The organism is Hominisplanchenecus murintestinalis, from assembly GCF_943193015.1.
Taxonomy (GTDB): domain Bacteria; phylum Bacillota; class Clostridia; order Lachnospirales; family Lachnospiraceae; genus Hominisplanchenecus_A; species Hominisplanchenecus_A murintestinalis.
Genome location: NZ_CALPCM010000015.1, coordinates 1 through 57,671, shown reverse-complemented (window position 1 = coordinate 57,671; position 57,671 = coordinate 1). Strand labels below are relative to the sequence as shown.

Annotated in this window: 50 protein-coding genes, 1 other RNA gene and 3 pseudogenes (1 of these 54 running past the window's edge); 46 read left to right on the top strand and 8 right to left on the bottom strand. The window is 46.4% G+C overall.

Features of this window, described 5'->3' with window-relative positions; genetic code table 11:
• From NFR99_RS07550 to ilvC, 7 genes and pseudogenes are all read left to right on the top strand, one after another.
• Positions 1-1,003: the 3' portion of a DUF1015 domain-containing protein gene (locus NFR99_RS07550; RefSeq protein WP_120483920.1), read on the top strand. It extends 230 nt beyond the left edge of the window; 1,003 of the gene's 1,233 nt are visible here — the last part of the coding sequence; its start codon lies beyond the left edge, outside the window; the stop codon is at positions 1,001-1,003.
• Positions 1,004-1,341: 338 nt separating this feature from the next.
• Positions 1,342-3,621 (top strand): annotated as a pseudogene (gene glgB / locus NFR99_RS07545) (1,4-alpha-glucan branching protein GlgB); the annotation flags it as partial.
• Positions 3,622-3,669: 48 nt separating this feature from the next.
• Positions 3,670-4,560: a mechanosensitive ion channel family protein gene (locus tag NFR99_RS07540; RefSeq protein ID WP_120483922.1), complete on the top strand. Its 891-nt coding sequence runs from the start codon at positions 3,670-3,672 to the stop codon at positions 4,558-4,560.
• An 8-nt stretch (positions 4,561-4,568) separates the two neighbouring features.
• Positions 4,569-4,937, top strand: a complete 369-nt coding sequence (locus NFR99_RS07535; RefSeq protein WP_135974540.1) for a metal-sensing transcriptional repressor — start codon at positions 4,569-4,571, stop codon at positions 4,935-4,937.
• 14 nt (positions 4,938-4,951) lie between these two features.
• The gene (locus NFR99_RS07530) at positions 4,952-6,115 is read left to right on the top strand and encodes an LCP family protein (protein ID WP_120483924.1); all 1,164 of its coding nucleotides are present in this window, start codon (positions 4,952-4,954) and stop codon (positions 6,113-6,115) included.
• A gap of 151 nt (positions 6,116-6,266) precedes the next feature.
• Positions 6,267-6,764: an acetolactate synthase small subunit gene (gene ilvN / locus NFR99_RS07525; RefSeq protein ID WP_120483981.1), complete on the top strand. Its 498-nt coding sequence runs from the start codon at positions 6,267-6,269 to the stop codon at positions 6,762-6,764.
• A 93-nt stretch (positions 6,765-6,857) separates the two neighbouring features.
• Positions 6,858-7,877: a ketol-acid reductoisomerase gene (gene ilvC, locus NFR99_RS07520; protein ID WP_120483925.1), complete on the top strand. Its 1,020-nt coding sequence runs from the start codon at positions 6,858-6,860 to the stop codon at positions 7,875-7,877.
• Positions 7,878-8,076: 199 nt separating this feature from the next.
• Here the strand turns inward: ilvC and NFR99_RS07515 are convergent, their stop codons facing one another.
• On the bottom strand, positions 8,077-8,958 hold the full coding sequence (locus NFR99_RS07515) for a LysR family transcriptional regulator (protein WP_120483926.1): 882 nt from the start codon (positions 8,956-8,958) through the stop codon (positions 8,077-8,079).
• Between the two features lie 157 nt (positions 8,959-9,115).
• On the opposite strand from NFR99_RS07515, the gene leuC reads away from it, so the two are divergent.
• From leuC to NFR99_RS07475, 8 genes are all read left to right on the top strand, one after another.
• Positions 9,116-10,387 carry a 3-isopropylmalate dehydratase large subunit gene (gene leuC / locus NFR99_RS07510; RefSeq protein WP_120483927.1) on the top strand — a complete coding sequence of 424 codons (1,272 nt, stop codon included), beginning with the start codon at positions 9,116-9,118 and terminating at the stop codon, positions 10,385-10,387.
• 13 nt (positions 10,388-10,400) lie between these two features.
• Positions 10,401-10,886 carry a 3-isopropylmalate dehydratase small subunit gene (leuD, locus tag NFR99_RS07505; protein ID WP_120483928.1) on the top strand — a complete coding sequence of 162 codons (486 nt, stop codon included), beginning with the start codon at positions 10,401-10,403 and terminating at the stop codon, positions 10,884-10,886.
• 26 nt (positions 10,887-10,912) lie between these two features.
• Positions 10,913-11,239: a hypothetical protein gene (locus NFR99_RS07500; protein WP_135974536.1), complete on the top strand. Its 327-nt coding sequence runs from the start codon at positions 10,913-10,915 to the stop codon at positions 11,237-11,239.
• 21 nt (positions 11,240-11,260) lie between these two features.
• A complete protein-coding gene (locus NFR99_RS07495) occupies positions 11,261-11,983 on the top strand; it encodes an alpha/beta fold hydrolase (protein ID WP_120483930.1) in 723 nt (240 codons plus the stop codon).
• 204 nt (positions 11,984-12,187) lie between these two features.
• Positions 12,188-13,258 carry a carbamoyl phosphate synthase small subunit gene (locus NFR99_RS07490; protein ID WP_251353329.1) on the top strand — a complete coding sequence of 357 codons (1,071 nt, stop codon included), beginning with the start codon at positions 12,188-12,190 and terminating at the stop codon, positions 13,256-13,258.
• A gap of 2 nt (positions 13,259-13,260) precedes the next feature.
• On the top strand, positions 13,261-16,461 hold the full coding sequence (gene carB, locus NFR99_RS07485) for a carbamoyl-phosphate synthase large subunit (protein WP_251353328.1): 3,201 nt from the start codon (positions 13,261-13,263) through the stop codon (positions 16,459-16,461).
• 84 nt (positions 16,462-16,545) lie between these two features.
• On the top strand, positions 16,546-17,280 hold the full coding sequence (locus NFR99_RS07480) for a PepSY domain-containing protein (RefSeq protein ID WP_120483933.1): 735 nt from the start codon (positions 16,546-16,548) through the stop codon (positions 17,278-17,280).
• A gap of 57 nt (positions 17,281-17,337) precedes the next feature.
• Positions 17,338-18,015 carry a TIGR00266 family protein gene (locus NFR99_RS07475; RefSeq protein ID WP_135974530.1) on the top strand — a complete coding sequence of 226 codons (678 nt, stop codon included), beginning with the start codon at positions 17,338-17,340 and terminating at the stop codon, positions 18,013-18,015.
• A 66-nt stretch (positions 18,016-18,081) separates the two neighbouring features.
• Here NFR99_RS07475 and NFR99_RS07470 read toward each other — a convergent pair whose 3' ends face one another.
• Positions 18,082-19,317, bottom strand: a complete 1,236-nt coding sequence (locus NFR99_RS07470) for a sensor histidine kinase (RefSeq protein WP_251353327.1) — start codon at positions 19,315-19,317, stop codon at positions 18,082-18,084.
• Between the two features lie 16 nt (positions 19,318-19,333).
• Positions 19,334-20,005: a response regulator transcription factor gene (locus NFR99_RS07465; protein WP_251353326.1), complete on the bottom strand. Its 672-nt coding sequence runs from the start codon at positions 20,003-20,005 to the stop codon at positions 19,334-19,336.
• A 129-nt stretch (positions 20,006-20,134) separates the two neighbouring features.
• Here NFR99_RS07465 and NFR99_RS07460 point away from each other — a divergent pair, with 129 nt between their 5' ends.
• From NFR99_RS07460 to NFR99_RS07420, 9 genes and pseudogenes are all read left to right on the top strand, one after another.
• Positions 20,135-21,364: a BaiN/RdsA family NAD(P)/FAD-dependent oxidoreductase gene (locus tag NFR99_RS07460; protein ID WP_251353325.1), complete on the top strand. Its 1,230-nt coding sequence runs from the start codon at positions 20,135-20,137 to the stop codon at positions 21,362-21,364.
• A gap of 21 nt (positions 21,365-21,385) precedes the next feature.
• Positions 21,386-22,051 (top strand): (d)CMP kinase, encoded by a 666-nt coding sequence (cmk, locus tag NFR99_RS07455; RefSeq protein ID WP_251353324.1) that lies wholly within the window; start codon positions 21,386-21,388, stop codon positions 22,049-22,051.
• A gap of 1 nt (position 22,052) precedes the next feature.
• Entirely contained in the window at positions 22,053-22,898 is an 846-nt protein-coding gene (gene ispH / locus NFR99_RS07450) for a 4-hydroxy-3-methylbut-2-enyl diphosphate reductase (RefSeq protein ID WP_135974524.1), read from the top strand.
• Positions 22,886-23,968 (top strand): 30S ribosomal protein S1, encoded by a 1,083-nt coding sequence (gene rpsA / locus NFR99_RS07445; protein ID WP_135974522.1) that lies wholly within the window; start codon positions 22,886-22,888, stop codon positions 23,966-23,968. The genes ispH and rpsA overlap by 13 nt, the downstream gene beginning before the upstream one ends.
• A gap of 238 nt (positions 23,969-24,206) precedes the next feature.
• Positions 24,207-25,172: a C39 family peptidase gene (locus NFR99_RS07440; RefSeq protein WP_243126636.1), complete on the top strand. Its 966-nt coding sequence runs from the start codon at positions 24,207-24,209 to the stop codon at positions 25,170-25,172.
• Between the two features lie 269 nt (positions 25,173-25,441).
• Positions 25,442-25,720: a helix-hairpin-helix domain-containing protein gene (locus NFR99_RS07435; protein ID WP_277613456.1), complete on the top strand. Its 279-nt coding sequence runs from the start codon at positions 25,442-25,444 to the stop codon at positions 25,718-25,720.
• 92 nt (positions 25,721-25,812) lie between these two features.
• Entirely contained in the window at positions 25,813-26,175 is a 363-nt protein-coding gene (locus NFR99_RS07430) for a VOC family protein (protein WP_120483941.1), read from the top strand.
• Positions 26,176-26,203: 28 nt separating this feature from the next.
• Positions 26,204-26,750: pseudogene (locus tag NFR99_RS07425) on the top strand (GNAT family N-acetyltransferase).
• Positions 26,751-26,817: 67 nt separating this feature from the next.
• The gene (locus NFR99_RS07420) at positions 26,818-30,126 is read left to right on the top strand and encodes a CotH kinase family protein (protein ID WP_251353322.1); all 3,309 of its coding nucleotides are present in this window, start codon (positions 26,818-26,820) and stop codon (positions 30,124-30,126) included.
• A gap of 33 nt (positions 30,127-30,159) precedes the next feature.
• Here NFR99_RS07420 and NFR99_RS07415 read toward each other — a convergent pair whose 3' ends face one another.
• Positions 30,160-30,978, bottom strand: coding sequence for a MerR family transcriptional regulator (locus tag NFR99_RS07415; protein WP_135974516.1), 819 nt, complete (start codon positions 30,976-30,978; stop codon positions 30,160-30,162).
• Positions 30,979-31,085: 107 nt separating this feature from the next.
• Between NFR99_RS07415 and NFR99_RS07410 the strand changes: the two genes are divergently transcribed.
• From NFR99_RS07410 to rnpB, 7 genes are all read left to right on the top strand, one after another.
• Entirely contained in the window at positions 31,086-32,432 is a 1,347-nt protein-coding gene (locus NFR99_RS07410; RefSeq protein ID WP_251353321.1) for an MATE family efflux transporter, read from the top strand.
• A 64-nt stretch (positions 32,433-32,496) separates the two neighbouring features.
• Complete coding sequence (locus NFR99_RS07405; RefSeq protein ID WP_120483945.1) at positions 32,497-33,123, top strand: methylated-DNA--[protein]-cysteine S-methyltransferase; 627 nt, start codon at positions 32,497-32,499, stop codon at positions 33,121-33,123.
• A 28-nt stretch (positions 33,124-33,151) separates the two neighbouring features.
• A complete protein-coding gene (locus NFR99_RS07400) occupies positions 33,152-33,448 on the top strand; it encodes a DUF1905 domain-containing protein (RefSeq protein ID WP_135974512.1) in 297 nt (98 codons plus the stop codon).
• Positions 33,449-33,476: 28 nt separating this feature from the next.
• Entirely contained in the window at positions 33,477-34,550 is a 1,074-nt protein-coding gene (locus NFR99_RS07395; protein WP_251353320.1) for a pyridoxal phosphate-dependent aminotransferase, read from the top strand.
• 62 nt (positions 34,551-34,612) lie between these two features.
• A complete protein-coding gene (gene bsh, locus NFR99_RS07390; RefSeq protein WP_251353319.1) occupies positions 34,613-35,587 on the top strand; it encodes a choloylglycine hydrolase in 975 nt (324 codons plus the stop codon).
• A gap of 196 nt (positions 35,588-35,783) precedes the next feature.
• Positions 35,784-37,850, top strand: a complete 2,067-nt coding sequence (locus NFR99_RS07385) for an Ig-like domain-containing protein (protein WP_251353318.1) — start codon at positions 35,784-35,786, stop codon at positions 37,848-37,850.
• Positions 37,851-37,939: 89 nt separating this feature from the next.
• Positions 37,940-38,285, top strand: an RNA gene (gene rnpB, locus NFR99_RS07380) — RNase P RNA component class A.
• Between the two features lie 34 nt (positions 38,286-38,319).
• Here rnpB and NFR99_RS07375 read toward each other — a convergent pair.
• The 3 genes from NFR99_RS07375 to NFR99_RS07365 form a co-directional block, all read right to left on the bottom strand.
• Complete coding sequence (locus NFR99_RS07375) at positions 38,320-38,760, bottom strand: aspartate carbamoyltransferase regulatory subunit (protein ID WP_120483949.1); 441 nt, start codon at positions 38,758-38,760, stop codon at positions 38,320-38,322.
• Between the two features lie 39 nt (positions 38,761-38,799).
• Positions 38,800-39,717 carry an aspartate carbamoyltransferase gene (gene pyrB / locus NFR99_RS07370; protein WP_120483950.1) on the bottom strand — a complete coding sequence of 306 codons (918 nt, stop codon included), beginning with the start codon at positions 39,715-39,717 and terminating at the stop codon, positions 38,800-38,802.
• A gap of 102 nt (positions 39,718-39,819) precedes the next feature.
• The gene (locus NFR99_RS07365) at positions 39,820-40,185 is read right to left on the bottom strand and encodes a putative ABC transporter permease (RefSeq protein WP_243126641.1); all 366 of its coding nucleotides are present in this window, start codon (positions 40,183-40,185) and stop codon (positions 39,820-39,822) included.
• 178 nt (positions 40,186-40,363) lie between these two features.
• Here NFR99_RS07365 and nrdD point away from each other — a divergent pair, with 178 nt between their 5' ends.
• From nrdD to NFR99_RS07290, 15 genes are all read left to right on the top strand, one after another.
• Complete coding sequence (gene nrdD, locus NFR99_RS07360) at positions 40,364-42,496, top strand: anaerobic ribonucleoside-triphosphate reductase (protein WP_120483952.1); 2,133 nt, start codon at positions 40,364-40,366, stop codon at positions 42,494-42,496.
• 190 nt (positions 42,497-42,686) lie between these two features.
• Positions 42,687-43,394, top strand: a complete 708-nt coding sequence (locus tag NFR99_RS07355) for a tRNA threonylcarbamoyladenosine dehydratase (protein WP_135974501.1) — start codon at positions 42,687-42,689, stop codon at positions 43,392-43,394.
• Between the two features lie 15 nt (positions 43,395-43,409).
• Positions 43,410-44,774, top strand: a complete 1,365-nt coding sequence (gene trkA, locus NFR99_RS07350) for a Trk system potassium transporter TrkA (protein ID WP_251353317.1) — start codon at positions 43,410-43,412, stop codon at positions 44,772-44,774.
• 13 nt (positions 44,775-44,787) lie between these two features.
• Positions 44,788-46,227: a TrkH family potassium uptake protein gene (locus NFR99_RS07345; protein ID WP_251353316.1), complete on the top strand. Its 1,440-nt coding sequence runs from the start codon at positions 44,788-44,790 to the stop codon at positions 46,225-46,227.
• A 35-nt stretch (positions 46,228-46,262) separates the two neighbouring features.
• On the top strand, positions 46,263-47,147 hold the full coding sequence (locus NFR99_RS07340; RefSeq protein ID WP_251353315.1) for an amidohydrolase family protein: 885 nt from the start codon (positions 46,263-46,265) through the stop codon (positions 47,145-47,147).
• A 5-nt stretch (positions 47,148-47,152) separates the two neighbouring features.
• Positions 47,153-48,058 (top strand): DMT family transporter, encoded by a 906-nt coding sequence (locus NFR99_RS07335; RefSeq protein WP_334301693.1) that lies wholly within the window; start codon positions 47,153-47,155, stop codon positions 48,056-48,058.
• Between the two features lie 148 nt (positions 48,059-48,206).
• Complete coding sequence (locus NFR99_RS07330; protein ID WP_251353313.1) at positions 48,207-48,959, top strand: segregation and condensation protein A; 753 nt, start codon at positions 48,207-48,209, stop codon at positions 48,957-48,959.
• A gap of 2 nt (positions 48,960-48,961) precedes the next feature.
• A complete protein-coding gene (gene scpB, locus NFR99_RS07325; protein WP_120483958.1) occupies positions 48,962-49,531 on the top strand; it encodes an SMC-Scp complex subunit ScpB in 570 nt (189 codons plus the stop codon).
• A gap of 29 nt (positions 49,532-49,560) precedes the next feature.
• A complete protein-coding gene (locus NFR99_RS07320; protein ID WP_120483959.1) occupies positions 49,561-50,349 on the top strand; it encodes a zinc dependent phospholipase C family protein in 789 nt (262 codons plus the stop codon).
• Between the two features lie 61 nt (positions 50,350-50,410).
• On the top strand, positions 50,411-51,601 hold the full coding sequence (locus tag NFR99_RS07315; protein ID WP_416388330.1) for a D-alanyl-D-alanine carboxypeptidase family protein: 1,191 nt from the start codon (positions 50,411-50,413) through the stop codon (positions 51,599-51,601).
• A 253-nt stretch (positions 51,602-51,854) separates the two neighbouring features.
• Complete coding sequence (locus NFR99_RS07310) at positions 51,855-53,291, top strand: acyl-CoA carboxylase subunit beta (RefSeq protein WP_251353312.1); 1,437 nt, start codon at positions 51,855-51,857, stop codon at positions 53,289-53,291.
• 12 nt (positions 53,292-53,303) lie between these two features.
• Positions 53,304-54,071, top strand: coding sequence for an OadG family transporter subunit (locus NFR99_RS07305; protein WP_251353311.1), 768 nt, complete (start codon positions 53,304-53,306; stop codon positions 54,069-54,071).
• Positions 54,072-54,089: 18 nt separating this feature from the next.
• On the top strand, positions 54,090-54,461 hold the full coding sequence (locus NFR99_RS07300) for a biotin/lipoyl-binding carrier protein (protein WP_120483963.1): 372 nt from the start codon (positions 54,090-54,092) through the stop codon (positions 54,459-54,461).
• A gap of 16 nt (positions 54,462-54,477) precedes the next feature.
• Entirely contained in the window at positions 54,478-55,626 is a 1,149-nt protein-coding gene (locus NFR99_RS07295) for a sodium ion-translocating decarboxylase subunit beta (RefSeq protein ID WP_120483964.1), read from the top strand.
• A gap of 16 nt (positions 55,627-55,642) precedes the next feature.
• Positions 55,643-57,055 (top strand): oxaloacetate decarboxylase subunit alpha, encoded by a 1,413-nt coding sequence (locus tag NFR99_RS07290; protein WP_120483965.1) that lies wholly within the window; start codon positions 55,643-55,645, stop codon positions 57,053-57,055.
• 184 nt (positions 57,056-57,239) lie between these two features.
• Here the strand turns inward: NFR99_RS07290 and NFR99_RS07285 are convergent.
• Positions 57,240-57,671: pseudogene (locus NFR99_RS07285) on the bottom strand (hypothetical protein); the annotation flags it as partial.

Here is a 57,671-nt window from a genome sequence, read left to right as displayed (position 1 = left end):
AGAGAAGGGTGAATTTGTGCGGGAGGAAAAGCCCTGCCTGTACCTGTATGAACAGAGGATGGCGGGACGCTGCCAGACCGGCCTGGTGGCATGCGCTTCGGTGGATGATTATTTAAATCAGGTGATTAAAAAGCATGAGAATACCAGGGCGGATAAAGAGGCGGACCGCATTCGCCATGTGGATGTATGCAACGCCCAGACAGGGCCGATTTTCCTGGCATACAGGAGACAGGAAGCACTCCAGGAAATTTTTGCCGGGGTAAAGACGGGAGAGCCGCTGTTTGCATTTTCATCGGAAGATGGCGTGGAGCATCGGGGCTGGATGATTGCGGAGGATGAAACGGTAAAGAGGATTATAGAGATTTTTGGAGGCATGGACAGCATTTATATTGCAGACGGACATCACCGTGCTGCCTCAGCAGTGGCAGTAGGCAGGAAGCGCAGAGCTGAAAAACCGGGATATACAGGAGAGGAAGAATTTAACTATTTCCTTTCGGTGCTGTTTCCGGGTGAAGAACTCTTTATTATGGATTATAACCGGGTCGTGCATGATTTGAACGGGCTGACGGAAGAAGAATTCTTAGAGGCTGTGGAAGAAAAATTTCTGGTAGAAAAATGTGGGGAAGCATATTCGCCGGAAAAAAAGGGAAAGATGGGAATGTACCTGGGGAATCAGTGGTATGCCCTTACAGTCAGAAAAGAGTATGAAAGCGACGACCCTATTGAGGGATTGGACGTGTCCATCCTGCAGAGGGAGGTGCTGGCGCCTGTTCTGGGAATCACAGATCCAAAAACAGACAGCCGGATTGGGTTTATCGGAGGAATCCGCGGGCTTTCAGAGCTGGAGCGGCGGGTACATACAGACTGTAAGGCGGCTTTCGCCATGTACCCTACGTCTATTGAAGAACTGTACAGGGTAGCGGACCAGGGTCTGCTTATGCCGCCAAAGTCTACCTGGTTTGAGCCGAAACTGCGGAGCGGGCTGTTTATTCATGAACTTTAAACAAAGGATGCCTGGCAGTGGAGCGCGGCAGTTCCGGCAATCGGACTGTTGGCTGAAAGAGGGAGACGCGGTGAGAGGGCGGTGTCTCTTTCTTTTTAGTTTTGTGCAGAAGTAACAGTTTAGCCCAGGACTTTGCGCTTGCTGCAAAGTCCGTGAAATAGCGTTTCGGTTGAGGGGCGTCAAGCCACCACGAAGTGGTTTTGCATGGCTTGATGCCAGTAACAGGAAACCGAAGGCTGAACTGTTACGTGCAGAATGTTAAGAAATGCCATCTTTTATTGCGGATTCAGGTATATTTGTGATAGAATGGAAGAAAACGGAATAGCAGGAGGTATGCTATGGAGGAAAAACTATATAATCTGATGGATTGGGCGGCGATTGAAGCGCTTGTGTATTCAGAGGAGGATAACCCACACAGTATTTTAGGACCGCATATCACGGAGGATGGAGTCCTGATACAGACATTTCTTCCCACGGCTGTGAAAGCATCCGTGAAGGTATCCGGCGGGAAGAAAGAGTATCCGATGATTATGGAGGATGAAGAAGGATTTTTTGCAGTACTGATTCCGAGAAAGACCATTCCGGAATATACGATTTGTGCAGAATTTGACAATGGGGCCGTGGAAGAGTTTGCGGATCCTTATGCATTTGCTCCTCAGATTACGGAAAAGGATACGAAGAAATTTAATGCGGGTATCTGTTATGATATTTATGAGAAATTGGGCGCTCATCCAATGGTTATCGATGGCGTGGCGGGCGTGCTTTTCGCAGTGTGGGCGCCGAATGCCGTGCGGGTGAGCGTGGTGTGTGATTCAGTGCTCTGGGACGGGAGGCGTCTTCCAATGAGGCGGCTGTGGGATTCCGGTATCTTCGAATTATTCGTACCCGGGATGAAAGCGGGAACGGTTTATAAATATGAAATAAAGGCAAAAGGCGGTTTGACATTCCTGAAATCAGACCCTTATGGCAATGCGGCGGAAGTCCGCCCGGATAATGCGTCTATCGTAGCAGATTTGACGAAGTTCACCTGGACGGATGACGCTTATCGCAAAGAGCGTAAAGCGATGCAGAATAAAAAGGCGCCAATCTCTATTTATGAGATGCACATTGGCTCTTGGAAAAAACCAGAAGATGGGGAGCGCGAATTTTACAATTACAGGGAAATTGCGCCGATGCTGGCAGAATATATTAAGGAGCTGGGCTATACCCATGTGGAACTGATGCCGGTTATGGAGCATCCTTTTGACGCGTCCTGGGGCTATCAGGTTACCGGATATTATGCGCCTACCAGCCGCTGCGGTTCGCCGGAAGATTTTATGTATTTTATGAATTATATGCATGAGCAGGGAATCGGCGTGATCCTGGACTGGGTTCCAGCGCATTTTCCGCGGGATACGTTCGGCATGTGCGCATTTGACGGGACATGCCTTTATGAGCATCTTGACCCGCGGCAGGGCTGGCATCCGGACTGGGGGACTCTGATTTACAATTACGGCCGTCCGGAAGTAAAAAATTTCCTGATTGCGAACGCTCTGTTCTGGGCAGAAAAATACCATGCAGACGGTATCCGCATGGACGCGGTGGCATCTATGCTCTATCTGGATTACGGAAAGAAAGACGGTGAGTGGGTTGCGAATATGTACGGCGGCCACGAGAATCTGGAAGCAATAGAATTTCTGAAGCATCTGAATTCTGTTTTTAAGAAAAAGTATCCGGATGTGCTGCTGATTGCAGAGGAGTCCACGGCATGGCCGAAGATTACCGGAGATGTGGAGGATGACGGGCTGGGCTTTGACTACAAGTGGAACATGGGCTGGATGAATGATTTTATTGACTATATGTCAAAAGACCCGCTGTTCCGGGGCGGCGCCCACGGGGAGCTGACATTCAGCATGGTGTATGCTTACAGCGAGGATTTCATACTGACGCTATCTCATGATGAGGTTGTGCATGGAAAGGCATCCATGATAGGGAAAATGCCTGGGGAACGGGCGCAGCAGTTCGCGAACCTGAGGGCGGCATATGGCTACATGATGTGCCATCCCGGAAAAAAGCTGCTCTTTATGGGACAGGATTTTGCCCAGTACAGCGAGTGGTCGGAGGCGAAATCCCTGGAATGGAATCTTTTGCAGTATGACGAGCACAGACAGATGAAAGAGTATATGACGGCGCTGAATAAGTTCTACCGGGAGCATCCGGCGATGTATCAGCTTGACCATAACCCGGACGGATTTACCTGGATCAATGCGATTTCAGGAAATGAAAATATGCTGGTGTTCACAAGGAATACAAAGAAACGGGAAGAAACCCTGCTGGTTGTGTGCAATTTCTCGCCGCTGGTATATGAAAACCGTAAGATTGGCGTGCCATATGCGGGCAAATACAAAGAAATCTTCAACAGTGACAGGGGAGAGTTCGGAGGAAGCGGCGCGGTGAATCCACGCCTTAAGCAGTCAAAGAAAGAAGAATGCGACGACAGGCCGAATTCCATTACAATTAAGGTGCCGCCTATGGGAATTTCTATTTTCTCGTATACAAAGTCTGCGCCGAAAGCAAAAGATAACAAGGCGGCAAAGAGTGAAACAGGAAAGGCTCCGGCAAAGAAGAAAAATCTGAAAGCAGATTTAGAAGGGAAATACGTGAAGGCGCGGAGTGCGAGGTAAAACATGCAGGAAACAGAACTGGGGGAACAGGTAGCGAAGGTAGTGCAGGAGAAAGCAGAAGAGGCAAACAGGATGCTTTCTTACATTAATGGCAAAATTCCGGCTCTGCTGGATTTCGGATTGAAGCTTTTGATAGCCGGGATTATCTTTTTTATCGGTTCCAGGGTGATAGCGCTCCTTTTAAAAATCCTGAAGCGTTCTTTCGTGCGGGCGCAGATGGAAGAAGGTTCCCTGCACTTTATGAATTCTCTGATTAAAGCACTGCTGTATATCATCCTTGTGGCGGGGCTGGCAGGTTATCTTGGGGTAAAGGAAGCTTCGATAGCGGCGCTTTTAGGATCTATGGGGGTCGGAATCGTGCTTGCTTTAAAAGAGTCCTTGTCAAATCTCGCCGGAGGATTTATACTCTTAATCATGAAGCCTTTTAAGGTCGGTGATTATATTAAAGAGGATGCCCGTGGAAACGAGGGAACCGTGGAGAAAATCGACCTTTTTTATACGTATCTGCTGACACCGGATAACCGGACAGTGAGCGTGCCCAACGGAACGTTATCGAATACCAGCCTTACGAATATCTCGCTGCAGGAAAAGCGGCAGATCCGGGAAATCGTGGGGATTTCCTACCAGGCAGATATCCAGACGGCGAAGAAGGCGATTGAGAAGATTCTGAGGGAAGAAGAAAGCGTTTTAGCGGCAGATCCGGTTGAAGTCTTTGTAGATTCCCTGAATGAAAGTTCGGTGGATTTGGGCTGGAGAGCCTGGGTACGCCCGGAGGATTACTTTGCGGCTAAATGGAGGCTTACGGAGGCGATAAAATATGGGCTTGATGAAGTGGGAATTGAAATACCCTATCGGCAGCTTGAAGTGGCTGTGCGGCAGGCAGAGAAGGAGTAGAGAAGCAAATGGAGCCACATAAGCATGTGAGACAAGATGGCAGTGTGTATGAGCATACACATATCCATGCTCATGACAATGAACATGTCCCCCATTGCCATGGAGGGCACACGCATACCCATGAGAATACCAAAGCGGTGCTCAACCGCCTGGCAAGGGCAATCGGGCATCTGGAATCCATTAAGAAAATGGTTGAGAGCGGGAGGGACTGCAGCGAAGTGCTGATTCAGCTCTCGGCAGTAAAGGCGGCTATTAATAATACAGGAAAGGTCATCCTGCATGACCATATCCAGCATTGTCTGGTGGAAGCGGTAGAGACAGGGGATACAGAGGCGATTGAAGAATTGAACAGGGCCATTGACAGATTTATTAAATAAGAGGATATGTGAAAATGGGAAAAAGACAAGTGGATAAGAAAAGTGCGGCTTATAAGAAATACAGGAGGAGGAAGATACTTTTTGTTGTAGAAGTTATCCTGCTTCTTCTGGTATGCGGAGTTGCCTATGTCTACATACAGGTTGACTCAAAACTGAACCTGATGGAAACAGAGAAGCTGGACGAGAAAAAAGTTGTCGTGAATAAGACGGCGGAGACAAACCCTACGCTGAAAGGATATATGAATATCGCACTTTTCGGCGTGGACGAAAAAAAGGAAAATACAGATACGATTATTATTGCCAGTATCAACAATGATACCAAGGTGGTGAACCTGGTGTCCATTTATAGGGATACGCTGCTGAATATCGGGGAGGACAGATACGGAAAAGCAAATTCTTCTTATCCGAACGGCGGTATGGAGTGGGCTCTGAGTATGCTGAATACGAACTTGGATATGGATATTTCGAAGTATGTAATGGTGGATTTCAGCGCGCTTACGGATATCATTGACGAGCTGGGCGGGATTGAACTTACTGTTACGGATGAAGAGGCAGAGCATTTGAGCAATTACTGTGTCAGCGTGTCCAAGGTAGCGGAGAAAGACTATGAGAGACTGCCAAGCGGCGGGACATATCTCATGGACGGCGTTCAGGCGACCGCGTACTGCAGAATCCGTTATGGAGGCGGAAATGACTATAAGCGTACCCTGCGTCAACGCGAGGTTATTGCGAAAATCGTGGATAAGGCGAAAAGCGCGGACATCGGAACGCTGAATAAGATGATGGATGAAGTATTCCCAAAGATTAGCACAAATATTTCTAAGAGCGAGATTCTTTCTATGGGGATGAGTATGCTGTCTTATAAGATAGGCGAGACGACAGGCTTCCCATTCTGGCACAGGACTTCGGAGGACGGAAAGTACAATGAGGTGCCTGTGACTTTGGAAAAGAATGTAGACCAGCTCCATATTTTCCTGTTTGGCGACGAAGATTATGAGCCGTCGGATGATGTAGTTGAGCGGAGCAATTATATTATTAACCAGACAGGCTTTTCAGAGGATACGACAGTCAGTGATGAGAATTACCAGAGCAGCGGGGACGAGTTGTCTGAAAAAGGGCAGGAGAGCGAGTCTGCTTCCGATACAGAGGAGAGTGAAAGCTCATCCGGCGAGCAGTAATCTGTTTACGATTGATTTAACGGTTTAATCTGTTAAAGCAGTTTTTTGTTGACAAAGAATTTAATAGTTGGTACAATGACATAACGAAAGCAGGGTGGACGGAAATATTTCAGGCATCCTGCGCAATAAGCCAGAGAAAGCAGGTTTTTCTATGAAAAGACGAGTATTATCTATGTTAGTTGACAATACATCAGGTGTTCTGAGCCGTGTATCAGGACTTTTCAGCCGCCGGGGCTATAACATCGACAGTCTGACTGTCGGGGAGACAGCCGATCCAAGATATTCCAGGATGACGGTAGTTGTCAGGGGCGACGAGCTGATTCTCGACCAGATTACCAAGCAGCTTGCGAAGCTGATTGACGTGGTAGATATCAAGACCCTGCAGGATGGGGAGAGCGTTACCCGTGAGTTAATTTTGGTAAAAGTCCGGGCGGATGCGGAGCACCGTCAGGACATTGTATCTACAGCAGGGATATTCCGTGCGAATATCGTGGATGTGGGCGTTGATTCCCTGACGATAGAGATGACGGGAAACCAGTCTAAGATTGAAGCATTTATCGGGCTTCTGATGGGATATGAAATTTTGGAACTGGCACGCACTGGAATTACAGGTTTGTCCAGAGGTGCAGACGATGTGAGATACCTGTAGGAAATACGACCGTAACTGTCCGGGATTCCGACATGCCTGTGCCGCTGTCCTGGAAAGATACAAATATATATCAAAGATTTGGAGGAGATACAAATGGCAGCACGAATTTTTTACCAGGAAGATTGTAACCTTTCTTTATTAGAGGGGAAGACGATTGCGATTATTGGATACGGAAGCCAGGGACATGCCCATGCGCTGAATCTGAAAGAGTCCGGATGCAATGTCATCATTGGTCTTTACGAGGGCAGTAAGTCCTGGAAGAGAGCAGAAGAGCAGGGATTCAAAGTTTATACAGCAGCAGAGGCAGCAAAGCAGGCAGATATCATCATGATTTTGATTAACGATGAGAAACAGGCTGCTATGTATAAGAAAGATATTGAGCCGAACCTTGAGGCAGGAAATATGCTGATGTTTGCCCACGGTTTTGCTATCCACTTCGGACAGATCGTACCGCCGAAGGATGTAGATGTGACAATGATTGCGCCGAAGGGACCGGGTCATACCGTGAGAAGCGAGTATCAGGCAGGCAAGGGTGTTCCATGTCTCGTAGCAGTACAGCAGGATGCTACCGGAAAAGCGCTGGACAAAGCGCTGGCTTATGCTCTGGGAATTGGCGGTGCAAGAGCCGGCGTGCTGGAGACAACGTTCCGCACAGAGACAGAGACAGACCTTTTCGGTGAGCAGGCAGTGCTCTGCGGCGGTGTATGCGCGCTGATGCAGGCAGGTTTCGAAACTCTGGTAGAGGCCGGATATGATGCGAGGAATGCATATTTTGAGTGTATCCATGAGATGAAACTGATTGTAGATTTGATTTACCAGTCAGGTTTTGCAGGCATGAGATACTCTATTTCAAATACCGCCGAGTACGGGGATTACATCACAGGGCCCAAGATCATCACAGAAGATACCAAGAAAGCTATGAAGAAAATCCTTTCCGATATCCAGGACGGTACATTTGCAAAAGACTTCCTTTTAGATATGTCGCCGGCTGGCGGACAGGCTCACTTCAAAGCAATGAGGAAACTCGCTGCCGAGCATCCGGCAGAGGTTGTGGGTGAGGAAGTGCGCAAGCTGTATAGCTGGAGCGATGAGGATAAGCTGATTAATAACTAAAGATTTATGGATGGCCGCCACTGGAAAGTGGCGGCTGCTTTATTTAGCTTTCTGTATGTTACAGGTTATGGAGCGTAAATTCTTACATATGAGTTCTTTTTTAAAAGCAGTTTTTGTAACGAGTGCAAGATAAATTGGAAAGGCAGCATGAGGTTAAAATCATGTAACGTGCTTCACATTATAGGAATAAATAAGATATCTAGCGGAAAAAGTCTGTAAAGGTTTTCAAAGCCTGGCTCTGACTGGAAGAAGAAGGGAAAGCCAGGCCAATTTCCCGTGCATGGATGGGAAATCCTAAAGGAATTTCATGGAGAATGCCGCGATCCAGTTCTTCCTGGACAAACTGCCGGATGACACACGCAATGCCAAGGCCGATTTTTGCAAATTCAATAAGCAGATCCATAGTGGAGATTTCTAATAGATTCCCGGGATCTATATGGTGTTCTTTCAGATAATCATCGATATACCGGCGTGTGATATTTTCTTTATCGAGCAGCATCAGCGTAGCCGCATGGAAAATGTCGGCGGTAGAACTGGAAAGAGAGAGATTGTCCATATAACTTTTGGAAGCCACAAAAATATCTTCGATTTCCCCCAGGGAATGGAAGGTGATATTCCCCATGGAAGAGGGTCTTCCAATGAAACCAATATCAATCCGGCGCTCCTGTAAAAGCTGGAGCGTGTGGCTGGTAGACTGACATTCAATAGAAATACGGATATGGGGATAAAGCTCAATAAATTTTTTGAGATAGGGCAGAAGTACATATTTGCAGAGCGTAGTGCTCACGCCAATCCGAAGATGCCCGATGCCAAGCTCCGTCATTTGACGGAGCTGTTCTTCTCCCGCCTTTAAGGAGTCAAACGCAATTTTCACATGCTGGAACAAAAGAGCGCCTTCTTCCGTGAGCCGGACGCCCCGGGAACTGCGGGAAAACAGGGGCGTGCCCAGGGATTCCTCAAGCTTCTGTATGGATTTACTGATGGCAGGCTGGCTGATATACAGGGAAGCGGCGGCACGGGAAATATTTCCTTCTTGTGCCACAGCATAAAAAATTCGGTACTGTGCTAAATTAGACTCCATGACAAACTCCTTTCGCATTATGAGCGGCAGTTCCATAACTAAATATTATGATAAATATGCGCAATATATATTTCTATTATAGTATATTCTGTGCTACAATGTCCATAGAATTTGGATATCTGAATGTTTAGAAATTAAATATGAGGAGGAAAAGCAGATGAAAGGAATGACAATGACACAGAAGATTCTGGCGGCACATGCCGGACTTCCATATGTAGAGGCAGGTCAGCTGATTGAGGCTGATTTGGATCTGGTTCTGGGGAATGATATCACTTCTCCGGTAGCGATTCATGAAATGGATAAAATGACGAAAAAGACGGTATTTGATAAAGATAAGATTGCCCTGGTCATGGATCACTTTATCCCGAATAAAGATATTAAGTCGGCGGAGCACTGCAAATGTGTGCGGCAGTTTGCCTGCAAGCATGACATTACAAATTATTTTGACGTGGGCGATATGGGAATTGAACATGCCCTGCTTCCGGAGAAAGGTCTGACAGTGGCAGGCGATGTGATTATCGGGGCGGATTCCCATACCTGTACCTATGGCGCGCTGGGAGCATTTTCTACGGGGGTAGGCAGCACGGATATGGCAGCTGGAATGGCGACGGGAAAGGCATGGTTTAAGGTTCCGTCTGCGATTAAATTTAATTTAGTCGGAAGACCTTCGAAATGGGTGAGCGGTAAGGACGTCATTTTGCATATTATTGGAATGATTGGCGTGGACGGCGCGCTTTACAAATCTATGGAGTTTGTGGGCGAAGGCGTGAAGAGTCTCACGATGGACGATAGATTTACAATTGCGAATATGGCAATTGAAGCAGGCGGGAAAAACGGGATTTTCCCTGTGGATGAATTGGCTATCCAGTATATGGAGGAACATTCAAAGCGTCCTTATACGGTATATGAGGCGGATGAAGATGCGGTTTATGAGGAAGAATATACGATTGACCTTAGTGCGCTGAGACCCACGATAGCGTTCCCGCACCTTCCGGAAAATACAAAAACGATTGACGAAATTGCGGAGGACGTGGCAGTTGACCAGGCGGTAATCGGTTCCTGTACGAATGGGCGCATTGATGATTTGCGCTGCGCGGCGGAAATTTTAAAGGGACGCCATGTGAAGAAGGGGGTACGCTGTATCGTGATTCCGGCGACCCAGAAAATTTATCTGCAGGCTGTTGAAGAGGGGCTGGTAAAAACTTTTATTGAGGCTGGGGCAGTGGTGAGCACGCCTACCTGCGGGCCATGCCTGGGCGGTTATATGGGAATCCTGGCAGCCGGAGAACGCTGTATTTCTACAACAAACCGCAACTTTGTAGGTCGTATGGGACATGTGGACTCGGAAGTATATTTGGCAAGCCCGGCAGTGGCGGCGGCAAGCGCTGTAACAGGAAAGATTTCAGCGCCGGAAGAATTAGGATTATAGGAGGGCAGAGAAAATGAAAGCAAACGGACGAGTTTTTAAATATGGTGATAACGTAGATACGGATGTAATCATTCCGGCAAGATACTTAAATTCTTCTGATCCCGCGGAGCTGGCGACACACTGCATGGAGGACATTGATAAAGAGTTTGTGAACCAGGTGCAGAAGGGGGATATCATTGTGGCAGAGAAAAATTTTGGCTGCGGTTCTTCCAGGGAACATGCGCCGATCGCCATTAAGGCGGCGGGGGTGAGCTGCGTAATTGCTGAGACTTTCGCACGGATTTTCTACCGAAACGCCATTAATATAGGACTGCCTATTATCGAATGCCCGGAAGCATCGAAAGGAATTGAAGCGGGAGATGAAGTAGAGGTGGACTTTGACAATGGAATGATTTATAATAAGACAAAAGGAACCGAATTTAAAGGCCAGGCGTTTCCGGAGTTCATGCAGAAAATCATTAAGGCTGAAGGCTTGATTCCTTATATTAACAGCAAATAAATGTCAGAATGGCAGGAGGTAACGGGATGAAAGTATTGTACAAAGACGAGTTTGAAAATCTGAGCGTAATGGAAGTGAGCAAGGCTTCTTATGTTGAAGAGGATGAAGTGCTGGCGCTGAATGGCCCAGAGGATGACATTGCAGTGAAAGCATCTAAGAAAGAAGCAGAAAAGGTGATACGTGAGCTGTATGAGACGGACAAGGCTGACGTGACTGCTTATGAGTATTGTGAAATAGATATGGAATTTGATGACGACGACGATGACGATGATTATGACGATGATGAGTTCGACGCGATGCTTGATAGGATTCTGGAAGATTCTGAGAAAAACGGGGTTTTGCGGTTTAAGTAAAAGCGCGGCGGGAGAAGGTCTATGATTGAACCGAGACAGCATGGATATTTCAAGATACACAGTGCAAATATTTATTACAGAATTTATGGTGCAGGGGAGAAGACGCTCTTTTTCCTTCATGGGAATGGGGAAGATTGGACGTGTTTCAGGAAACAGATAGAATTTTTTGCCGCAGATTACAAGATAGTTACTATGGACAGCCGCGGGCATGGGAATTCGGGGACCAGTGAAAAGTCTCTGACAATTAAGCAGATAGCAATGGATGCAGTTTCCCTGATTGGGAAGCTGCATCTGGAAGATGTTACTTTGGTGGGGTTTAGCGATGGTGCAAATATTGTGCTGGAAATGGCGCTCAATACCGATGTTTCTTATGACAGGCTGGTGCTGGCAGGGGCAAACTTGAATCCAAGAGGGGTGAAAATGCGGTATCAGCTTCCTACAATATTTGGACATGCCTTTTTTGAGGCTGGCGCGCGCATTTGGCCAAAGCTGCGGCTGAAAGCAGATATTATCGGCCTGATGATTCACGAGCCGAATATCCGGCCGGAGCGGCTGAAGAAGATTACGGCAAAAGTGCTGGTGCTGGCAGGCGAGAAGGATATGATTAAAGAGAAGCATACAAAGAGAATAGCGGCGTCCCTGCCAAACAGCACACTGGTGATTATTCCGCAGGCAAACCATTTTATTTTTGGGAAATGGGGGGATAAGGTAAACCGGGTAATGAAAATGTTTCTGGACGCATAGAAAAACAAAATTGAAAACAAACAGAAATAAAGGTTGAAATGCAAAATTTTTTGTGGTAGAATTTTACCAATTTGAGTATTTATTAAAGAATACCCGTCAAAGGGGAGGGGTAGGCACTCTGCTTCCGGCAGAGATGCCTGCCTTTTTTATGCAATTATCCGTAAAAGGCAGACTTTTTACGAAACACGAAAGGACAGGTGGCAAATGAAAGCGTTTCTAATACTAGAGGACGGTACGGTATTTTCTGGCATCAGTATTGGTTCCGGGAGAGAAATCATCAGTGAGATTGTATTTAACACATCTATGACAGGATATCTGGAAGTGCTCACAGACCCTTCCTATGCGGGACAGGCAGTCGTCATGACTTATCCTCTCATCGGCAATTATGGCATCTGTTATGAAGATATAGAATCTGAAAGACCGTGGCCGGATGGCTACATCGTAAGGGAGCTCTCCCGTATTCCCGGAAATTTCCGAAGCGAAAACACTATACAGCACTTCTTAGAAGAGCACGATATTCCGGGAATTTCCGGCATTGATACCAGGGCTCTTACAAAGATTCTCCGTGAGAAGGGCACCATGAATGGCATGATTACTACGAATGAAGATTATAAAATAGAAGAAATTTTGCCAAAGCTTGCAAAGTACAGCATAGGAAAAGTGGTGGAGCGTGTGACATGCCGGGAAAAATATGTACTGGAGGGAGACGGGGCAAGGGTAGCGCTTCTGGATTTGGGAATAAAGAGGAATATTGCCCGCTCTTTAAATCGCAGGGGATGCGAGGTGACGGTTTACCCTGCATTTACAAAGGCGGAAGAAATTATCGCTTCAAGACCGGACGGCATCATGCTTTCTAACGGACCGGGCGACCCGAAAGAATGTACGGAGATTATTGAAGAAATTAAGAAGCTATACCGGACGGATATCCCGATTTTTGCCATTTGCCTGGGGCATCAGCTGATGGCGCTGGCGAACGGCGCAGACACTTATAAGATGAAATATGGGCATCGGGGGGGAAATCATCCGGTGAAGGATTTACAGACTGGAAGAGTCTACATTTCTTCCCAGAACCATGGTTATGTGGTGGACACGGAAAGACTTGATGAGTCGGTGGCGGTTCCGGCTTTTGTGAATGTAAATGACGGAACCAACGAGGGGCTGAGGTATACAGAAAAAAATATTTTTACGGTACAGTTTCACCCGGAGGCGTGTCCGGGACCGTTAGATTCCGGGTATCTGTTTGACCGTTTTCTGAACATGATGGAGGTGAATTAATAATGCCAAAAAATCCTGCGATTAAGAAAGTACTTGTGCTTGGCTCCGGACCGATTGTGATCGGACAGGCGGCGGAATTTGACTATGCAGGCACACAGGCCTGCCGTTCCCTGAAAGAAGAGGGAATTGAGGTGGTTCTGCTGAATTCTAATCCGGCAACGATTATGACAGATAAGGACATTGCGGATAAGGTATATATTGAACCGTTGACGATGGAAGTGGTGGAGCAGCTCATTTTAAAGGAGCGTCCTGACAGCGTGCTTCCCACCCTGGGCGGACAGGCAGGGCTGAACCTGGCGATGGAACTGGAGGAGGCCGGTTTTTTAAAGGAGCAGGGGGTCCGGCTGATTGGAACGACTGCACAGACCATTAAGAAGGCAGAGGACCGTTTGGAGTTTAAGAGCACGATGGAGCAAATCGGCGAGCCTGTAGCGGCATCACTGGTTGTAGAGAGCGTAGAGGATGGCGTGGCATTTGCAGAGAAAATCGGTTATCCGGTTGTACTCCGTCCGGCTTATACGCTGGGAGGGAGTGGAGGCGGTATCGCCGGCTGCTATGAGGAGCTTGTGGAAATCCTGGAAAATGGCCTGCGTCTTTCCCGTGTGGGACAGGTGTTGGTGGAGCGGTGTATCGCCGGCTGGAAAGAAATCGAGTATGAGGTGATGCGTGACAGTATGGGGAATTGTATTACCGTCTGCAATATGGAGAATCTCGACCCGGTGGGCGTACATACCGGGGACAGTATCGTAGTGGCTCCTTCCCAGACATTGGGGGATAAAGAGTATCAGATGCTTCGGCGTTCCGCAGTGAACATTATTAGTGCGCTTGGCATTACCGGAGGATGCAACGTGCAGTATGCCTTGCATCCGAATAGCTTTGAGTACTGTGTAATTGAAGTAAATCCCCGGGTGAGCCGTTCTTCTGCGCTGGCTTCCAAGGCTACCGGCTATCCGATTGCCAAGGTAGCGGCGAAGATTGCCCTGGGGTATACACTGGATGAGATTAAAAATGCGATTACGGGAAAGACCTATGCCAGCTTCGAGCCAATGCTGGATTACTGTGTCGTGAAAATTCCAAGGCTTCCATTTGATAAATTTATCAGTGCAAAGCGCACTCTAACGACACAGATGAAAGCTACCGGAGAAGTGATGAGCATTTGCGACAATTTCGAGGGGGCTTTGATGAAAGCCATCCGTTCGCTGGAACAGCATGTGGATTCGCTGATGTCGTATGACTTTACCGCATTGGATATAGATGGTCTGAAAAAGCAGTTGAGGGTTGTGGACGACAGAAGAATCTGGGTGATTGCAGAGGCCATCCGGCGGGGAATTACCTATGAAGAAATTCATGGGATTACGAAAATTGACATCTGGTTTCTTGATAAAATCGCGATCCTCACGGAGATGGAGCGGGCGCTTCAGACACAGGAACTGACGACGGAGCTGCTGAAAGAGGCAAAGCGCATGGAGTTTCCGGACAATGTGATTGCAGGGCTGACGGGGAAAGCGGAAGAGGAAATTAAGCAGATGCGCTATGAGAATGGCATCACTGCCGTCTACAAAATGGTCGATACCTGTGCGGCGGAATTTGCGGCAGAGACACCCTATTATTATTCTGTATTCGGGGGAGAAAATGAGGCGGAGAGAACAAATGGCCGAAAAAAAGTATTGGTGCTTGGCTCCGGACCGATTCGAATCGGACAGGGAATAGAATTCGATTTCTGTTCAGTCCATTGTACCTGGGCGTTTGCCAAAGAAGGATTTGAAACTATTATCGTCAATAATAACCCGGAAACGGTGAGTACAGACTTTGATATTGCGGATAAACTGTATTTTGAGCCTTTGACGCCGGAGGATGTGGAGAGTATTGTGAGAATTGAGAAGCCGGACGGAGCAGTGGTACAGTTCGGCGGCCAGACAGCGATTAAGCTGACGGAAGCGCTGCTGAAAATGGGCGTGCCGATTCTGGGCACTTCTGCGGAGAACGTGGACGCGGCGGAGGATCGGGAACTGTTTGATGGGATTCTGGAAACATGCGGCATTCCAAGACCGGCCGGACATACCGTATTTACAGCGGAAGAGGCGAAACATGCGGCAAATGAACTGGGCTATCCGGTACTTGTCAGACCGTCTTATGTACTGGGCGGACAGGGAATGCAGATTGCGATTAGCGATGAGGATGTGGATGAGTTCATTGGTATTATCAACCGGATTGCACAGGAGCACCCAATCCTGGTGGATAAATATCTGGCAGGAAAGGAAATTGAGGTGGATGCGGTATGCGACGGCGAGGATATCCTGATTCCCGGTATTATGGAGCACATCGAGCGGGCGGGCATCCATTCCGGCGACAGTATTTCCGTCTATCCGGCGCAGAGTCTGGATGATGCGGTGAAGGCAACGATTGTGGAGTACACAAAGCGGCTGGCGAGGTCTTTGCATGTTATCGGCATGATTAATATCCAGTTTGTTGTGTGCAGGCAGGAAGTTTACGTGATTGAGGTCAATCCAAGGTCAAGCCGTACCGTACCATATATCAGTAAAGTGACAGGAATCCCGATTGTACCGCTGGCAGCGAAAGTGATTCTGGGGCATAAGCTGAAAGAGCTGGGCTATTCCACAGGGCTTGCGCCGGAGGCAGACTATATTGCGGTTAAGATGCCCGTATTTTCCTTTGAGAAAATCCGGGGTGCGGATATTAGTCTCGGACCGGAGATGAAGTCTACCGGGGAATGTCTTGGAATTGCCAAGACTTTCAATGAAGCGCTGTATAAGGCATTCTTGGGAGCAGGCATCCGTCTTCCCAAATATAAAAATATGATCATGACTGTGAAAGATGCGGATAAAGAGGAGGCAGTGGAAATCGGGCGGCGGTTTGAGGCGCTCGGCTATAAGATTTATGCGACCGGGAGCACCGCAAAGGCTTTGAATGCAGGAGGGGTTCATGCGGTCCGCATTAATAAGGTAGAGCAGGAATCTCCGAATCTGCTGGATTTGATTCTGGGACATGAGATAGATCTTGTTATTGATACACCGTCCCAGGGCGTGGATCATTCCAGAGACGGATTCCTGATTCGCAGAAACGCCATTGAGACGGGCGTAAACGTGCTTACCGCTATGGACACCGCACGGGCACTGGTGACGAGCCTGGAAAATACGGATAGTAAGAAACTTACATTGCTTGATATTGCAGCGGTTTCGTGATATACTAAATATAACCATCGGCTGAAATGAAAGGCATGGAGACAGCAGTTGTTTAGATTTCATTGAATTGAGGAGGGATGTCGTATGAGGAGATGCAGCAGGCGCAGGATGGCGGTTTTGGCGGCATGTATTATGTCAGCCGGTATTTTATGTATTCCCAGTACCGTATATGCGAAAAAAATCACTTCATTCCATCAGTTAGAAAGTCTGGCGGAAAAAGAGGTGAAGGGTGCGCATATCATTGAGGTAGACAAAGACTATGAAAAGGGAATAATTGTCTATGAGGCGCGTTTGCTAAAAGGAAAGAAGGAATATGACCTTACATACCGTGCTTCGGATGGAAAATTGGTTGCTTATGGGTGGGAAATACGGGATTGGTATGTTGAAAGAGGCAGCGGAAACCTTATAAGCCAGAGCAGGTGCAGAAGGCTGGCGAAAAAGAGGGTTCCGGGCGGCAGCATTAACAGCCTTGTGAGAAAACGCAGCGATGGTGTTGAAATATACAAGGTTAAGATGAAAAAAGGCGGCAAAAAGTATGAATTAGAATTTCATGCCAGGACAGGGAAGCTCCTGGAATATGACTGGGAATTTACCTCAAGTGCAAAAGATGAGAAAAACTATATCGGTCTGGAAAAGGCAAGGAAAGCCGCCCTGGAAAAATCAAAGGGCGGAACTGTCATAAAAGCAAAGTTTGACAGGGATGACGGCGTGCCTGTTTATGAAGTGGAAATCGTGAAAGATGAATACGAATATGACATAAAAATCCATGCAAAAACAGGAAAAATAATAGACTTTGAACTGGAATCTATTTATGATTAAAAGTTCCAGAGTAATAGTCTGTAATACTATGTTTTATAATTTATGGAGGATAAAAGCATGAGATATGAAATTAAGGGAGAAACGCTTCCGGTTGTGATCTGCTATCTGGACGCAGGGGAGAAGATGATTACAGAGGGCGGCGGCATGTCCTGGATGTCGCCGAATATGAAAATGGAAACGACAACGAACGGCGGAATCGGAAAGGCTTTCGGAAGAATGTTTTCCGGTGAAAAGATGTTCCAGAATGTCTATACGGCTCAGGGCGACGGTATGATTGCATTTGCTTCCAGTTTTCCGGGCTCTATCCGGGCGTTTCAGATTCATAAGGAAAACGAAATGATTTTCCAGAAAAGCGCATTCCTGGCCAGTGAGATGGGAGTGGAGCTTTCCGTACATTTGAATAAAAAAGTTGGCGCGGGTTTATTTGGAGGGGAAGGATTTGTCCTTCAGAAAATCAGCGGAACCGGCGTGGCATTTGCCGAATTTGACGGACATGTGATTGAATATGAATTACAGCCGGGACAGAAGATCGTGGTAGATACGGGGCATTTGGCGGCTATGACGGCAAACTGCCAGATTGATATCCAGTCCGTTCCGGGGATGAAAAATAAGCTGCTGGGCGGAGAAGGCTTGTTTAATACGGTGATTACAGGACCGGGGAAAGTATGGCTCCAGACGATGCCGATTGCGAATGTGGCAGGAGTAATCCGTCCGTTTATACCGACGGGGAATTAAGGATAAAGAATGATATAAGGGCGAGTGTATGAAATCGAGGGGGCTGTTAAGACTCCCTCGATTTCATTATGTTTTTTGTTTTATGAGAGGGAGGGTTACCGTAAAGCTTGTGGTTTCTTTTGTACTTTCTACGGAAATTTTTCCGTGGTGCGCCTGGACGATTGCCTGTGCTATGGAAAGTCCCAACCCATAGCCGCTTTTTGTGCGGGATTTATCTGAGCGGTAGAAGCGTTCGAACAGAAGGGGGAGTTTATCGGCGGGAATCTGTTTTCCCGTGTTTTTTACAGTGAGGAAAATAGTGTCTCTCTGGCAGGATAAGTTTAGTGTGACATGCTTTTCGCCTTCGGCGTACTTACAGGCGTTGTCCAGAAGGATAGTGAGAAGACGCCGGATTTGTTCCGAGTCGGCGAAAACCATTAAATCAGGCATAATATTTTCTGAAATCGTGACGCCTTGTTCGTAGGCGACAGGTTCAAAGAGTAAGAGCGTGTTCCAGGTTAAATCGCTAAGATTCTGTACACTTTTGGGGGCGGAAGCAAGATTGGCGTCTGAGCGTGCGAGGAACAGCAGCTCTTCTACCAGGTTTTTCATACTTTCGGCTTCCGACTGGGTATTTTTTATCCAGCATTCCTGGCTGGCGATGCTATCTTCCTTGTGGGATAGAAGAATCCGGAGGTTTGCAAGGATGACAGTGAGAGGTGTTTTCAGTTCGTGGGAAGCGTCTGCGACAAACTGCTGCTGTCGGTTCCAGGCATTTTCCGCGGGGCGGAGCGCCCATTTTGCGAGAAAATAGCTGATGGCAGACAATATAAGGACGCTTCCTGCCAATATCAGAAGGCAGGTGAAGAAAAGATTCCTCAGAGAAGCTATCGCGAACGTGGTATCAATGAATGCGATACGGAGTTTTTCGGCGTTTGGACGCGCCATGAATCTGAGAGAAAGGCGGCGCAGGTTTCCTTCGGACGTTCCGGTTTTCTTAGCGGCGTTGATGGCGTTTTCAATCAGGGATGCAGATGCCTGCGTGCCGCTTTCATATACGGTCTCCCAGGAGCCGTCAGGAGATATTTCTACAGCAAATACCGTCATTAGCGGAGGGAAATGTCCCGGTTCTTTCTTAGGAGGTTCCAGCTTTGGGGGAGGAGTCATCCGTTCCAGGTTTAAGGTACGGCGCAGTACATTCAGAGCTTCTGCTTTCAGGTGATGGAAGCTGGAAAGCCAGACAGATGCCAGTACGCAGAAAAGGAAGAGGGTGACGATACCCAGGTTGATAAAGATAAATTTTTTACGCAGCTTATGTATCATGAAAGAGCCTCCTGTTTTATGGTTGTGTAAGGCGGTAGCCTACTTTCCGTACCGTGGTAATTTCCGCATGAGAGCCTAAGTAAGAGAGCTTTTTCCGAAGAAATGAAATGTATGCTTCTACATTATTACCTTCAGCGGAAGGGCTGCCTTCCCATACTTTTGTAAGGAAAGTTTCTTTTGAAGAAATGTTTCCGGGGTTAGACATGAGAATTTTCAGGATTTCGAATTCCTTATGTCCCAAGTGAATGGATTTGGAGCCGCAGGAAAGTTCACGGGAAGAGAGGTTCAGTACTAAATCGAAAAAAATCAGCTCTTCCGGAAGCAGCCCGCCCTGCCTCCGCGCCAATGCACGGATTCGCGCCAGCAGTTCTTCCGGTACAAAAGGCTTTGTCATATAATCATCCGCTCCGGAATCCAGACCGGAAATCTTGTCTTTTACGTCATCCCGGGCAGTGAGCATGATAACGGGGGTGGAAATCTGTCTGTCCCGAAGTTCTTTTACCACTTCAAAACCGTTTTTCCCCGGCAGCATGATATCCAGTATAATCACATCATATAAACCGCACATTCCATAGCGCAGGCCGTCCTCTCCATTGTGTGCGGTGTCTGCAAAATATCCGGCTTCCGCCATAATCTGCCCCAGCGCCAGGGCCAGGTTCCTTTCATCTTCTACAATTAATATCTGCATGACATTCCCTCCTAAATACTCTTATGATACCATATTCCGGAAGGTAAGGTAAACAGGAATTCTTTTGTTGCGCTTCTATAGTGTATGGGGTATACTTTATGCAGAGAAAAAGCAGAGGCAGGGTATAAGATGAGTAAAGTGATGATCGTTGGCGGCGGCGCAGCCGGGATGATGGCGGCAGCGGCGGCAGCGGAACATGGACATGAGGTCCATATATATGAGAAAAATGAGAAGTTGGGAAAAAAGCTTTTTATTACGGGAAAAGGCAGATGTAACCTGACAAATGCGTGCGATATGGAGGAGTTGTTTCATGCTGTGTGTACAAATGCAAAGTTCCTGTACAGCGCATTTTATGGATTTACAAACCAGGATGCGGTTCGCTTTTTTGAGGAGAGCGGACTGAGAATCAAAGTGGAGAGAGGAAACAGGGTATTTCCCATGTCGGATCATTCCTCTGATGTGATTGGGGCGCTACAGCGCAGGATGAAACGCCTGGGCGTCCGGGTACATCTGAGTACGGAGGTTTCCGGTATACTTACCAGGGACGGACAGGCACAGGGAGTCCGTTTGGCGGATGGCAGATGTCTCGAAGGGGACGCGGTGGTGATTGCTACCGGGGGACTTTCTTATCAGAGTACAGGCTCCACTGGGGACGGGTACCGCTTTGCGGAGGCATTGGGGCATAAGGTAACAGAGCTGTCGCCTTCTCTGGTGCCGCTAAATGTGAAAGAAGATGTGGTGAGGGATTTGCAGGGGCTTTCTCTTAAAAATATACGTGTGTGCATTTATGACGGGAAGAAATGCCTGTATGAAGAGTTTGGGGAGATGATGTTTACGCATTTTGGAGTGACAGGGCCGCTTATCCTTACGGCAAGCAGCCGTATTCAGAAACAAATCAAGAAGAAAGAGCTGAGGATGGTGATTGATTTAAAGCCTGCGCTTTCAGAAGAACAGCTTGACCGCAGGCTGCTGCATGAATTTGGAGAAGCGAGAAATAAGCAGTTTAAAAATTCAATCAACAATTTATTTCCGGCAAAGCTGGTTCCGGTCATGATAGAGAAATCCGGGATACTGCCGGAAAAGAAGAGTAATGAGATTTCCAGGGAAGAGCGCCATGATTTTTTAAAGCTGATAAAGAATTTTGAGTTGACCGTCACAGGGCTGAGAGCTTATAATGAAGCTGTTATCACAAAAGGAGGTATCCATGTAAAGGAAGTAAATCCTTCTACCATGGAGTCCAGACTGGTTCCCCGTCTTTATTTTGCAGGGGAGGTACTGGATTTGGATGCGGTGACGGGCGGGTTTAACCTGCAGATTGCATGGTCGACAGGCTATGCGGCGGGAACAAGCATCCCATAAGAAAATAATCGGAGGTTTGGAATGAGTTTTAATATTGCAATTGACGGCCCGGCAGGTGCGGGAAAGAGCACGATTGCGAAGCGGGTCGCAAAAGAATTATCTTTTATATATGTGGATACAGGGGCGATGTACCGGGCGGTCGCACTGTATTTGATAAAGAATGGGATTTCGCCTGAGGACGAAGCAGGGCTTCTGCGTGCCTGCGGGCAGATTCATATAAGCATTGAATATGAGAATGGCGAGCAGCAGGTAATTTTGAATGGAGAGAATGTCACAGGGCAGCTCAGGAATGAGGAAGTGGGAAATATGGCTTCGGCTGCCGCGGCTAAGCCTTGTGTAAGAGAAACGCTGCTGACGCTGCAGAGAGACTTAGCGGTAAAGGCAGATGTGCTGATGGACGGACGGGACATTGGAACCAATATCCTGCCGGATGCCCAGCTGAAAATATATCTGACGGCAAGCGTGGAAACCAGGGCCGGACGGCGGTTCCGTGAGCTGCAGGAAAAGGGAGAGGCGTGTACGCTTGAGGCGATAGCGAAGGATATTGAAGAGCGTGACAGGAAAGATATGAGCCGTGAAACAGCGCCATTGAAAATGGCAGAGGACGCTGTGCTGGTGGATTCTTCTGAGATGGATATTGAGGAAGTGGCGGCGCGAATTATTTCTCTGTACCGGGAGAGGCGTTAGGATGAAAGTAAGGGTTGCAGAGACTGCCGGCTTCTGTTTCGGTGTGAAGCGGGCGGTGGATAAGGTCTATGAACAGGCGGAAAAAGCTGAAGGATTCATTTATACTTATGGACCGATTATTCATAATGAGGAAGTTGTGAAAGACCTGACGGCAAGAGGCGTAAAGGTAATCGGCAGCAAAGAGGAGTTAGATGGGCTGGAGAGTGGAACGGTCATCATCCGATCACATGGAGTGTCACGGGAAATACAGGAAAGGATAGAAGCAAGAGGCCTGAATCTCGTAGACGCTACCTGCCCTTTTGTGAAGAAAATTCACAAAATTGTAGAGAGGGAGAGCAGGAAGGGAGCGGGGATTGTGATTATCGGGGACGCCATGCACCCTGAGGTGGAAGGAATCAGGGGCTGGTGCCAGGGGGATGTAACAGTGCTCCAGACAGAGGAAGAGGCGCGGAATTTCACGGCGGACAGTACAAAAAAGCTGTGCCTGGTCAGTCAGACGACATTTAATTACAATAAATTTCATAATTTAGTTGAAATTATTTCCGAAAAGGGTTATGATATAATTGTTTTAAATACGATTTGTAATGCGACGGAGGAACGCCAGACGGAGGCACGTCGTATTGCAAGGGAATCGGACGGTATGATTGTCATTGGAGGCAGACACAGTTCCAATACCCGTAAGCTATTTGAAATATGTAAAAATGAATGTGAAAATACTTACTATATACAGACACTCGATGATTTGGATGTACGTCAGTTACACTCCATGAGTTGCGTAGGTATTACCGCAGGGGCTTCAACCCCAAATAATTTAATTGAGGAGGTTCTGAAAGAATGTCAGAAATGAGCTTTGAGCAGTTGCTGAACGAGTCGTTCAAAACAATTCATAACGGAGAGGTTGTTGAGGGGACTGTAATTGATGTCAAGGAGGACGAAATCATCCTGAACATTGGCTATAAGGCTGATGGTATCATCACGAAGAGTGAGTATTCAAATGATTCCAGCATCAATTTGCGAGATGTCGTCCATGTGAATGATAAGATGGAAGCGAAAGTGCTGAAAGTTAATGACGGCGAGGGACAGGTGTCATTGACTTATAAGAGGCTCGCAGCAGAAAAAGGAAATAAGAGATTAGAAGAAGCTTTTGAGACACAGGAAGTGCTGAAGGCTACTGTTGCGCAGGTTTTGGATGGAGGCTTAAGCGTTATCGTAGAAGAGGCCAGAGTATTTATTCCGGCAAGCCTGGTATCAGATACTTACGAGAAAAATCTCGGAAAATATGCAGGACAGGAAATTGAGTTTGTAATCAGTGAGTTTAACCCGCGCAGAAGAAGGGTTATCGGTGACAGAAAGCAGCTTATTGTTGCAAGGAAAGCCGAGATGCAGAAAGAACTGTTTGAGAGGATTCATGTCGGCGACGTAGTAGAAGGCGTTGTTAAGAATGTGACAGATTTTGGCGCGTTTGTCGATTTGGGAGGCGCAGACGGTCTGCTTCATATATCCGAGATGTCTTGGGGACGTGTGGAGAATCCGAAGAAAGTATTCAAAGTAGGAGAGACTCTTTCCGTGCTTATCAAAGATATCAACGGCGATAAGATTGCCCTGAGTTTGAAGTTTGAGGATCAGAACCCATGGCTGTCTGCATCAGAGAAATATGCAGTTGGCAATGTGGTGACAGGAAGAGTTGCCAGAATGACAGATTTTGGTGCATTTGTTGAGTTAGAGCCAGGCGTGGACGCTCTTCTGCATGTATCCCAGATTTCACACGAGCATGTGGACAGGCCCGCTGATGTGCTGAAAGCCGGACAGATGATTGATGCAAAAGTAGTTGACTTCAATGAGGGAGATAAGAAAATCAGCCTCAGCATGAAGGCTCTTGAGAGCATTGCTCCGGCGCAGGAAACAGAAGAAGAGTAATAATTATGTAACAGTTCAGCCGAAGGCTGAACTGTTACATAATTTTTAGAAAAATTCAGGGAATGCTGCGGAAATGCGGTGTTCCCTTTTTCATATGTGTCCTGCGCTTAAAAAACATTTACAAAATAATGAAGATTTCCTGTTACATTTTCGATAAAATATAAATAGTTACTGACAGGCGTTTGAGAGCAGCTGCCGTGAAGCAGTGACAGTAATACTGAGGGGAGAAATGCACAAAATGGCAAGACAGAGTGATAATTATCGGGGACAGGGCAGGAGTTACGAAAGGCATTTAAGACGGCGCCGCCGTATGAAACAGATGCGAAGAATCAGACGCATCCTGGTTTGCGCGGCAAGCCTGGCAATTGTGCTGGGGACTGTATGGGTACTGAAAGGTATTCTTCCCTCTGAGGCGGAGGGAGCAGGGGTGGAGGTTTCCAGAACGTTGCCGGGTGACGCAGTTCTGAAACAGGACGGTTTGGGGAGCAAGCCAAGTCCTCAAAAAAATGCGGATGTGCCCTATGTAAAGGAACTTTTGGAGATGGAGGAACAGGACTCGCGGATTAGCGATGTAGTGGAAAAAGCTGACTTGTATCCGGAGAGGGTGCTGAAAATGCTTTCAAAGAATATTGAGACACTGGACTTTGTGCTGGATTACTGGGATAAGAAAGATGTGCCGTGTGAGGAAAGCATTGGACAGGCTCCGGTACAAGGCGAGATTCCTCTGCTTCTGCAGTGGGATGAAAGATGGGGCTACGGAACTTATGGAGAAAGTATGGTGGCAGTCAGTGGATGTGGACCGACCTGTATTGCTATGGTAGCGTCAGGGCTGACAGGGCGGACAGACATTACGCCTTACACGGTAGCATCGTACAGTGAGAACAATGGATTTTTGACGAAAGAGATGGATACGAGCTGGGATTTGATGACATATGGCTGCCAGGAGTTCGGGGTGACAGGGACGATGCTGGGGCTGGATGAAAATGCGATGGCAAATACGCTTTCCTACGGAAATCCGATTATTTGCAGTATGGGGCCGGGAGATTTCACGGATAATGGGCATTTTATTGTGCTCACCGGTTATGAAAATGGGATGTTCCATGTCAATGACCCTAATAGCAAGATTCGCAGTGAGAAAACTTGGAGTTATGAGGAACTGAAAAATCAGATTGTAAATATGTGGTGGTATAGTTTGAATGAATAAAGGCGGATACTACTTTATCAGACAAATATAGAGAGTATCACGTTATGAGAATTTAGTATTTTCGAGAGTATTGAATAAAGTGCGTAAGTTATCAGTAACAGAACTTATGCACTTTATTTTTAGGCTTCTTGAAATGCAGCTTAATTTGGAGTAAAATAAGGATGTGTGAAATTTAACAGAGGTGTCAACAGGCGAAAATTAAAAACAGAGAAGTTTTTGGCGGGGAAAGATGAGGGGATGTAGATGAAAAATTACAATTTCCTAAAGAGATTCCAGCGAGTGATTTAAAGAAAATTCCCGGTGTGGGGGCAAATATGGAAAAGCATCTGCACAATATTGGGATTCGCTGTATTGCAGATTTGAGGGGGAAAAGTCCGGAAGAACTGTATCATTTGGACTGTCTGAAAAAAGGATTTCAGGATGACAGATGTGTGTTGTATGTATTCCGCTGCGCGGTGTATTTTGCAGAGCATGAACAGCATGAACCGGAAAAATTGAAGTGGTGGTACTGGAAGGATAAGGAGTATCCGGAAAAAGAAGATAATTAAGAAAGAAAAAAATGAGCAAATGTAATGCATTGTGGAAATTTGCAGAGAAAAATGGCGTAGACAGCAGCTTTTGAGAAGGTGGTGGATGAAAAATGAAATTAAAGAACATTCTAATTGTGGTTAAGGATATGGAAAAGTCCATTGCTTTTTATAGGAATTTATTTGGACTGGAAGTGATTCTTGACAATGACGGCAACGTTATTATGACAGAGGGGCTGGTTCTTCAAGACATAAAATATTGGAAGCAGTTCCTGAACAGAGAGTGCATCGGACGCAATCATATGAGTGAGCTATATTTTGAAGAGGCAGATATCGATGCTTTTGCAAAGAAACTGAATGATTATCCAGAACCAATCGAGTATGTAAATCGTCTGATGACGCATAGCTGGGGACAGCGGGTCATTCGTTTTTACGATCCGGATGGAAATTTGATAGAAGTAGGAACACCTGTATAAAGGCCCGTGGGAGTATTGGCAGGGAGTAGTGGGAAAAATCTATGCGGATTCCCTGGAAGACCCGGTTTCTGCTATGGCGGTGCTGGGAGATTTTTGCTTTCTTCCAGGGAAGTGTAACAGAGAGTTTGTACTGTATCATCCGGGACAGGATATGCGGGACTTTATGATTATGGTGCCGCAGGATAAAGATTGGGCGGATTTGATTGAGGAATGCTATGGGGAAAAAGCAAAGAGAGTCGCCCGGTATGCGATAAAGAAGGAGAAAGATGTTTTTGACAGAGAGGCGTTGCAGAAGGCGGTGGATGAACTGCCGGGCGGATATACATTAAAAATGATAGATGAAAAACTGTTTTGGCATTGCAGGAAAATAGCGTGGTGCAGGGACTGGGTATTGCAGTATGAGGATTATGCGGCGTATCGGAAGTATATGCGGGGCGAAGTTGATTCTGGAGTGTTTGAAGAGGGAGTGGTATCCCAGCTGGGATGCGCAGAATAAGTGGTCGGTGAGCCTTGCAGAAAAGCTGGGGTATCATTTTGCTTATGAATACACGGCGTATGAAGTTACGTATTTTTGATACTCTGAGGCTTTCTTTTTTTCATAAATAAAATATAATTTGGAAATTTAATGGAGGGAAACAGAATTTGAGACAAACAAAATCAAGTTTATCTTTGTTCATAGCAATTACGTTAGGCATTGTGCTGGGGATAATAGGTTCTGTTTCAGTGCACGCTCACGATAAGAGCCCGGCGCCCGGCGTTTGGCTGAACCATTCTGCACAGAAATCAAAACTAAAAAAAGGGGAGACTTTTTTTGCCGGGAAATTCCGCTATGAAGTGCTTTCACTGAAAGGAAGCAGGGGGGGAGTGGCACTGGTTGGCACACGGACAAAGAGAATAACAAAGGCTGTCGTGGAAGAGCAGATTAAAAAGAGCGGCTATACATTGACAGTGCTCTCTATAGGGAAGAACGCGTTTAAAGGCTGTAAGCGCTTACGGTCAGTAACAACGAATACTGTCCTAAAAAGCATTGAAAAAAATGCTTTCTATGGCTGCCGGAAGCTGAAGGAGATTCGTATTGACACGATGGGACTGAAAAAGGCAGGAAAAAATGCGTTCAAAGGAATTCATAAAAGAGCGGTCATCACAGTGCCGGAGGAAAAATATTCGAGGTATGGGAAGCTGCTGAAAGGGAAAGGGCAGAGAGCTTCAGTGAAAATCAGGAGTCTGCATACGCATCATTTTTCTGAGTGGCAGACGGTGACCGCACCGGAGTGCACAGCGCCAGGGGAACAGAGCTCTGTCTGTGCGTGCGGGAATGCACAGACAAGAACGATTCCTGCGCTTGGTCATGCTTATACGGGTGAATTTACGGTTGATGCCGCAGCGACTTGTGAGAAAGAAGGAATGAAATCCAGGCATTGCAATCGCTGTGGAGTAAAAACAGAGCAGACAAAAATAGAAAAATTAAGCCATGTGTGTACGGCTTACAGTTATAATGAAGATGCATCCTGTACGAAGGACGGAACGGAGACAGCGGTATGTGAGATGTGCGGGGTATCTAATACCAGGACAAAGCCGGGGACAGCGCTTGGCCATGCTTACGCAGAGGAATTTACGATTGATATAGCAGCAACCTGCGAGAAGGAAGGGATGAAATCCAGGCATTGCAGCCGCTGTGAAGCGAAAACGGAACAGACGAAAATAAGTAAGTTGGAGCATGTGTATATACATTATCGTTATAACAACGATGCGACCTGCATTACAGATGGGACAGAGACAGCAGTATGTGAAACGTGTGGCAGAGAGCACACGCGGACAAAAGAAAATTCAGCGTTGATTACCAGCGGCCATTGTTTTGGAAGGTGGGAGATAAATGCATCTGCGACATGTACGGCTGCGGGCAGTAGACAGAGAATCTGTTCTTTGTGCCAGAGAAGGGAGACGGAGACGATTCCGGCGTTGGGACATAATTTTATAAATTATATGTATAATCATGATGAGACGTGTGCTGCAGATGGGACAGAAACGGCAGTTTGTTCAAGATGCAGTGCAACAGACACCCGGATAAAGCCTGGCACGATGTCGAACATCCATGCCGGGGAATGGCAGACAGTAATTCCAGCTACATGTCTGGAGGGAGGCAGAAGGGAGCGAAGCTGTACGGTATGCGGAAAAAAGGAAACAGAAGAAATTCCCGCGCCAGGGCACCGGTTTTCAGCAGAATTTACGGTAGATGTCTCTCCGACATGCAGCAGGGAAGGCGTAAAGTCCAGGCATTGCAGCCATTGTGATGCGGTGGCAGATAGACAGGCGGTGGTAAAGACAGGAAGGCATAGCCTTACTGTTTCCAATCAGGAAAAAGCTCCGACGTGCATGGAAGAAGGATGGAAAGCATACAGTTCCTGTGTTTATGAGGGCTGTGAGTATACAACGAAGGAAATATTGTATGCGCTGGGACATACTTGGAATGCGGAAAAGACAGCTTGTACCATATGCGGCAGAGCGGCATTAGAGGATACAGATACGTGGACGGTTCATTATACTGTGGATTCCCTGAAAAGTGAAGGTTTTGACGACGAGGGGAAATACGAAAAGAAGTTTGTCTCTGAAAGAGGCCAAACTGTGACCGTTCAGGCGCCCGCCGCGAAGCTGGGGTATAAGTTTGTGCAGTGGAGCGACGGAAATACACAGATGGAGCGCACAGATACATGGGAGAATATGGATAAAACCATAGAGGCGGTTTATGATTATGATTTTCTCAGTATGCCAGTCATTGCAATTGACACACAGGGTATGGCGGTTGATTCCAGAGATTATTACGTGGGATGTGAAATTGATATCCTTAATACGAGAGAGGAATATACGTTCCGTGATAAAACGGCGCGTATCCGTGGCAGAGGGCATTCTACCTGGGCATTTCCAGGCAAGAAGCCTTATCGCCTGAAATTTGATAAAAAAATAAATCTTTTTGGAAGCGGGGAGGAAAAAGATTGGATATTGCTTGCAAACTATATTGACAGGAGCCTGATTAGAAATCATATTACATATTCCATTGCCAGCTTATTTGAAACACAAAAATATACAACAACGAGTATCTCAGTGGAAGTTTATATAAATGGTGTGTATCAGGGTGTATATACCTTAAATGAGCAGACAGAAACAGGCACAAATAGAGTGGAAATTGATGAAACGGCGGAGGGAGAAGGGCTTGGATTTTTAGTGGAAATGGACTGCCGTGGAGATGGGGAGATGGAAGGGGTGTTGGATAGGGACTGGTTTAAACTTCCATCTGATACAACGCAGCATTATAATATCAAGACGCCGGATACAGATATGATTACAGAGGATCAGGTAAATTATGTGAAAAATTATCTGGATTATGCCTATCAGGTGCTTCAGGCAGGAGAGGGGGGGACTTACGATTACGAGGAGGCCAGCCAGTATTTTGATATGCGTTCCTTTGCGGAAGGATATATTGTAGACGAACTGGTAAAATCTATAGATATTGATGATGGTCTGAGCTTTTATATGTACAAAGACAAAAATGGAAAATTGTGCCGTGGCCCGCTGTGGGATTACGATATTTCCATAGGGAATATTACGCTTGTATATTCGGAACGGGATTCATGGAATAAACTTCGGGCAAAAGGGAATGCGTGGTATAAACGGCTTTTGGAGAGCGGGGAATTTCAGAAGCTCGTTTCTGATATTCTTGTGCAGAAATCCGATGAAATTGTACGCAAAATCGATGAGACGATAGAAGAAGCCAGAAGCCAAAGAGCTTCTTTCGAACGGAATTTTGAGCGTTGGGAGCTGTTGAGCGGGACGCATAATAACGCTCTGGGTGCGATTGAGACATGGGATAACCATTTAAGTTATGTTCGGGAATGGCTGTGTGAGCGGAGTATGAAATTTCTGCTGGAAACATATGGTGAGGCAGATGCTTTTTAATGTAAAATCACATTTTACCGCAATGTGTCTGCTTTATCCCCAAATGGGAATCTCAATCTGAACAATATAATCTTCAATGTTTTCAACGACCATTTCGTTGATGCCTTTCTCATAAGAAAATCCGGAGAGAGTCAGTCCATGTTTATCGGCATATTCGAGGATGGACTGGTACCGCAAGGGTATCCCGCTCCAGTCCCCTTTATAAAAGGCTCTTAAATATTTTCCGCCGGGCTGTATATGCAGCCCGGTTTTTTGTGCCATAAAAGGAATTTCGATAAACAGTTTAGAATAGTCGTCGAAATTTCCGCTTCTCAGACTGGCGACGGAAATCATAGAACCGTAAGAAGCATCGTGCAGGCGGCCAAGCTGGTATTTTGCCGTCTCGGCAGTAATCAGTTCTACCGATTTCTCGAAAGAAGTATCTTTGTCGATGTCTACCGTTACCAGGCATCGTTTTTCTTTTTCGATTATGCGGATTTCTGACAAATCCATAGTGAGTAAAGTATGCATATTTTGCTGATGGCTGCATAAGGTTTTTCTGATAGCCTGCATGTGAAGGATGCTGGAATCTAAATCGGCTATTTTTTCATCCAGAAGGAATTTGAGATTTTTGGCGGAGCGGTTTTTTATGAAATTTTGTATTTCACTTATGGATACATCCAGTTCCCGCAGCAGCAGAATTGTTTCCAATATGGGGCTTTGCAGGTAATTATAGCAGCGGTATCCGTTTGCAGGATTGATGGCAGCGGGCTTAAACAAACCGATTTCATCATACCACATAAGAGTTTTTTTGTTGATTCCGTGCAGGGCTGCGAATTGCCCGATTGTAAGTAATTTACTTTTCTTTTCCATCTTCCCGGCTCCTGAAATTTTTCGATGTCCTATTGACTGTACTGTTACTGTATGGTTTATGATACTGCATGTAGGAGATAAATGCAAGATGAGAGGAGAGAAAATTTATGGAAAACCAAAATGTATATCTAAAGCCGCTAACATTAAAAAGTATTTTGAAATTTGCCGTTCCGACGATTGCCATGAGCGTTTTTATGTCTTTTTATAGCATGGTTGACGGTTTGTTTGTATCCAACCTGATTGGGACGAACGCTTTGTCAGCGATTAATTTGACAGCGCCGGTTATCCAGCTTGTCACTGCTATCTCTACTATGCTTGCTACAGGAGGAAGCGCAGTGATTATGAAAAAAATGGGAGAACAAAAGACGGAGGAGGCAAAAGAGGATTTCACCTTCCTGATACTTGTGAATGTTCTGGTTGGCCTTGTCATGTGCGGGCTTGGATATCCGGTTATGTACTGCGTTTTTGAAGAAATGAACTTGTCTGCGGATGTGGCAGGATACTGTGTGGAGTATTTAAGCCGTTATCTGATGTTTACAGTGCCTATCCTGTTGATGAATAATTTTACTCTTTATATGATTGCAGGTGGGAAAGCGTCGCTTTCATTTCTTTGTTCTGTAGCAGGCGGTGTTTTAAATGTCGTGCTGGACTATGTATTGATTGCTGTGTACGATATGGGAATCAGCGGGGCGGCGATTGCGACCGGGCTGGGATATTCTGTAACGACGGTTGTGGGAATGTTCGTTTTCAGCGGAAAAAAGAGCCTGCTGCATTTTAAAAAGCCGGTGTTCCGTTTCACAGTCCTTGTAAATGCAGCCGTTAATGGATGCTCCGAGATGGCGACTGCGCTTGTCACAGGGATTATTACGATGATGTTTAACTGGACGATGCTTCATTATGTGGGAGAAAATGGTATTGCGGCGGTTACAATCATTATGTATGTACTGATGTTTGCAAGTTCTTTGTATACAGGGTATTCTTACGGTGTCTCGCCTATGATTAGTTTTTATCATGGAGGGGAAAACTATGAAAAGCTAAGGAAACTGATCGCAGTTAGTCTGAGAGTCATAGGTGTGATTTCTATACTGATGGCAGCGGCGTCCTTTCTTTTGACAAAACAGCTGGTATCTGTATTTGCCAACCCCGGTAATCCGGTATATGACCTTGCAGTAACAGGAAACAGAATTTGTACGATAGCGCTGTTTTTTATCGGGTTTAACATTTTTGCAAGTGGGATGTTTACTGCATTATCTAATGGAATCGTTTCGGCAGTATTGGCATTTTCAAGGTCTTTTGTGTTTATGCTGGTTATGATGCTCGTATTGCCTGCTGTTTTCGGTGTGAACGGTATCTGGCTGGCGACGCCTGCAGCAGAGTTTATGGCGCTTGTTTTCTCTGCGGCAATGTTTCAAAAATATAAAAAGAGGTATGGATACGGGAAAAGTATCGGTTGAATCTGTAGTCCGGCCATGATAAAATCTGACTACAAAAAGCGGAAAAATAAGAGGAGGTCAGGGATTGAAAACAAGAGAAGAGGCATTGGCTTATGGCATGTCGTTCCCAAATACCTATCAGGAGGCGCCGTTTCATGATTTAAACTGGCAGCTTGTAAGAGTAAAGGGAAGCAGAAAGGCATTTCTATGGACGTATGAGAGAGACGGTTACATCAATCTAAATGTAAAAGCACATCCTGAGTGGAGGGATTTTTGGAGAAGCACGTATCAATCGGTAATTGCCGCTTACCACCAGAATAAAGAACATTGGAATACGATTATTTTGGATGGGACAATACCGGATGAGGATATCCGGCGGATGATAGCTGAGAGCTATGATCTTGTTACAGACAGCCCGTCAAAAAGGATTTATGAGGCTGTGAAAAAGATTCCCAAAGGCCGGGTCGCCACATATGGACAGATCGCGGAGCTTGCCGGAGATAAAAAGATGGCGAGAGCCGTGGGAAATGCGCTGCATAAGAATCCTGATCCGGGTTCGATTCCATGTTATCGGGTCGTGAATGCAAAGGGGGAACTGGCAGGAGAGTTTGCCTTTGGCGGAGCCGGTGCGCAGGCAAGGCTGCTGGAAGCGGAAGGCGTTGAAGTGAGAGACGGCAAGGTGGATTTGAGGAAATATGGGATGAACGCATGATAAAAAAATTGTGAAGGAGATGAGAGAGATGAATCAAAAAGTGTATGAATATGAATCTCTGATTTATAATGCGGACAGGAAAGGCGGAGTCTATGTGATTTTTCCATATGATATCAGAGAGGAGTTTGGAAAAGGCCGGGTGAGGATACATGCCACATTTGACGGAGAACCATACGACGGGAGTGTCGTAAATATGGGAGTCAAGAATGAGGATGGCAGTGTCTGCTATATTATTGGGATACGAAAAGATATCCGTGCAAGGATAGGAAAGCAGCCGGGAGATAAAGTTTTTGTGACGGTAGAACAGGAAAGTAAAAAGGATTGAAATTTATTATTGTGTGGGGATTGTACAGATGAAAAGCTTATGGATGAATATAACAGAAAAATCTGAAGGGAATGTTATTGATTTTTCAGTAAATACGAATCCTTTTGGTATATCGGAGAGGGTGAGGGAAAGTCTGACGGAAATAGTTGATATTTTGGAGTTTTATCCGGATTCGGACTGCGGCAGGCTGCGAGGAATGCTGGCTGATAAATATAATATTTCCAAGGACAGTATTTTATGTGGGAATGGGGCGGATGATTTACTGTACCGCCTGATTTTTGCTGAAAGACCGAGGAAAGCTGTAGTTATTGAGCCTACATTTGAAGAATACAGCAGAGCTTTGCGGATAGCAGGCTGTGAGGTAATACATTATCAGATGAGCCGGGAAAGGATGTTTGATTTGGATGATGGGGTACTGGAGGTTTTGAATCAGGATATTGATATGGTCTTTTTATGCAATCCGAACAATCCGACAGGATGTCTGACAGCGCCGCCGTTGTTGAAGTGTATTTTGGAAAAATGTGTGCAGAATGACAGTCTTTTGGTAGTGGATGAGTGTTTTATGGAATTTATTCCGGACTGGAAAGACAGGACTGTGAAACAGAAGGCGGCGGACTCACGGAAGCTTGTTGTAATAGATGCTTTTACAAAGACTTATGCACTGGCAGGTTTTCGATTGGGATATTGTATTTCTGGGAATCAGGAGCTGCTTGCTTCTATGAAAGGATGGGGGCAGGGGTTTGGGGTATCTGTCCCGGCACAGTTTGCAGGAATCTGTTCTCTGGAGGATAAAGAATATATGGAAAAGACTTATATATTCCTGGAGGAAGAGAGGGCGTGGCTGTCTGAGCGTCTTGTTAAACTTGGCATGGAACTTGTACCATCTAAGACAAATTATCTGCTTCTTAGAAGTTCGGGAGTAGACATTCGGGAGCAGCTGGAGCAAAAGAGAATGAAAGTGAGAGATTGTTCTCAGTTTTATGGTCTTGGAAGGGAGTACTGCAGGATTGCCATACGGATGCATGAAGAGAATAAACAGTTGGTTTTAGCTTTGGAAGAAATAGAGAAAGTGAATAGAAAAAAGAGATTTGCCTCAAAATAATAACTAAGCGGCATAAAGAAGGAATGGATGCAGGCAGGATAAAGAAAATTAGGAGGAAAAATATGTGTACGGCAGCTGTTTATAAAACAAAGGATTTTTATTTTGGGCGCACACTGGACTATGACTTTTCTTATGGGGAAGAAGTTGTAATCACTCCTCGCAGCTATGCATTTCACTTTCGCAATGCAGAAGTGATGGAGCGGCATTATGCTGTCATCGGAATGGCGCATGTGGAGGGGGATTATCCTCTATACTATGATGCAGTCAATGAGCGGGGGCTTGGAATGGCCGGGTTGAATTTTGTGGGGAATGCACAGTACAGGAAAGCAGTACAGGGAAAAGACAATGTAGCAACTTTTGAATTTATTCCCTGGATTCTTGTACAGTGTGCGACAGTAAGAGAAGCGAGGGAGCGTCTGGCACGGTTGAATCTGACGGAAGATTCTTTTAATCGGGATTTGCCTGTGGCTCAGCTTCATTGGATAATTGCTGACAGGGAAGAAACCATTGTCATAGAAGCGGTGAAAGAAGGGATGAAAATTTATGACAACCCGGTGGGGATATTGACGAACAATCCGCCGTTTGGGCAGCAGTTGTTCCAGCTGAACAATTATATGCAGTTATCTCCGAAGGAGCCGCGGAATCATTTTTCTGAAAAGCTGTCTTTGCGTTCTTACAGCCGTGGGATGGGGGCGCTGGGGCTTCCGGGGGATCTGTCTTCCCCGTCACGTTTTGTCAGGGCGGTGTTTACAAAAATGAATTCGGTTTCCGGGAATTCCGAAGCGGAGAGTGTCAGCCAGTTTTTTCATATTCTGGGTTCTGTGGAGCAGCAGAGAGGATGCTGCGAGGTGGGAGACGGAAAATACGAGATTACGATTTATACGTCATGCTGCAATGCAGACAAGGGCATTTATTATTATACTACTTATGAAAATCGCCAGATTACAGCGATAGATATGCAGAAAGAAGATTTGGAAGGAAATCAGCTGATAAAATTTCCGCTGGTTCAGGGAGAGCAGATAAAGATGCAGAATTAAAGTTAGAGGATGAGCCGATAGAAAGAATGCCGGACAAAAAGACTTTTCACGGCAGTTATTTTTGCGGGAAATTACTATTTTGTTACAATATGGGTTTAAAGTTGATATTATTGTGATGAAATAGTATAATAAAAACAGAATAGCTGCGCAGTTGAAAATAGAAATTTTGGGGGAAAGTGAGAAGGAGTGGGGGCAAATGAAAAAGTGGTATTTTATATTAATTTTGTTTTTCTGCTTTTTGATGAAAAGTAATGTGTACGCAGGTAATGAAGATGAAATCTTCTTATATGTAGGTGAAAAATATGTAATTGAGCAGCAGGAAGGCGTGTTGGCGACATACACTTCCGAAAACGAAGAAATAGCAGCAATGGAGGAACAGGTGATTACCGGAAAATCGTCTGGGGAAACGTATATTGTTGTAAATAATAATGGTGTAGAAAAAAGGTTACATATATTTGTAGGGGATTATAAATTATGTACAGGCCAGGAAGAATTGATGGAATTTGATTTGTCGTCGGTAATGAATGCCTGGGATTCCTCTATAAGATCCAGTGATACGTCGGTTGTAAGTGCCGTAAAGCAGGGACATGACAAAAATGAGGTCAGTTTTTTATTTAATGCGGTCTCAACGGGGATGGCAAATATAACGATTTCTTCAGGCAGCACTGTTTTGGAGAGCTTTGCTGTGGTGGTGCAAAATCATCCGTTAGCATATTTTGAACGAATAGAACCGACCTGTTCACAGAAAGGCAGCATTGCTCACTATGAATGTCTGTTTTGCAGCAAATGTTTTAGTGATGCCGATGGGCAGGAGTGCATGGATGATATTAGTATAGATGAATCCCAACATGAATATGTAATCGTTAAAATAGAGGAGGCAGCTTGCAATAAGAATGGATATGCGGAATATGTGTGTCAGAATTGTCAGCATGAATATACACAATTGCTGAAAGGCGGACATGAATATGAGACAAAAGTAGTGAAACCAGACTGTGTCAATCAGGGATATACAGAATATACGTGTAAAAGATGCGGCGACTCTTTTCGGAACTCCTATGTAGATGCGCTTGGGCATAACTTTAAGACCGTATTCTATATGAATTATAATAGCGTCGCGAAACAAAGCTGTGCGGCTTGCGGGGCTGTTTCGTATAAAATGAATATAGAAGGCGTGATGGTAAACCAGTCGTTCTATCCGCGTAAGTGGGATGCGGATAGTTCAAACCATTATGTGCCATTAAATGAAGAATGTCTTGTAACATCAAGTTTAGATTCCCCTATAAATGCGGGAGTTGATATTAAATATAAATGCCCGATTCGTGAGTCTTCGGGGAAGTTAAAGATTTATGATATAAAAATGATATATGAAGATATGGATACAAAGCAAGTCATGTATGATCATGCGATAAATTGTGTATCGTTTTCATACGATGATGATTACATTACGGATGGATTAGAGGTAAATGTCGGTCATGGAGTCTCTGCCTGTGAACTAAAAATGGATTATGAAGAAAAGAGTGACGATGAAGATGAGGAAGGCTGTTTATTTTACTCCTATGCTTCTTTTGTAGATGTTGGAAATAAACGTTACAGTGTGTTAGGCGTTACTTTTAAAATGAAGTTTCAGAGCAGTGACAAGAGTCCTTACAAAAAGACGTCAGCACAATATGTAGAATTGTCAAAAAGCAAATTAAAAATCGCAAAAGGTTTTTCGAAAAAAATAAAGGTTGTTTATGACCACCGTTCAGAGTATAAACCTCGCTCTTTAAAATGGACGTCTTCGAATAAAAAAATAGCAACTGTGAATTCGTCCGGAAAAGTTACTGCGAAAAAGCCGGGGAAATGCACAATTACATGCAAATTGCCGAATGGCAGGAAAGCAAAATGCAAAATTACAGTCGTGAAAAATGAATATAAAGGGAAGTCGCTGTCTAAATGCAATGCACATGGGGGAAGATATGGAAACATTCATTTTGAGGTAAACAAAGCATACTATAAGGGAAATCAGTTTGTGTTAAAATGCGTAGTGATGAATACACGAATATTCAGAGCAAACAAATTTGATTGGGTTACCATATCTGCCAAAGATACTTATGGGCATGTGATTGCAAAGAAAAAATTTGAGAATGTGCCGATAGACTTAGACGCATATGGAAAAAAATATATTACATTCACGTTTCCGAAGAGTGATGTAAAGAAAAAACGTGAACTGTATCAGGGAGTATGGATAAACACAGATTATGTTTATTGGTATTCATACTAGTAGACATAGAACAGATTGAGGTAATCTGCTTGAATGGCGTAGTCTGCGAGCCTTGACTTTCTGAAAGGCGGGTGTTAAAATCATTTCAATAAGTAGAATAAATAATCGCGTCTGGCAGGCCGAAAGGCGCCGGACGAGGAAAGTCCGGGCTTCACAGGGCAGGATGCCGGATAACGTCCGGTGGAGGCGACTCCAAGGATAGTGCAACAGAAATGAACCGCCCGGCATGACCGGGTAAGGGTGGAAGGGCAGTGTAAGAGACTACCGCCCTCCTGGTAACAGGAGGGGCATATGTAAACCCCATCCGAAGCAAGACCGAGAAAAAGCATATGGCGGCCCGTCAGCTTTAGGTAGGTCGCTTGAATCCGGCGGCGACGCCGGATCTAGATAGATGATTATTCACGACATAACCCGGCTTATCGTTCTGCTTATTGAAAAGCCCCGCACGGTTTCTATGCGGGGCTTTTCTCTATATACGGAGACGTTTCCGGCTGTATTTTTCTTCGCAGTATTTGCAGCGGTAAACTTCTTTTTCCGGATCGGCAAGGAAAAAGGCATGTGTCAGCCCCTGCTCAATCGAAGAAATGCAGCGGGGATTTTTGCATTTGATGATATTGATAAGCTGTTTGGGAAGCTCCAGCACCTTTTTCTCGACAATCGTTGAATTTTCAATAATATTGACCGTGATGGTGTGATCGATAAATCCTAGGATTTCCAAATCCAGCGCGTCGATCGGACATTCGATTTTAATGATATCTTTCTTTCCCATTTTATTGCTGCGGGCATTTTTGATGATGGCTACGCAGCAGTCCATTTTATCCAGTTTCAGGTATTTATATATGGACATGCTTTTTCCCGCAGGGATGTGGTCGAGAACCACGCCTTCGTTTAACTGGTCGATATTTAACATACTTACCTCCTATGCCGCGGATCTTGCGGCCGTTTTGTCTTAGCCTTTGAGTTCCAGAAGTGTGAGGATCAGAGCCATGCGGACATACACGCCATACTGTACCTGTTTAAAATAAACGGCTCTCGGATCGGCGTCTACTTCTACGGCAATTTCATTCACACGTGGGAGTGGATGAAGAACCAGCATATCCGGGCGTGCCAGGCTCATCTTTGCATTGTCCAGAATGTAGAAATCTTTCATGCGCACATAGTCTTCTTCATTGAAAAAGCGCTCCTGCTGAACTCTTGTCATGTACAGGATGTCAAGCTCCGGCATGACTTCCTCCAGGCGTTCTACCTCTTTATATTCATATCCGTTTTTCTTGATAACATCTTCCCGGACATAACCCGGAAGTTTCAGTTCCTCAGGGGAAATCAGGATAAATTTCACGTTTTCATAGCGGACGAGGGCATTAATCAGGGAATGTACAGTGCGGCCGAACTTTAAGTCGCCGCAGAGACCGATGGTGATATTGTCCAGGCGCCCCTTCAGGGAGCGGATAGTCATCAGGTCTGTCAAGGTCTGGGTGGGGTGCTGGTGGCCGCCGTCGCCCGCGTTGATGACGGGGATGGAGGAGTGCATGGACGCTACCATCGGAGCCCCTTCTTTTGGATGGCGCATGGCACAGATATCTGCATAGCAGGAAATCATGCGGATCGTGTCGGCTACGCTTTCACCTTTTGAGGCGGAGCTGGAAGCGGCCGAAGAAAAACCAAGCACATTACCGCCCAGATTCATCATCGCTGCTTCAAAGCTGAGTCTGGTTCGTGTGCTTGGTTCATAAAAAATAGTAGCAAGTTTTTTACCGTCGCAGATATGCGCGTACTTTTCAGGGCTGGCCTCAATGTCACGGGCGAGGTCGAGAAGCTGTGCAACTTCTTCCACGCTGAAGTCTAAGGGACTCATCAAATGTCTCATAGTAATCTCCTTTGGTATGAAATAAGCTAAATTTTACTTTCACCATATCATATACCAAACGGAATAGAAATTCAAGAGAAAATTGTGTGTTGATTCTGCGGTTTATTTTGCGGTAGTTTTTTCAAAAAACAGTCCGGCAAGAAACCAGAGAGGGTAGTAGTCCAGGCGTATGACACCTTTATAGTTGAAGCGGCAGCCCGAATAGTTCCAGGGGCAGATACCGCGCTTTTTGAGAAAGCTTCCGGTAAGAAATTCTACTGTGAAGATGGCAAAGGCATAGACGGTGCCGCGAACCCATACACAGCGGTCTTTTAGAAGACCGACAAGGGCGGGGAAAAAAGAAGCCATTCCGTAAATAGGAAACATCCATATAGAAGAGCGCCCGAAAAGTTTCATTTCCCGTCTTCGGAAGGCCAAAAATCCTGTCCAGAGCAGTTCCATGCACCAGCCGTAAATACCGCATTTCATAAAATTATTCTTCATATGGACAAGTATGCGCATCTTGCGGCGGGATTATTCATGGGATATTTTGAAAATACCCCTTTACGCCCACCGTATTTTGTTATATACTTTAGGGACAATATCTTGTTGGATAAAGAAGTGAAATGACAAATACAACACTAAATATGGTGAGGAGGATACAAGGATGTATGTAATTAAAAAAGACGGCACCCGGGAAGAATTTAATGTGGACAAGATTATTGCGGCGGTGAATAAGTCGGCGGCGAGGATTCTGTATAAATTTTCAGAGGATGAGATAGAGTTTCTGTGCAGGTCCGCAAAGGAAAAAGCAGAGTCCCTTGGAAAGGCGGGTATTACGATTCCTGAAATGCACAACATTGTGGAGGGAGCTTTAGATAAGGTAAATCCGGCGGTGGCAAAGAGCTACCGGGATTACAGGAATTACAAGCAGGATTTTATCCATATGATGGATGATGTGTATACGAAGAGCCAGTCTATCCGTTATATCGGGGATAAGAGCAATGCCAATACAGACAGCGCTTTAGTGGCTACGAAGCGGAGCCTGATTTTCAATGAGCTGAATAAAGAGCTGTACCGGAAATTTTTTATGACACGGGATGAACGCCAAGCGTGCAAAGACGGTTATATTTATATCCATGACCAGTCTGCAAGGCTGGATACGATGAACTGCTGTCTGTTTGATGTGGCGACAGTCCTGAAAGACGGCTTTGAGATGGGGAATGTATGGTACAATGAGCCAAAGACGCTGGATACGGCGTTTGATGTAATGGGAGATATCATTCTGAGTACGGCGGCGCAGCAGTACGGCGGCTTTACGGTGCCGGAGGTAGATAAGGTGCTGGCGCCCTATGCGGAAAAGAGTTACCGGAAATATAAAGAAGAATTCCTCAAATACGGGGATGCCTCCTGGGAAGGTTATGCCGAGAAGGCTGAAACGTATGCCATGGATAAGGTGAGGCGCGACTTTGAACAAGGCTGGCAGGGGATTGAGTACAAGCTGAATACCGTCGGTTCTTCCAGGGGGGATTATCCGTTTGTAACGGTTACCCTGGGGCTTGGCACAGAGCGTTTTGAGAAAATGGCAAGCGTATCCCTGCTTGACGTTCACCAGAAGGGGCAGGGGAAGCCGGGAAACCGTAAGCCGGTGCTGTTTCCGAAAATTGTCTTTTTGTATGACGAAAACATTCATGGCGCGGGAAAAGAGTGTGAGGACGTGTTCGAGGCAGGAATCCGCTGTTCTGCAAAAACAATGTATCCGGACTGGTTGTCTATGTCCGGGAAGGGATATATTTCCAGTATGTATAAGCGTTACGGGAAAGTAATCAGCCCTATGGGATGCCGAGCGTTTTTGAGCCCCTGGTATGAGAGAGGCGGCATGTATCCGGCAGACCAGAATGACAAGCCCATATTTGTGGGACGTTTTAATGTGGGTGCGGTAAGCCTTCATCTGCCGATGATTCTGGCAAAGGCCCGTTCTGAGAGCCGGGATTTCTATGAAGTGTTGGATTATTATCTGGAAATGATCCGCAACCTGCATATCCGTACCTATGAATATCTGGGGAATATGAGAGCTTCTACAAATCCGCTGGCTTACTGTGAGGGCGGGTTTTACGGAGGGCGCTTGAACCCCCATGACCGTATCAAACCGCTGCTGAAGCCTATGACGTCCTCCTTTGGGATTACGGCGCTAAACGAGCTGCAGGAGCTGTACAATGGAAAATCCATCGCAGAGGACGGGGAATTTGCGCTTGAGGTTATGGAATATATCAATAAGAAAGTCACGGAATTTAAAGAGGCGGACGGCTGGCTGTATGCAATTTACGGAACCCCGGCGGAGAGCCTGTGCGGACTTCAGGTAGAGCAGTTCCGCAAAATGTACGGCATTGTGGAAAATGTTTCGGACAGACCTTATGTGAGCAACAGCTTCCACTGTCATGTGACGGAGGATATCACGCCGATTGAGAAGCAGGATTTGGAAGGAAGATTCTGGGAGCTGTGCAACGGCGGGAAAATCCAGTATGTCCGCTATCCTATCAGCTACAATATTGAAGCAATTAAAAGCCTGATCCGCCGGGCGATGGATTTGGGGTATTATGAAGGGGTGAATCTGTCCCTGGCTTACTGTGACGACTGTGGACATGAGGAGCTGGAGATGGATGTGTGCCCGAAATGCGGTTCCAGGAACCTGACGAAAATAGACCGCATGAACGGCTATCTGTCATACAGCCGCGTGCATGGAGATACCCGGCTGAATGATGCGAAGATGGCGGAAATCGCGGAGAGGAAGTCCATGTAGCCGGTTGGCAGTTTATAGAACAAGGCGAAGGCATGGAAAATAAAAAATCTTAAAAAATTCAATATAGTATATTCTGAGAAACAGTGGTATAATCCTTTTCGTAGTTAGCACTGCTATCAGAAACGATAGAAGCGATATGGATAGAAAATATCTTTATCGCTTCTTGCAGTTACATAAAGAGAGGAAGAATATGGAAGAGCAGTTGAGCAGAACGGCGCTTTTGCTGGGGGAAGAAGCCCTGGCAAAGCTAAAAGGCAGCCGGGTGGCGGTGTTTGGTATCGGGGGCGTGGGCGGTTATGTTGTGGAAGCGCTGGCGCGGTGCGGCGTGGGGACTTTGGATCTGATTGACAAGGATGTGGTGTCAGAGTCTAATATTAACCGGCAGATTATTGCCTTGCATTCAACCGTGGGCAGGGCCAAAGTCGAGGTTATGAAAGAGCGCATCCAGGATATCAATCCGGAAGTCCGGGTAAATGCCTGTGAATGCTTTTTTCTCCCTGAAAATGCAGATGAATTTGACTTTACAGTATATGACTATGTGGTGGACGCAGTGGACACTGTGACGGCGAAGCTGGAGATTATTCTTCGGGCAGAAGCGGCGGGAACGCCTGTCATTAGCAGCATGGGGGCGGGAAACAAGCTGGATCCCGGCAGATTTGAGATTGCCGACATTTACCAGACCTCAGTCTGCCCTCTGGCAAAGGTGATGCGGAAAGAGCTGAGGAACAGGGGAATAAAAAAGCTAAAAGTTGTCTATTCGAAAGAAGTGCCGTGCAGGCCGGCCAGGACAGTAACCGAAGGGAGCCGCAGGGCTCTGCCGGGGAGTATTTCTTTTGTGCCCTCTGCGGCAGGACTGGTTCTGGCGGGGGAAGTTATCAGGGATTTGGCAGGCATTTGATGTGTGGAGGATGAGATGAAGATTATAATTGTAGGCTGCGGAAAAGTGGGGGATGCCCTTGCAGACCAGCTGAGTGCGGAAGGAAATGACGTGACGGTGGTGGACAGACGCTACGCGGCAGTGGAGGCATTGTCCAATGAGTATGATATTATGGGAATCGTGGGGAGCGGCACCGATCATAGTGTGCTGGAGGAAGCGGGGGTTGAAAAAGCCGATTTGCTGATTGCAGTAACGGGGTCCGACGAGCTGAACCTGCTGTGCTGCCTCATAGCGAAAAAGGCGGGAAACTGCCAGACGATTGCCAGGGTGAGAAATCCGGAATTTAACCGGGAAATCGCTTATATTCAGGAAGAGCTGGGACTTGCGCTGGTTATTAATCCGGAGTTTGCCGCGTCGGTTGAGATTGCGCGGATTCTGCGGTTCCCGTCGGCGATTGAAATTTCCCCATTTGCCAAAGGCAGGGCGGAAGTGCTGAAATTCCGTGTGCCGGAGAGTTCGGTGCTTGACCATATGATGGTGAGTGAGATTACCACAAAACTGCACTGTAACGAAGTTTTGGTATGTACAGTGGAGCGGGGGGACGAAGCGATTATTCCGGACGGTAATTTCATGATGCGTGAGAAGGATGTGGTTTCTATTGTAGCATCGCCTAAGCGGGCAAGCCAGTTTTTTAAGAAAATCAAAGTACAGACGAACCAGGTAAAGGACGCCCTGATCATTGGAGGGGGAAAAGTGTCGTTTTATCTGGCGAAACAGCTTTTGTCTATGGGGATTGATGTAAAAATCATAGAGAAAGATCGGGAGAGGTGTGAAAAGCTGAGCGAGCTTCTTCCGCGGGCGACAATTATCTGCGGGGACGGGGTAGACCAGGCGCTTTTGATGGAAGAAGGGCTGATGAAGTCGGATTCACTGGTGACGCTTATGAATATGGACGAGGAGAATATTTTGCTTTCCCTGTTTGCGCGGAACAAGCGCAATAAGATGAAAATCATCACAAAAATTAACAGCATTACTTTTGATGAAGTTATCAATAAATTGGATTTGGACAGCATTATTTATCCGAAATATGTGACGGCGGAGCATATCGTCAGGTTTGTGCGAGCCATGAAGAATTCCATTGGCAGCAATGTAGAGACGCTGCATCATCTGGTAGGAAATAAGGTGGAGGCGCTGGAGTTCTGCATCCGTGAGAATGCGCCGGTACTGAATATCCCGCTGGAAAAACTGCGTTTGAAAGAGGGGCTTTTGATTGGCTGTATTAACCGCAGCGGGACGATTATTACTCCTAAAGGACAGGATATGCTTATGATGGGAGATACGGTCGTAGTGATTACCACAAATAAAGGACTGAATGATATCAGTGATATTCTGAAGGAGTGAAAGAGTTTGCGATATGAATTACGGAATGATTGTATATATGCTGGGGTGGATTTGTCTTTTTGAGGCAATGTTTATGGCGCTTCCGCTTATGGTGGCAGTCATTTATCAGGAACCGGCGGGCTGGGCATATCTTATGGTTTTGGTTTTGTGTGCCGTGCTGGGGCTGCTGTTGACAAGGCGGAAAGTGAAAAACAGGAAGATTTACGGGAGGGACGGGCTGGTTATCGTAGCCTTTTGCTGGATTGTACTCAGTATTTTCGGGGCGGCGCCTTTCGTGATTTCCGGCGATATCCCGTCCTTTACAGACGCGCTTTTTGAGACAATTTCCGGATTTACTACCACAGGCTCCAGCATACTTAACGATGTGGAGGCGCTTTCCCGTGCAAACCTGTTCTGGAGAAGCTTTACTCACTGGATAGGGGGGATGGGAGTATTAGTATTTATTTTGGCGCTTCTGCCCATCAAGGCAGGAGGGGCGGGGATGTATATTATGCGTGCGGAAAGCCCCGGACCCAGAGTGCGTAAACTGGTGCCGAAAATCAAGACGACGGCAATGATTTTGTATGCCATTTATTTTGGAATGACAGTGCTGCAGATTATCCTGATGCTGCTGGCGGGAACGCCTTTATTTGACGCTATGGTATTAAGCTTTGGCTCTGCGGGCACAGGAGGCTTTGCTATTAAGAATGACGGGCTGGCAAGTTATACGAATCTGCAGCAGGCAATTGTGACAGTGGCGATGATTTTATTTGGAGTAAATTTCAATTTTTACTACTTGCTGCTGCGGCGGAAACCGCGGCAGGCTTTGGCGTGTACAGAGGTATGGGCATATCTGGGAATTATTGCTGCGTCGATTTTGGTGATTACTATACAGGTGCTGCCCGGGTTTGAGACGGTGTACCAGGCGTTCCATCATACGGCGTTCCAGGTCAGCTCTATCATTACGACCACCGGGTATTCTACGGCAGACTTTAATGAGTGGAATGCACTGTCAAAGACCATATTAGTATTGATTATGTTTGTGGGTGCATGTGCAGGAAGCACGGGCGGCGGCATTAAAGTGTCCAGAATTATTATTTTGCTTAAGGGCGTCCGCAAAGAAGTAATGAGGGTGTGCCATCCCCGCAGTATCAAAAAAGTAAAAATGGATGGGCATTCGCTGGAGCATGAGGCGGTACACTCCGTATATGCTTTTGTCATCATTTATATATGCATTTTTGTGGTTTCTCTGTTGGTTATTACGTTGGATGAGAAAGATTTGGTGACAAATTTTACGGCGGTGGCGGCAACCATTAATAATATTGGACCGGGACTGAACATTGTCGGACCTGCCGGGAATTTCAGCAGCTTTTCGGATTTGTCCAAGTTTGTGCTGATGTTCGATATGTTGGCTGGGCGATTGGAACTGCTGCCCCTGCTGGTGCTGTTCGTGCCGTCTACATGGAAAAAGTAAATTCGTTATAAAAAAGGTTTTAAGGGGCGAGAGAGATGTATGGAGAGTGCCATGCCCATATTTTTATGAATGGGTATCACTACAGGAAAGCAGTAGAACTGCACAAAAATCACATTAATGAACAAAATATCCGTGAGTGGTTTACGGAATATGAAAAGCGAGGCGTTGCTTTCATCCGGGATGGGGGCGATGCCCTTGGCGTGTCTGCGTATGCCAGGCAGATTGCCGGAGAGTATGGAATTACTTACTGCACTCCGCTCTTTGCCATTCATAAAAATGGACATTATGGAGGAATTGTGGGGGTTGGCTTTGATACCATGAGGGAATACCGGGGGCTGGTGGCAGAGGTAAAACGCAGAAAAGGCGATTTTATTAAAATAATGGCAGCGGGGATTATGGATTTTAATCAGTTTGGCGTTATTACAGGCGAGCCTCTGGGACAGAGCGAAATCAGAGAGATGATACATATTGCCCATGAAGAGGGGTTTGCCGTGATGGTTCATGGAAACACGGCGCAGGCAGTGCGGGACGCGGCGTTTGCCGGGGCAGACAGCATAGAGCATGGGAATTATCTTGACAGGGACTGCATCCAGGCGCTGGCAGACAGCGGGACCGTGTGGGTTCCCACGCTGTCTACGATACGGAACTTAATCGGATGCGGACGGTTTCCGGATGAGGAACTGAAAAAAATCTATGACTCTGCGGCGGAGAATCTGCGAAGGGCATATGATACGGGAGTTATGCTGGCTTTGGGGAGCGATGCAGGCGCTTACCGAGTGCCTCATGGACAGGGAATCGAAGATGAATTCGCAGCTTTTAAGGAAATCCTGGGAGACAGCACAGAGCTGCGGGAACGGCTGGAACAAGGGGAAGCAAGGATTCGGGAAAAATTTGTTTACGGGAGGAGAAAGACAAAATGAAGAAAATACAGATGAAGAATTCTTTCTTGCTGCTGCTGACAGCTGCGATTTGGGGCGTGGCGTTCGTGGCGCAGAGCGTGGGGATGGAGTATGTGGAACCATTTACCTTTAATGCCGTAAGAAGCATTATCGGCGGCCTGGTGCTGATACCATGTATCTGGTTTCTGGACAGAAAAAAGCCCAGACAGGAAAAGACGTCCCAAATGCGGAAGCAGGAATGGAAAATGCTGCTGGCAGGAGGCGTCTGCTGTGGCGTCTGCCTGTTTGCTGCCAGTAATTTCCAGCAATTTGGCATCCGTTATACCACGGTTGGGAAAGCAGGATTTATTACAGCGTGTTATATCGTTATCGTTCCGGTGATAGGGATTTTTCTGAAGAAAGCATGTGGAAGGCTTTTGTGGGTATCCGTAGCAATGGCAGTCGTGGGATTGTATTTTCTGTGCATGACAGAGACACTGACGATTGGGAAAGGAGATTTCCTGGTATTTATCTGTGCCTTGCTGTTTTCCCTGCATATTCTGGTGATAGATTATTTTTCACCCCGGACGGATGGGGTAAAGATGTCCTGCATCCAATTTTTTGTGTGCGGAATCCTTTCCGGGGTGGCTATGCTTTTCACAGAAGAGCCGCATCTTACAGACATTTTTGCAGCGTGGATACCGATTCTGTATGCGGGCGTTATGTCATGCGGTGTGGCTTATACCCTGCAGATCGTAGGACAGAAGGGGATGAATCCTACGGTAGCTTCCCTGATACTGAGCCTGGAATCCTGCATTTCCGTACTGGCTGGCTGGCTCATCCTGGGGCAGAAGCTTAGCGTTCGTGAATTGAGTGGCTGTTTGATTATGTTCGGGGCGATTATCTTGGCGCAGCTGCCCGGAAAACAGGAGAAAAGCAGTACTGATTTGTAAAAAGATTATTTGAAACAAAGAGGACAATAATGAAAGGAGCATTTGGCTGGCGTGCTCCAAGAATTTCTTGCAAATCGCAGGAAAACTTAGTACAATACTTACAGTTCGCTGAATTACAGCGGTCAGATTACAGACAGAGGTAAAGTATATGGGGATTTCCGTTAAGCTGGAGGTGTTTGAAGGGCCTTTGGATTTGCTGCTGCATTTGATTGATAAGAATAAAGTAAATATTTATGATATCCCCATTGTGGAAATTACAAGGCAGTATATGGAGTACATCCAGGAAATGACACGCCGGGATTTGAACGTGATGAGTGAATTTCTGGTGATGGCAGCTACGCTCCTGGATATTAAATCTAAAATGCTTCTTCCAAAGGAAGTGAATGAAGAGGGGGAAGAGGAAGATCCCAGGCAGGAGCTGGTGGAGAAGCTGCTGGAATATAAGCTTTACAAATATATGTCTTACGAACTGAGGGAAAAGCAGCAAGATGCTTCTTTTGCGATGTATAAGCCACCTACAATACCGAAAGAAGTAAGTGCATATCGGCCGGAAGTAAAAGTAGAAGAATTGCTTGACGGTATTACGCTCCAAAGGATGCATGGCATTTTTAAGGATATCATGCGGCGGCAGAAGGATAGGGTAGACCCCGTGCGCAGCAGTTTTGGGACGCTGGAGAAGGAAGAGGTAGATATGGACGCTACCTGGGAGCGGGTGGAGGCTTATATCGCAGAGCATGGAACCTGTGATTTCCGCGCGCTGTTGGAAAGAGGGCGCACAAAGATGCAGATCGTTGTCACGTTCCTGGTGATTCTGGAACTGATGAAAATCGGCCGGATTACGATTTCCCAGGAAGGGACATTCGGGGATATTTTTATTACGGCGGCTGGAAGAGAGGGATAAGAGTGGAACGGAAAAAGACGGAAGCGGCGATTGAGGCGATTTTGTTTACTATGGGAGATTCCGTGGAGTTACAGAAAATCGCAAAGGCAGTGGGACATGATGAGGAAACGACCCGGAAAATCCTGCGTGCTATGGCAGATAACTATCAGGCGGAAGACAGAGGGATTCAGATTATAGAGTTGGAAGATTCTTTCCAGCTGTGTACAAAGAAGGAAATGTACGAGTATCTGATACAGGTAGCAAAGCAGCCGAAGAAAGCCGTACTTACCGATGTAGCGTTGGAAACACTTTCTATTATCGCCTATAAGCAGCCGATTACGAAAGCGGAGATTGAAAAAATCAGGGGTGTAAAAAGCGACCATGCGGTAAATAAACTGGTAGAATATAACCTGGTGGCGGAGCTGGGACGCATGGACGCGCCGGGAAAGCCGATTCTGTTCGGAACTACAGAGGAGTTTTTAAGGAATTTCGGCGTGCAGTCTCTGGATGAGCTGCCGGTTCCGAATCCAGTCCGGGTTGAGGACTTTAAGGCAGAAGCGGAGGAAGAGATCCAGCTGAGGTTAAATATATAATAAGTCACATAATATAAGGAGTCAGTAAGATGCCCACCACGTATACACATGATTTATTTGGAAAAGCGGTGTTTCAGAAATTGCCAGAAGAGATACGGAAGATTATACACAGAAATAAGACGGAATATCTTATCGGGCTGCATGGTCCGGATATCCTGTTTTATTACCGGCCATTTCATAGAAATGAAGTAAATCAGACAGGACACCGGATGCATGAAGAGATTGCAGCCGATTTTTTCCGGCACTGTAAACGTGAATATCTTGCTTCCGGAGAGGAAGGGATACTCTCGTATACGCTGGGGTTTATCTGCCATTATATGCTGGACAGCAGCTGCCACCCGTATATTTACAGCTATACAGAGCGGACAGGCGCCAGCCATGCGGAGATTGAGACGGAGCTGGATCGTGCTTTTATGGAAAAGAATGAGAAGAACCCATTTTGTTACCGGCCGGCCCGGGGCATTCATCCGGATAAGAAAGCAGAAAGAACGATTGCCGCAGTGTTTGAGGGAATCAGTGAAAAGCAGATTCACAAAACGCTGCGGGGGATGAAATTTTATACAGGGGTTTTGGTATGCCGTATGCCGTGGAAGCGGAAATTTATCTTGAGGTTTCTGAAACTTTTGGGTGTCTATGAGGAGACGCATGGAAGAGTTATGAGAAAGCAGCATTTTAATAAATGTGAGGAGAGTACCGGGGAGCTGATGCGCATGGTAAAATGCGCAGTGCCTGAGACGGTTACAGTTTTGGAAGAATTTTATGCCACTCTGGACGAGCCGGAGACAGTGAATTACCGTTTTTCCAGAAATTATAAGTAATCTTTAAGGGTGCGCATGGACGGGCAGAAAGCTGCATATACTGTCCAAAAAAAGGATGGATATGGATGTGAAAAAGACAGTAGCTGCAGTAATTATTATATGTGTATTAGTGATGAATGTTCGGATGGAGGTATTTGCCGCACCCGAAGAGCTATACGCCCAATCGGCGGTTCTGATGGACGCCGATTCCGGGCGTGTTTTGTTTGAGAAAAACGGGATGGAACAGAGACCGATGGCGAGTACTACGAAAATACTGACCTGTATCCTGGTGCTGGAGAAGGCAGGGCTAGGGGAGACCGCGGAAGTATCCCGGAATGCGGCATCCCAGCCGAAGGTGCACTTAGGGGTGCGTGCGGGGGAGAAGTATTATGTGCAGGACCTTTTGTATTCTCTGATGCTGGAGAGCCACAATGATGCGGCGGTAATCCTGGCTGAGCACGTAGGGGGGAGTCTGGAGGGATTTGCTGCGCTGATGAATGAAAAAGCGAAGGAAATCGGATGTGCGGATTCTCATTTTATTACGCCAAACGGCCTGGATGCAGAGGACGAAGAAGGAGCCCATTCTACAACAGCGGCAGATTTAGCAAAGATTATGCGTTATTGTATTACGCTTTCGCCAAAGAAAGCAGAGTTTCTGGAGATTACCAGGACATCGTCACGGGCATTTTCGGATGTAGAAGGAAAGAGGAGCTTTTCCTGCGTGAACCACAATGCGTTTTTAGGGATGATGGATGGGGCTCTCTCAGGTAAAACAGGATTTACAGGGAAAGCAGGTTACTGCTATGTGGGCGCGCTTACGCGGGACGGGAAGACTTTTATTGTTGCTTTGCTTGCCTGCGGCTGGCCGAACAACAAGACCTATAAGTGGAAAGATACCAGGAAATTGATGGAGTATGGGTTGAAAAATTATGAATACAGAAATGTATGGGAGGATATACAGGTAGAAAGGATTCCGGTGGAAAACGGGATTCCGGAGAGCGGGGAGTTGTGGGATACCGCATATACGGAGGCGGAAATCGAGGGGAAAGAAGAAGTAAGGCTTCTTCTCAGGAAAGATGAGAAGGTTTCAGTGGAAGTTGAAAAGGCAGAGCAGCTTGCCGCCCCGATAGAAGCAGGACAGCAGGTGGGGACAGTGCGCTACTATCTGGGGGATGGACTGATAAGAGAATTTCCTATAAAAGTACGGAATTCCGTCAGGGAAATTGATATGTCCTGGTGTGCAGAGAAAATAGTAGAGAAACTATGTATGTAAGGGTCTGAAAATTGGAAAAGCAGCAGAAAAAGAATCCAGCCCATTTAAAGTTTGCTGATCGCAAAGGGCTGGATTCTCTGGCTGAATTTACGCATTTTCACGGACTTTGCAGCAGGTGCAAAGCCCTGGGATGAACTGTTACCCGGCTTCCGTGGAAATTAGACAAAAAGCTTGATATTTTTGCCAAAACAAGATACAATTACAATCGGCAGAGATTTTGAAATGTTTAAATAGAAAAATGGAGGGCTGAATAATGGGTAATACAGCACAAAGCTTAGCAAGTAGAAGAATTGCCGCTTTACTTGATGAGAACAGTTTTGTTGAAATCGGCGGACGTGTTTCTGCCAGAAGCACTGATTTCAACATGCAGCAGGCAGAGACTCCGACAGACGGCGTTATCACCGGATATGGCGTGATTGATGGAAATCTGGTTTATGTTTACAGCCAGGATGCATCCGTGCTGGGCGGTACGATTGGAGAAATGCATGCGAAGAAAATCACCGCAATCTATGATATGGCAATGAAAATGGGCGCTCCGGTCATTGGACTGGTGGACTGCGCAGGACTCAGGCTTCAGGAGGCAACAGACGCCCTGAACGGGTTTGGCGAGATTTATATGAAGCAGACGCTTGCTTCCGGCGTGGTTCCGCAGATTACGGCTGTACTGGGAACATGCGGCGGCGGTCTGGCTGTTTCAGGAGCGCTTACGGATTTTGTGTTTATGGAAAATAAGAAAGCGAAATTATTCGTGAATTCTCCGAATGCGTTGGATGGGAATGAGGTTTCCAGGTGCGATACTGCTTCTGCAAAGTTCCAGAGTGAAGAGGCAGGCGCGGTGGATTTCACAGGGACAGAAGACGAAGTCCTGGCGGGAATCCGGCAGCTGGTATGCATGCTTCCGGCAAACAATGAGGATGACGCGTCTTATGAAGAGTGCACAGACGATTTGAACCGGGTATGCAAGGATCTGGCAAACGCAGCGGGAGATACATCAATCCTCCTTTCGAATATTGCAGATGATTCCGTGTTTGTGGAAACACAGGCGGATTTTGCGAAAGAAATGGTTACTGGTTTTGTGAGAATGAACGGCATGACGGTAGGCGTGGTAGCAAACCGTACAGAGGTTTATGGCGAGGACGGAGGCAAGACGGCAGAGTTTGACGCAGTACTTACTACAAAAGGCGCACGGAAGGCAGCAAAACTTGTGAGGTTCTGTGACGCGTTTGAGATTCCGGTAGTTTCTTTCACAAATGTGAAAGGCTTTAAAGCAGACAAGCATTCCGAGAGAGGGATAGCAAAGGCAGCGGCAGAACTGACCTATGCGTTCGCAAATGCTACGGTTCCGAAGGTAAATGTGGTTATCGGCGCGGCTTACGGAAGCGCTTATGTGACGATGAACAGCAAAGCTATCGGAGCAGACATGACATTTGCATGGCCCACGGCAGAAATCGGAATGATGGATGCAAGGTCTGCAGCGAAAATTATGTATCCGGATGCGGATGCGGCAGTTTTGAATGAGAAAGCAGCAGAATATGCCGGTCTGCAGTCAAATGTGACGTCTGCTGCAAAGCACGGATATGTAGATACAATCATTGAGGCAGAGGATACCAGGAAATATGTGATTGGGGCCCTGGAAATGTTATTCACAAAGAGAGAAGATCGTCCGGCAAAAAAACATGGCACGGTTTAAGCGAGGTGAATAATGATGAAGCGAAAAATAAAAGGATTATGGATGGCGCTCTGCATGGTGCTTGCGGTTGCGGCGCTGACAGGCTGCAGTTCAGAGACGGAGCTCAAAGACAGCGTAACTACACTTTCAGATGAACAGGTGGAGAGTTATAAGACTTCGGCGGCTCAGACGGTACAGACAGTAGCGGCATTTGATGATGAGCAGATTGAGCAGTTTTTAAGCCAGCAGGTAGATGAGTTCAGCTCATCCGCAGTGGAGTCCTGGAAGGGAAGCAAGGGCGAGCTTGGCGCTTTCAAGGAGATTACCGCTCAGTCCGTGGAAGAGGACGGAAGCCAGATTATTATTACATCCCTGGCTGAGTTTGAGAAAGCCCAGGCGACAGTGGAACTGATTCTGGACGTTTCGACCGGAATGGAGCAGGCGAAGAGCATGAGCTTCAACGTGAACTACTCCATGGCAGAAACGATGAAGATGGCAGGGCTGAATACCCTGATGGGAATTGGTATTGTATTTTGTATGCTGGTATTCTTGAGCTTACTGATTGCACAGTTTAAGCATATTGCGAAGCTGGAGGCAAAATTCACAGGGACGAAAGAAGAGAAGAAAGCAGCTCCGATATCTGTTCCGGCAGCGGCAGAGGAGCCGGAAGAGCTTGTGGACGACGGAGAACTGGTAGCAGTCATCGCGGCAGCGATTGCCGCATCCGAAAATACGTCTACAGACAGCTTTACGGTGCGTTCGATTAGAAAATCAAATGTTAGAAGATGGAAAAGAGCATAGTGATAGGAGGATATGGAAATGAAAAATTATACAATTACGGTAAACGGAACCGCTTATGATGTAACTGTAGAAGAAGGAACAGGCTCAGGCGTTGTTCCGGCAGCAGCTCCAAAAGCAGCGCCAAAGGCAGCACCGGCAGCGGCTCCGAAGAAAGCAGCTCCGGCAGCAGGCGCAGGTGCGGTTAAAGTAGAGGCATCCGTTCCGGGTAAAGTATTCAAGATAGAAGCAAGCGTGGGACAGAGCGTGAAAGCCGGGGATAACATTATCATTCTGGAAGCTATGAAGATGGAAATCCCTGTAGTAGCTCCGCAGGACGGAACTGTGGCAAGTATTGATGTATCGGCAGGAGATGCAGTAGAATCTGGTGACACATTAGCAACGATGAACTAATATTGGAGGTAGAGACATGTCATACGTTACAGACACGTTGTCGAACCTACTCCATCAAACGGCATTCTTCAACCTGACCTGGGGCAACTATCTGATGATTGCAGTTGCATGTGTGTTCTTATTCCTGGCTATCAAGAAAGGATTTGAACCGCTGCTCCTTGTACCAATTGCATTTGGTATGCTGCTGGTAAATATCTATCCTGATATTATGGCAAAGCCGGAAGATATGTCGAACGGCGTAGGCGGACTTTTACACTATTTTTATATACTGGATGAGTGGAGTATTCTTCCATCTCTGATTTTCATGGGCGTGGGCGCCATGACGGACTTTGGCCCGCTGATTGCGAACCCTGTCAGCTTCCTGATGGGTGCGGCGGCGCAGCTGGGAATTTATATGGCATACTTCCTGGCAATATTTATGGGCTTCAACGGCAAGGCGGCAGCGGCGATTTCTATTATCGGCGGCGCAGACGGCCCGACGTCTATTTTCCTTGCAGGCAAGCTGGGGCAGACGGGATTGATGGGACCGATTGCAGTAGCGGCATATTCTTACATGTCGCTGGTTCCGATTATCCAGCCTCCTATCATGAAACTTTTCACGACAGAGGAAGAGCGGAAAATCAAGATGGCGCAGCTTCGTCCGGTTTCGAAACTGGAGAAGATTTTATTCCCAATCATTATTACGATTGTGGTGTGTCTGATTCTTCCGACTACGGCTCCTCTCGTAGGTATGCTGATGCTGGGTAACCTGTTCCGTGAGAGCGGCGTTGTAAAGCAGCTGACAGAGACAGCTTCCAATGCGCTGATGTATATCGTTGTTATCCTGCTGGGTACTTCCGTAGGCGCATCTACCAGTGCAGAGGCATTCCTGAACATGGATACCATAAAAATCGTTGCGCTGGGTCTGGTAGCTTTTGCGTTTGGTACTGCAGGCGGCGTACTTTTTGGAAAGATTCTCTGCAAAGTTACCAAGGGTAAGATAAATCCGCTGATTGGTTCCGCAGGAGTGTCGGCCGTACCTATGGCGGCACGCGTTTCCCAGAAGGTTGGCGCCGAGGCAGACCCGACCAACTTCCTGCTGATGCACGCGATGGGACCGAACGTAGCAGGTGTTATCGGTACGGCAGTTGCGGCCGGTACTTTCATGGCCATCTTTGGCGTATAAATGAGGAGGTTTAGAAATGGCACAGAATAAGAAAAAACCGATTAAGATTACAGAGACAATCCTGCGTGATGCGCATCAGTCTTTGATTGCTACACGTATGACGACGGAGCAGATGCTTCCAATCGTTGATAAGATGGACAAAGTAGGCTACCATTCTGTAGAGTGCTGGGGCGGCGCTACATTCGATGCTTCCCTGCGTTTCCTGAAAGAAGACCCGTGGGAGAGGCTTCGTAAGTTCCGTGACGGCTTTAAGAACACAAAGCTTCAGATGCTTTTCCGTGGGCAGAATATCCTTGGATACCGTCCATATGCGGATGATGTGGTAGAGTATTTTGTACAGAAGTCTATAGCAAACGGAATTGATATTATCCGTATCTTTGACTGTATGAATGACCTCAGAAATCTGAAAACAGCCGTAACAGCTGCAAATAAGGAAAAAGGCCATGCACAGGTAGCGCTTTCTTATACGCTGGGTGACGCTTATACGATGGACTACTGGGTAGACATTGCAAAGAAGATTGAAGATATGGGTGCAAACTCGATCTGCTTTAAAGATATGGCAGGACTTCTGCTTCCGTATACAGCTACAGAGCTTATTTCTGCGATTAAGAAAGCAGTAAAGATTCCGGTACAGCTTCATACACATTATACGTCCGGCGTGGCTTCCATGACTTATCTGAAAGCTGTTGAGGCCGGCGTGGATGTGATTGACACAGCTATGTCGCCGTTCGCACTGGGAACTTCCCAGCCGGCTACTGAGGTTATGGTGGAAACCTTTAAGGGAACACCGTATGATTCCGGTCTTGACCAGAATCTGCTGGCAGAAATCGCAGATTATTTCCGTCCTATCCGTGACGAAGCTCTGGAGAGCGGCCTTCTGAATCCGAAGAACATGGGCGTAAATATCAAGACCCTGCTGTATCAGGTACCGGGCGGTATGTTGTCAAACCTGACTTCACAGCTCAAAGAGCAGCATGCAGAGGATAAATATTATGATGTATTAGAGGAAGTGCCGAGAGTTCGTGCAGACCTTGGAGAGTGTCCTCTGGTTACACCGTCTTCCCAGATTGTGGGTACACAGGCGGTATTTAATGTAATTATGGGCGAGCGTTATAAGATGGTAACGAAAGAGACGAAGGATGTGCTCAGCGGAAAGTACGGTGCGACCATCAAACCTTTCAATCCAGAAGTGCAGAAGAGATGCATCGGTGATGTGAAGCCGATTACCTGCCGTCCGGCAGACTTGATTAAGCCGGAGCTGAAAACTATTGAGGCGGAAATGTCCCAGTGGAAAGAGCAGGATGAGGATGTCCTGTCCTATGCACTGTTCCCGCAGGTAGCGACAGAGTTTTTCAAGTATCGTGAAGCGCAGAAAACGAAAGTAGACCCTGCGGCGGCCGATACGAAGAATGGGGCTTATCCGGTTTAAAAAGATGAAAAAAAGAACCTTGTACTGTGATAATTTGCAGGCAGGGTTCTTTTTATATAACTATCGGATTCTTACATAGATTTTCCCGAAAACGGCTTACTAAAAAGTGCATTTGGCATAATCCCGGTTTGATGAGTATTATGGTAAGGCTATGTAAAAGATTTTTGAGATTCGTGAAAAGAGTTTATTGCAGGATATCCGGGCACGGTGTATCATTTTCAGCATCTTGAAGTATACGGCAGTAATGATTGACTATTTCTAAATCTATATTTAAACTAAGGGCAGTCTGCTCAGGGGAGTGCCCGTTATCCAAATGTTTCTGGATGAGGGAAGCCTGCTTCAAACCAGTTGTAAGTCCCTCAGCACGTCCTTCAGCAAGCCCCTGTTCATGAGCATAATCCCTTTCATTCTGGATGTGAAGTTCTTCGTCATATTCGTAAATTCCCACTTTCATTACCTCCGCTCGGTTTTTATAGAGAAAATCAGTCAGGATGCCGTCATGGATGCATTCTGTGACCGCCTGTTCCATCGCCTGTGCTAAAGGAAATTCTTTCCTGAGTTCCCTGACTTTACTTACAAAGATCATATAGTCCCGTAGGCTCCGGCATTTTTCCAT

Bases quoted from the DNA above. Each gene is read 5' to 3' on its own strand.
- NFR99_RS07415 (WP_135974516.1), bottom strand. From the start codon at position 30,978: ATGGAAAAGAAAAGTAAATTACTTACAATCGGGCAATTCGCAGCCCTG.
- NFR99_RS07500 (WP_135974536.1), top strand. From the start codon at position 10,913: ATGAAAGTATTGTACAAAGACGAGTTTGAAAATCTGAGCGTAATGGAA.
- NFR99_RS07310 (WP_251353312.1), top strand. From the start codon at position 51,855: ATGGGTAATACAGCACAAAGCTTAGCAAGTAGAAGAATTGCCGCTTTA.
- NFR99_RS07365 (WP_243126641.1), bottom strand. From the start codon at position 40,185: ATGAAATGCGGTATTTACGGCTGGTGCATGGAACTGCTCTGGACAGGA.
- trkA (WP_251353317.1), top strand. From the start codon at position 43,410: ATGAAGATTATAATTGTAGGCTGCGGAAAAGTGGGGGATGCCCTTGCA.
- NFR99_RS07540 (WP_120483922.1), top strand. From the start codon at position 3,670: ATGCAGGAAACAGAACTGGGGGAACAGGTAGCGAAGGTAGTGCAGGAG.
- NFR99_RS07375 (WP_120483949.1), bottom strand. From the start codon at position 38,760: ATGTTAAATATCGACCAGTTAAACGAAGGCGTGGTTCTCGACCACATC.
- ilvN (WP_120483981.1), top strand. From the start codon at position 6,267: ATGAAAAGACGAGTATTATCTATGTTAGTTGACAATACATCAGGTGTT.
- NFR99_RS07340 (WP_251353315.1), top strand. From the start codon at position 46,263: ATGTATGGAGAGTGCCATGCCCATATTTTTATGAATGGGTATCACTAC.
- NFR99_RS07470 (WP_251353327.1), bottom strand. From the start codon at position 19,317: ATGATACATAAGCTGCGTAAAAAATTTATCTTTATCAACCTGGGTATC.
- NFR99_RS07410 (WP_251353321.1), top strand. From the start codon at position 31,086: ATGGAAAACCAAAATGTATATCTAAAGCCGCTAACATTAAAAAGTATT.
- NFR99_RS07465 (WP_251353326.1), bottom strand. From the start codon at position 20,005: ATGCAGATATTAATTGTAGAAGATGAAAGGAACCTGGCCCTGGCGCTG.
- carB (WP_251353328.1), top strand. From the start codon at position 13,261: ATGCCAAAAAATCCTGCGATTAAGAAAGTACTTGTGCTTGGCTCCGGA.
- NFR99_RS07515 (WP_120483926.1), bottom strand. From the start codon at position 8,958: ATGGAGTCTAATTTAGCACAGTACCGAATTTTTTATGCTGTGGCACAA.
- cmk (WP_251353324.1), top strand. From the start codon at position 21,386: ATGAGTTTTAATATTGCAATTGACGGCCCGGCAGGTGCGGGAAAGAGC.
- NFR99_RS07295 (WP_120483964.1), top strand. From the start codon at position 54,478: ATGTCATACGTTACAGACACGTTGTCGAACCTACTCCATCAAACGGCA.
- NFR99_RS07535 (WP_135974540.1), top strand. From the start codon at position 4,569: ATGGAGCCACATAAGCATGTGAGACAAGATGGCAGTGTGTATGAGCAT.
- pyrB (WP_120483950.1), bottom strand. From the start codon at position 39,717: ATGAGACATTTGATGAGTCCCTTAGACTTCAGCGTGGAAGAAGTTGCA.
- NFR99_RS07330 (WP_251353313.1), top strand. From the start codon at position 48,207: ATGGGGATTTCCGTTAAGCTGGAGGTGTTTGAAGGGCCTTTGGATTTG.
- NFR99_RS07530 (WP_120483924.1), top strand. From the start codon at position 4,952: ATGGGAAAAAGACAAGTGGATAAGAAAAGTGCGGCTTATAAGAAATAC.
- ispH (WP_135974524.1), top strand. From the start codon at position 22,053: ATGAAAGTAAGGGTTGCAGAGACTGCCGGCTTCTGTTTCGGTGTGAAG.
- NFR99_RS07315 (WP_416388330.1), top strand. From the start codon at position 50,411: ATGGATGTGAAAAAGACAGTAGCTGCAGTAATTATTATATGTGTATTA.
- NFR99_RS07385 (WP_251353318.1), top strand. From the start codon at position 35,784: ATGAAAAAGTGGTATTTTATATTAATTTTGTTTTTCTGCTTTTTGATG.
- bsh (WP_251353319.1), top strand. From the start codon at position 34,613: ATGTGTACGGCAGCTGTTTATAAAACAAAGGATTTTTATTTTGGGCGC.
- NFR99_RS07495 (WP_120483930.1), top strand. From the start codon at position 11,261: ATGATTGAACCGAGACAGCATGGATATTTCAAGATACACAGTGCAAAT.
- leuC (WP_120483927.1), top strand. From the start codon at position 9,116: ATGAAAGGAATGACAATGACACAGAAGATTCTGGCGGCACATGCCGGA.
- NFR99_RS07460 (WP_251353325.1), top strand. From the start codon at position 20,135: ATGAGTAAAGTGATGATCGTTGGCGGCGGCGCAGCCGGGATGATGGCG.
- NFR99_RS07475 (WP_135974530.1), top strand. From the start codon at position 17,338: ATGAGATATGAAATTAAGGGAGAAACGCTTCCGGTTGTGATCTGCTAT.
- NFR99_RS07300 (WP_120483963.1), top strand. From the start codon at position 54,090: ATGAAAAATTATACAATTACGGTAAACGGAACCGCTTATGATGTAACT.
- NFR99_RS07490 (WP_251353329.1), top strand. From the start codon at position 12,188: ATGAAAGCGTTTCTAATACTAGAGGACGGTACGGTATTTTCTGGCATC.
- NFR99_RS07290 (WP_120483965.1), top strand. From the start codon at position 55,643: ATGGCACAGAATAAGAAAAAACCGATTAAGATTACAGAGACAATCCTG.
- ilvC (WP_120483925.1), top strand. From the start codon at position 6,858: ATGGCAGCACGAATTTTTTACCAGGAAGATTGTAACCTTTCTTTATTA.
- NFR99_RS07305 (WP_251353311.1), top strand. From the start codon at position 53,304: ATGATGAAGCGAAAAATAAAAGGATTATGGATGGCGCTCTGCATGGTG.
- NFR99_RS07355 (WP_135974501.1), top strand. From the start codon at position 42,687: ATGGAAGAGCAGTTGAGCAGAACGGCGCTTTTGCTGGGGGAAGAAGCC.
- NFR99_RS07400 (WP_135974512.1), top strand. From the start codon at position 33,152: ATGAATCAAAAAGTGTATGAATATGAATCTCTGATTTATAATGCGGAC.
- leuD (WP_120483928.1), top strand. From the start codon at position 10,401: ATGAAAGCAAACGGACGAGTTTTTAAATATGGTGATAACGTAGATACG.
- NFR99_RS07480 (WP_120483933.1), top strand. From the start codon at position 16,546: ATGAGGAGATGCAGCAGGCGCAGGATGGCGGTTTTGGCGGCATGTATT.
- NFR99_RS07395 (WP_251353320.1), top strand. From the start codon at position 33,477: ATGAAAAGCTTATGGATGAATATAACAGAAAAATCTGAAGGGAATGTT.
- NFR99_RS07430 (WP_120483941.1), top strand. From the start codon at position 25,813: ATGAAATTAAAGAACATTCTAATTGTGGTTAAGGATATGGAAAAGTCC.
- rpsA (WP_135974522.1), top strand. From the start codon at position 22,886: ATGTCAGAAATGAGCTTTGAGCAGTTGCTGAACGAGTCGTTCAAAACA.
- NFR99_RS07440 (WP_243126636.1), top strand. From the start codon at position 24,207: ATGGCAAGACAGAGTGATAATTATCGGGGACAGGGCAGGAGTTACGAA.
- nrdD (WP_120483952.1), top strand. From the start codon at position 40,364: ATGTATGTAATTAAAAAAGACGGCACCCGGGAAGAATTTAATGTGGAC.
- NFR99_RS07345 (WP_251353316.1), top strand. From the start codon at position 44,788: ATGAATTACGGAATGATTGTATATATGCTGGGGTGGATTTGTCTTTTT.
- NFR99_RS07320 (WP_120483959.1), top strand. From the start codon at position 49,561: ATGCCCACCACGTATACACATGATTTATTTGGAAAAGCGGTGTTTCAG.